This window comes from Desulfovibrio piger, assembly GCF_951793255.1.
Taxonomy (GTDB): domain Bacteria; phylum Desulfobacterota; class Desulfovibrionia; order Desulfovibrionales; family Desulfovibrionaceae; genus Desulfovibrio.
The window spans coordinates 391122-448792 of sequence record NZ_OX636706.1; the positions used below are offsets into that span (position 1 = coordinate 391122).

49 protein-coding genes and 1 other RNA gene (2 of these 50 cut by a window edge) are annotated in these 57671 nt (G+C 64.5%); 21 read left to right on the forward strand and 29 right to left on the reverse strand.

Features of this window, described 5'->3' with window-relative positions; genetic code table 11:
* On the reverse strand, positions 1-787 hold the 5' portion of the coding sequence (locus Q4I12_RS01935) for a glycosyltransferase family 4 protein (protein ID WP_302260283.1). It extends 347 nt beyond the left edge of the window; 787 of the gene's 1134 nt are visible here — the first part of the coding sequence; its start codon is at positions 785-787; the stop codon falls past the left edge of the window.
* Between the two features lie 216 nt (positions 788-1003).
* Here Q4I12_RS01935 and Q4I12_RS01940 point away from each other — a divergent pair, with 216 nt between their 5' ends.
* Both Q4I12_RS01940 and Q4I12_RS01945 read left to right on the forward strand, forming a co-directional pair.
* Entirely contained in the window at positions 1004-3280 is a 2277-nt protein-coding gene (locus Q4I12_RS01940; RefSeq protein WP_302260284.1) for an inorganic phosphate transporter, read from the forward strand.
* Between the two features lie 804 nt (positions 3281-4084).
* Positions 4085-4778, forward strand: a protein-coding gene (locus Q4I12_RS01945; RefSeq protein ID WP_302260287.1) for an IS1 family transposase whose coding sequence is annotated in 2 segments (ribosomal slippage) — positions 4085-4404 and positions 4403-4778 — 696 coding nt in all. Because the reading frame shifts where the segments join, the coding sequence is not laid out codon by codon here.
* A 231-nt stretch (positions 4779-5009) separates the two neighbouring features.
* Here Q4I12_RS01945 and Q4I12_RS01950 read toward each other — a convergent pair.
* The 4 genes from Q4I12_RS01950 to Q4I12_RS01965 are packed head-to-tail and all read right to left on the reverse strand — an operon-like array spanning position 5010 to position 8929.
* The gene (locus tag Q4I12_RS01950; RefSeq protein WP_302260289.1) at positions 5010-5693 is read right to left on the reverse strand and encodes a phosphate signaling complex PhoU family protein; all 684 of its coding nucleotides are present in this window, start codon (positions 5691-5693) and stop codon (positions 5010-5012) included.
* Entirely contained in the window at positions 5693-6448 is a 756-nt protein-coding gene (pstB, locus tag Q4I12_RS01955; RefSeq protein ID WP_006009177.1) for a phosphate ABC transporter ATP-binding protein PstB, read from the reverse strand. Before pstB ends, Q4I12_RS01950 begins: the two co-directional genes overlap by 1 nt.
* Positions 6449-6450: 2 nt before the next feature.
* Positions 6451-8244, reverse strand: coding sequence for an ATP-binding protein (locus tag Q4I12_RS01960; protein WP_302260290.1), 1794 nt, complete (start codon positions 8242-8244; stop codon positions 6451-6453).
* 10 nt (positions 8245-8254) lie between these two features.
* Positions 8255-8929 carry a response regulator gene (locus Q4I12_RS01965; RefSeq protein WP_168935098.1) on the reverse strand — a complete coding sequence of 225 codons (675 nt, stop codon included), beginning with the start codon at positions 8927-8929 and terminating at the stop codon, positions 8255-8257.
* A 220-nt stretch (positions 8930-9149) separates the two neighbouring features.
* Here Q4I12_RS01965 and Q4I12_RS01970 point away from each other — a divergent pair, with 220 nt between their 5' ends.
* The 3 genes from Q4I12_RS01970 (at position 9150) to pstA (ending at position 11927) form a co-directional block, all read left to right on the forward strand.
* Positions 9150-9965 (forward strand): PstS family phosphate ABC transporter substrate-binding protein, encoded by an 816-nt coding sequence (locus Q4I12_RS01970; protein ID WP_297137560.1) that lies wholly within the window; start codon positions 9150-9152, stop codon positions 9963-9965.
* A gap of 187 nt (positions 9966-10152) precedes the next feature.
* The gene (gene pstC, locus Q4I12_RS01975; RefSeq protein WP_302260293.1) at positions 10153-11040 is read left to right on the forward strand and encodes a phosphate ABC transporter permease subunit PstC; all 888 of its coding nucleotides are present in this window, start codon (positions 10153-10155) and stop codon (positions 11038-11040) included.
* Between the two features lie 11 nt (positions 11041-11051).
* Positions 11052-11927: a phosphate ABC transporter permease PstA gene (gene pstA, locus Q4I12_RS01980; protein WP_006009171.1), complete on the forward strand. Its 876-nt coding sequence runs from the start codon at positions 11052-11054 to the stop codon at positions 11925-11927.
* A 362-nt stretch (positions 11928-12289) separates the two neighbouring features.
* Here pstA and cmk read toward each other — a convergent pair whose 3' ends face one another.
* The 14 genes from cmk to Q4I12_RS02050 form a co-directional block, all read right to left on the reverse strand.
* The gene (gene cmk, locus Q4I12_RS01985) at positions 12290-12982 is read right to left on the reverse strand and encodes a (d)CMP kinase (RefSeq protein WP_204625372.1); all 693 of its coding nucleotides are present in this window, start codon (positions 12980-12982) and stop codon (positions 12290-12292) included.
* A complete protein-coding gene (gene hisC / locus Q4I12_RS01990; protein ID WP_302260294.1) occupies positions 12979-14118 on the reverse strand; it encodes a histidinol-phosphate transaminase in 1140 nt (379 codons plus the stop codon). Before hisC ends, cmk begins: the two co-directional genes overlap by 4 nt.
* Before the next feature lie 84 nt (positions 14119-14202).
* Positions 14203-14646, reverse strand: coding sequence for a universal stress protein (locus Q4I12_RS01995; RefSeq protein ID WP_040370153.1), 444 nt, complete (start codon positions 14644-14646; stop codon positions 14203-14205).
* A gap of 200 nt (positions 14647-14846) precedes the next feature.
* Complete coding sequence (locus Q4I12_RS02000) at positions 14847-15326, reverse strand: pyridoxamine 5'-phosphate oxidase family protein (protein WP_168935109.1); 480 nt, start codon at positions 15324-15326, stop codon at positions 14847-14849.
* 41 nt (positions 15327-15367) lie between these two features.
* Positions 15368-15970, reverse strand: a complete 603-nt coding sequence (locus Q4I12_RS02005) for a flavodoxin family protein (RefSeq protein ID WP_302260296.1) — start codon at positions 15968-15970, stop codon at positions 15368-15370.
* Between the two features lie 191 nt (positions 15971-16161).
* A complete protein-coding gene (locus Q4I12_RS02010) occupies positions 16162-16872 on the reverse strand; it encodes a Crp/Fnr family transcriptional regulator (protein ID WP_289616214.1) in 711 nt (236 codons plus the stop codon).
* A 129-nt stretch (positions 16873-17001) separates the two neighbouring features.
* Positions 17002-18588, reverse strand: coding sequence for a hydroxylamine reductase (gene hcp / locus Q4I12_RS02015; RefSeq protein ID WP_302260298.1), 1587 nt, complete (start codon positions 18586-18588; stop codon positions 17002-17004).
* A 154-nt stretch (positions 18589-18742) separates the two neighbouring features.
* Positions 18743-20557 carry a DUF697 domain-containing protein gene (locus Q4I12_RS02020; protein ID WP_302260299.1) on the reverse strand — a complete coding sequence of 605 codons (1815 nt, stop codon included), beginning with the start codon at positions 20555-20557 and terminating at the stop codon, positions 18743-18745.
* Between the two features lie 298 nt (positions 20558-20855).
* Positions 20856-21956, reverse strand: coding sequence for a lytic murein transglycosylase (locus Q4I12_RS02025; protein WP_297158580.1), 1101 nt, complete (start codon positions 21954-21956; stop codon positions 20856-20858).
* 1 nt (position 21957) lies between these two features.
* Positions 21958-22647, reverse strand: coding sequence for a LexA family transcriptional regulator (locus Q4I12_RS02030; RefSeq protein WP_302260301.1), 690 nt, complete (start codon positions 22645-22647; stop codon positions 21958-21960).
* Positions 22648-22654: 7 nt separating this feature from the next.
* The gene (gene hflC / locus Q4I12_RS02035; protein WP_297158576.1) at positions 22655-23503 is read right to left on the reverse strand and encodes a protease modulator HflC; all 849 of its coding nucleotides are present in this window, start codon (positions 23501-23503) and stop codon (positions 22655-22657) included.
* Positions 23503-24663: an FtsH protease activity modulator HflK gene (hflK, locus tag Q4I12_RS02040; protein ID WP_297158574.1), complete on the reverse strand. Its 1161-nt coding sequence runs from the start codon at positions 24661-24663 to the stop codon at positions 23503-23505. The genes hflC and hflK overlap by 1 nt, the downstream gene beginning before the upstream one ends.
* 355 nt (positions 24664-25018) lie before the next feature.
* Complete coding sequence (locus tag Q4I12_RS02045) at positions 25019-26683, reverse strand: ribonuclease J (protein ID WP_006009140.1); 1665 nt, start codon at positions 26681-26683, stop codon at positions 25019-25021.
* A 10-nt stretch (positions 26684-26693) separates the two neighbouring features.
* A complete protein-coding gene (locus Q4I12_RS02050; protein WP_302260304.1) occupies positions 26694-28175 on the reverse strand; it encodes a TolC family protein in 1482 nt (493 codons plus the stop codon).
* A gap of 244 nt (positions 28176-28419) precedes the next feature.
* Between Q4I12_RS02050 and Q4I12_RS02055 the strand changes: the two genes are divergently transcribed.
* The 13 genes from Q4I12_RS02055 to ffs all read left to right on the forward strand — a co-directional run bounded on the left by Q4I12_RS02055 (position 28420) and on the right by ffs (position 41842).
* Complete coding sequence (locus tag Q4I12_RS02055) at positions 28420-29169, forward strand: sulfite exporter TauE/SafE family protein (RefSeq protein WP_006009134.1); 750 nt, start codon at positions 28420-28422, stop codon at positions 29167-29169.
* Positions 29170-29216: 47 nt separating this feature from the next.
* Entirely contained in the window at positions 29217-30371 is a 1155-nt protein-coding gene (locus Q4I12_RS02060) for a sulfotransferase family protein (protein ID WP_302260306.1), read from the forward strand.
* Between the two features lie 98 nt (positions 30372-30469).
* On the forward strand, positions 30470-31948 hold the full coding sequence (locus Q4I12_RS02065) for an SLC13 family permease (protein ID WP_302260308.1): 1479 nt from the start codon (positions 30470-30472) through the stop codon (positions 31946-31948).
* A 349-nt stretch (positions 31949-32297) separates the two neighbouring features.
* Positions 32298-34211, forward strand: a complete 1914-nt coding sequence (locus tag Q4I12_RS02070) for a sigma 54-interacting transcriptional regulator (RefSeq protein WP_302260310.1) — start codon at positions 32298-32300, stop codon at positions 34209-34211.
* A gap of 239 nt (positions 34212-34450) precedes the next feature.
* A complete protein-coding gene (locus Q4I12_RS02075; protein ID WP_302260311.1) occupies positions 34451-35146 on the forward strand; it encodes a MotA/TolQ/ExbB proton channel family protein in 696 nt (231 codons plus the stop codon).
* A 1-nt stretch (position 35147) separates the two neighbouring features.
* Positions 35148-35603 carry an ExbD/TolR family protein gene (locus tag Q4I12_RS02080; protein WP_006009120.1) on the forward strand — a complete coding sequence of 152 codons (456 nt, stop codon included), beginning with the start codon at positions 35148-35150 and terminating at the stop codon, positions 35601-35603.
* A gap of 6 nt (positions 35604-35609) precedes the next feature.
* Positions 35610-36605 (forward strand): cell envelope integrity protein TolA, encoded by a 996-nt coding sequence (gene tolA, locus Q4I12_RS02085; RefSeq protein WP_302260312.1) that lies wholly within the window; start codon positions 35610-35612, stop codon positions 36603-36605.
* Between the two features lie 165 nt (positions 36606-36770).
* On the forward strand, positions 36771-37568 hold the full coding sequence (locus tag Q4I12_RS02090; protein WP_302260323.1) for a TonB family protein: 798 nt from the start codon (positions 36771-36773) through the stop codon (positions 37566-37568).
* A gap of 25 nt (positions 37569-37593) precedes the next feature.
* Positions 37594-38907 carry a translocation protein TolB gene (locus tag Q4I12_RS02095; RefSeq protein WP_302260324.1) on the forward strand — a complete coding sequence of 438 codons (1314 nt, stop codon included), beginning with the start codon at positions 37594-37596 and terminating at the stop codon, positions 38905-38907.
* Positions 38908-39121: 214 nt separating this feature from the next.
* Positions 39122-39589 carry a peptidoglycan-associated lipoprotein Pal gene (gene pal, locus Q4I12_RS02100; RefSeq protein WP_006009112.1) on the forward strand — a complete coding sequence of 156 codons (468 nt, stop codon included), beginning with the start codon at positions 39122-39124 and terminating at the stop codon, positions 39587-39589.
* Positions 39590-39801: 212 nt separating this feature from the next.
* Positions 39802-40764: a D-2-hydroxyacid dehydrogenase gene (locus tag Q4I12_RS02105; RefSeq protein ID WP_302260325.1), complete on the forward strand. Its 963-nt coding sequence runs from the start codon at positions 39802-39804 to the stop codon at positions 40762-40764.
* Between the two features lie 163 nt (positions 40765-40927).
* Positions 40928-41725: an amidohydrolase family protein gene (locus tag Q4I12_RS02110; protein WP_302260326.1), complete on the forward strand. Its 798-nt coding sequence runs from the start codon at positions 40928-40930 to the stop codon at positions 41723-41725.
* 31 nt (positions 41726-41756) lie between these two features.
* Positions 41757-41842: signal recognition particle sRNA small type (gene ffs, locus Q4I12_RS02115), an RNA gene on the forward strand.
* Positions 41843-42467: 625 nt separating this feature from the next.
* On the opposite strand, the gene Q4I12_RS02120 is transcribed toward ffs, so the two are convergent.
* The 10 genes from Q4I12_RS02120 to Q4I12_RS02165 form a co-directional block, all read right to left on the reverse strand.
* Positions 42468-43847, reverse strand: coding sequence for a sigma-54-dependent transcriptional regulator (locus tag Q4I12_RS02120; RefSeq protein WP_072334933.1), 1380 nt, complete (start codon positions 43845-43847; stop codon positions 42468-42470).
* Positions 43848-44023: 176 nt separating this feature from the next.
* Positions 44024-45607 (reverse strand): sensor histidine kinase, encoded by a 1584-nt coding sequence (locus tag Q4I12_RS02125; RefSeq protein WP_297158571.1) that lies wholly within the window; start codon positions 45605-45607, stop codon positions 44024-44026.
* A 72-nt stretch (positions 45608-45679) separates the two neighbouring features.
* Positions 45680-47020 (reverse strand): phosphoglucose isomerase-related protein, encoded by a 1341-nt coding sequence (locus Q4I12_RS02130; RefSeq protein ID WP_302260328.1) that lies wholly within the window; start codon positions 47018-47020, stop codon positions 45680-45682.
* A gap of 105 nt (positions 47021-47125) precedes the next feature.
* Positions 47126-47479: a hypothetical protein gene (locus Q4I12_RS02135; RefSeq protein WP_168935149.1), complete on the reverse strand. Its 354-nt coding sequence runs from the start codon at positions 47477-47479 to the stop codon at positions 47126-47128.
* A 12-nt stretch (positions 47480-47491) separates the two neighbouring features.
* A complete protein-coding gene (locus Q4I12_RS02140) occupies positions 47492-48004 on the reverse strand; it encodes a YchJ family protein (protein WP_040370146.1) in 513 nt (170 codons plus the stop codon).
* A gap of 304 nt (positions 48005-48308) precedes the next feature.
* Complete coding sequence (locus Q4I12_RS02145) at positions 48309-49151, reverse strand: hypothetical protein (protein WP_168935151.1); 843 nt, start codon at positions 49149-49151, stop codon at positions 48309-48311.
* A 110-nt stretch (positions 49152-49261) separates the two neighbouring features.
* Positions 49262-49576 (reverse strand): hypothetical protein, encoded by a 315-nt coding sequence (locus Q4I12_RS02150; RefSeq protein ID WP_278882004.1) that lies wholly within the window; start codon positions 49574-49576, stop codon positions 49262-49264.
* A 131-nt stretch (positions 49577-49707) separates the two neighbouring features.
* Positions 49708-50298 carry a DUF4881 domain-containing protein gene (locus tag Q4I12_RS02155; RefSeq protein ID WP_302260330.1) on the reverse strand — a complete coding sequence of 197 codons (591 nt, stop codon included), beginning with the start codon at positions 50296-50298 and terminating at the stop codon, positions 49708-49710.
* 11 nt (positions 50299-50309) lie between these two features.
* Complete coding sequence (locus Q4I12_RS02160) at positions 50310-51365, reverse strand: sulfite exporter TauE/SafE family protein (RefSeq protein ID WP_297137576.1); 1056 nt, start codon at positions 51363-51365, stop codon at positions 50310-50312.
* 18 nt (positions 51366-51383) lie between these two features.
* A complete protein-coding gene (locus Q4I12_RS02165) occupies positions 51384-51689 on the reverse strand; it encodes a DVU0150 family protein (RefSeq protein WP_168935155.1) in 306 nt (101 codons plus the stop codon).
* Between the two features lie 230 nt (positions 51690-51919).
* Here Q4I12_RS02165 and Q4I12_RS02170 point away from each other — a divergent pair, with 230 nt between their 5' ends.
* The 3 genes from Q4I12_RS02170 to Q4I12_RS02180 all read left to right on the forward strand — a co-directional run.
* Positions 51920-54487, forward strand: a complete 2568-nt coding sequence (locus Q4I12_RS02170) for a sigma 54-interacting transcriptional regulator (protein ID WP_302260332.1) — start codon at positions 51920-51922, stop codon at positions 54485-54487.
* Positions 54488-54637: 150 nt separating this feature from the next.
* Positions 54638-57208: a PEP/pyruvate-binding domain-containing protein gene (locus Q4I12_RS02175; protein ID WP_302260333.1), complete on the forward strand. Its 2571-nt coding sequence runs from the start codon at positions 54638-54640 to the stop codon at positions 57206-57208.
* A 172-nt stretch (positions 57209-57380) separates the two neighbouring features.
* On the forward strand, positions 57381-57671 hold the beginning of the coding sequence (locus Q4I12_RS02180; protein WP_204625349.1) for an MFS transporter. It continues 942 nt past the right edge of the window; only the first 291 of its 1233 coding nucleotides appear in the window; the start codon lies at positions 57381-57383; its stop codon lies off the right edge, out of view.

Below are 57671 nucleotides of genomic sequence, written 5' to 3' on the forward strand. Positions count from 1 at the left end.
TCACCTTGGCGGGCAGATCATCCACCCAGCCATGGAAGTGGATATTCTCCGGAGCTTCCCGCTTCAGCCTTTCATAGTAGTCCTCAGACGAGAATGCGGCGTCCCCAAGCACATGGAACTGCAGCTGAGGGAAGTGCTTCGCCAACGGAATGAGTACATCCTGCCCTTTTTCCGGTGAAACACGCCCCACAATGCCGATGTGCTGCAAGGGCCTGCCCGTAAAGCGGTCCTGGAAAGGGATGTCACTGAAGCGGGCATCCAGTCCGTTGGGGACAACCTGCACACGCGGATCGTCAAAGCGGACATCCGCGGCCAGCAGCTCCCGGCGGATGAACTCCGAAGGCAGGACCAAGGCCCGCGTACTTTTCAGGCGCAAGGCCAACAAAAAAAGCTTCCGCTCCAGCCCGCCATGATTCAGATGGATGTGGTAGGCTGCCTTGCGCCCCAGCATCAGCTGAGCCAGCATGGCCACAGGCGACAGACGATTGCCGTTGACATAAATCAGGTCGGCATGGCGCAGCAACGATATATGCCTCAAGAATGTACGGCAGCCGTACCAGGCAAAACGAAAGATGTCCGCAATGTTTTTTTCCCCCTGGGAAAGACGGCACTCGGGAACAACGATGGCCTGCGCCCCCAGGGCACGTAGTCTGTCCACACAGGGGCCCTTCGGGATCAGCACCGTGGCCTGGAAGCCAGTGTGTAGCGCTGCGCGCACAAGTTCTAGAAGTACTTGTTGCCCACCGCCAAGACTTCCATATTGCTCCAGAAAAACGATATGCTTCACGTTGTCTCTTCCCTATAAAAATTTTTCTGGGAACTCGTCATCACGTCCTGCCTACCACAGAGCCACGTTATTGTGAACTCGGCCCTCCTTTCCTCCCCCACTCCCCCTGCGGACCCTTCTCCCCTCTGCATTTCCCCGCCGCCGTCACCGTTTTGTAACAAAACCTGCCTACACAGAATATGCCTCATTCTCAGACTATTCCGCAGGAGACGGGACGTGGAAAGCATCTTTCTGCTCATACTGGTATTTCTGGCCATCCTGGCCGCAGTGGACCTTTTCGTGGGCGTCAGCAACGACGCCGTCAACTTCCTCAACTCGGCCATAGGCTCGCGCATCGCCAGCTTCAAGGTCATCATGGTGGTGGCCAGCATCGGTGTGCTGCTGGGCTCCACCTTTTCCAGCGGCATGATGGAGATCGCCCGCAGCGGGGTCTTCAATCCCGAGATGTTCACCTTCAACGAGATCATCATCATTTTCTTCGCCGTGATGATCACCGACGTCCTGCTGCTGGACGCCTTCAACTCCATGGGCCTGCCCACCTCCACCACCGTATCCATCGTCTTCGAGCTGCTGGGCGGTGCCGTGGCCGCGGCCCTCATCAAGATCTCCACCTCGGACATCCTGCTCTCCCAGCTGGGGGACTTCATCAACAGCCAGAAGGCCCTGGCCATCGTGTCCGGCATCCTCATCTCCGTGGTGGTGGCCTTCGTGGCCGGTGTGGTGGTGCAGTACATCACCCGCCTGATCTTCACCTTCCACTATGAGCGCATGTACCGCCGCATCGGCGGCATCTTCGGCGGCCTGTCCCTGACGGCCATCTTCTACTTCCTGATCATGAAAGGCGCCAAGGGCGCATCCTTCATGAAGCCGGAATACCTGGCCTGGATCAATGCCCACACCCTGCCCATCCTGCTGGTGCTGTTCGCGGGCCTGAGCGTGGTGCTGCACCTGCTCATGGTGCGCCGCGGCGTCAACATCTTCAAGATCGTCATCCTGGCCGGCACCTTTGCCCTGGCCTTCGCCTTTGCCGGCAACGACCTGGTCAACTTCGTGGGCGTGCCCCTGGCCGCCTGGGAAAGCTGGCAGCAGTACACCGCCAGCGGCATGGCCGCCGATGCCTTCACCATGGAAGGCCTGCGCAAGGCCGTGCAGACGCCCACCTTCTACCTGCTGCTCTCCGGTCTGATCATGGTGCTGACCCTGTGGTTCTCCAAAAAGGCCCACCGCGTGGTGCAGACCTCCATCAACCTGAGCAGCAGCACCCGCGGCGATCAGGAACAGTTCGGCTCCTCCCTGCCCGGCCGCCTCATCGTGCGCGCGGGCCTGAGCGCCAACAAGACCCTGCACCAGATCCTGCCCAATTCGCTCTTCACCGCCCTTGAGAGCCGCATGCAGCCCGTGGAACAGGTCAAGGGCGCGCCCGTGCTGCCCTTCGACCAGGTGCGTGCCGCCATCAATCTGGTGGTCTCCAGCATCCTCATCGCCTCGGCCACGTCCCTCAAGCTGCCCCTGTCCACCACCTATGTGACCTTCATGGTGGCCATGGGCTCCTCCTTCGCCGACGGCGCCTGGAACCGTGAGAGCGCCGTCTACCGCATCTCCGGCGTGCTGGCCGTCATCAGCGGCTGGTTCCTGACCGCCATGTGCGCCTTCAGCGCCTGTGCCCTGGTCACCTGGGCCCTGTTCGAGGGCGGCAGCGTGGTGGCCGTCCTCTTCATGCTGGTGGCCGTGGTCAGCCTGGTGCGCTCCAACTTCTTCGGCAAGAAGAAGGAAGAGAGCAGCTTCGACATCGTGGCCGACAACACCGACAAGGACAGCATCCGCGCCAATATCGGCGCTTCGGTGGACGAAAGCATCGATACCGCCGTGCGTCTGATGCGCGAAGGCCTCACCGCCTTCCAGGCCGAGGACGAGAAGATCCTGAACCGCTGCAAGAACGAAGCCGTGAACCTTTTCGAAGACATCTCGCGCTCCCGCGGTTCCTACTACCGCATGGCCCTGCGCGGCGGTGGCGACGATCTGGACAACGAAGCGCGGCACATCTACTACCGCATCTTCAACGGCATGAAGGAACTGAGCCATGAGCTGCGCTCGGTGCTGGGCATGTCCGCCAACCACATCGCCAACCGCCACCGCCCCTACAGCGGCGCGCTGGGCGACAATCTGGAGCAGATGCTGGGCATCCTGGAAGACGCCGCCCGCCACTTCCGGGCCTATGCCGCGGGCGAAGGCTCCCGCGCCGAGCTCTCGGCCTATGCCGACCACTGCTCTTCCCGCATCAGCAAGATCCAGATCGAGCTTTTGCAGCGCATCGATACCGAAGGCCTGTCCATGCGCAGCAGTGACCTGTACCTGAACTACCTGCAGTTCGCCCGCGCCTTCATCAACCGTTTCACCATCGTGGCTCTGCTGGAACGCGACCTCAACGACGCCTGCCGCCGCAACGCCGCCCGCAAGGAAGAAGAAACGGCTGCCGCTTCGGCCCAGGCCTAAGACCGGCTACAGACGAAACGAGCATCGACGGAAGGGGCTTCTCCCGCATGAGACGAGAGGCCCCTTCCCCCCGATCTTCGCTCCCCCCCTTCTTCAGACAGTACGGCATGCATGCCCGGTTGCAGACATGACCGTGCGCCCTCCCGATGACAGTCCCGGAAGCCTGTCCGCCATCGGGAATGACGAAGCCCTCCGCATGGAGGGCTTTTTTGCGGCCTGCGGCCTACCGGACATTCTGGAACGCTCCCCGCGTGGAGAAAGGCCAGCCGCACGGCTCCGAAACATCCTCCCTTCCTGATGGAGGACCGGGGCAAACTGCTGAAAGTCCGGCAGGACATCCGCCTTCCCTGCCGGAGCATCCCCAAGCCCGAGCATCACGGACCGCTTGTCAGACAAGATGGCCTTCCGCCCCCTCCGGCCAGCGATCGCCACGAAACGGGCAGGCTGCCGGGCAGCTTCCGTGCTTCCTCCCGGCGTCGTCCGCGTCCCGGCACCTCCAACACGCCCTTCACTTCCCGTCAGCCCTAAAAGACCGTCATCTGCCCGGATAGCGTCCCGCCCTGCGGCGTGCCATGCCGCCAGCCTTATCAAAGCGTATGACCGACGGAATCCGCCTCTTCATCGCAGGAAGGCCCTTCCCATACTTTCCAAGAGTATTGCGGCCCGAAAGCAAGCGCAAGAAAAAAACTCCGTCCCTCTTCACTCCCCAGCATCCCCCCTCCTCTCCGGCCGTATGGCATATCTTATTTCGAGAGTATTGCATAAAGAATGTTATAATGGCATACTCCAGTTAAGGAGTTCTTTATGCAATACTGTCCAAAATGTGCGTCAGAGCGGATTGTGAAGAATGGAAGACACTTGGAGCGTCAGAGATTTCGCTGCAAAGACTGCGGTTTTCAATTTACCCGTGACACTCCCAGAGGACGACCGGCAACGGAAAAGGCAATGGCCATCCTGCTTTATACTTTGGGCCTTTCGTTTAATGCCATAGCACGTATTTATGGAGTTGCAACATCGACCGTCATGCGTTGGGTCCGGGATTTCGCTGAAAAAACTTATGAAAAGCCTTCTCCTGGGGAAGCTGTCATCATAGAACTTGATGAGATGTGGCACTATTTGCATTCAAAAAAACAAACTATGGCTCTGGAAAGCTTATTGTCGCGATACCGGTCAACTCATTGACTGGGAATGTGGCAATCGTGACCAAAGCACTCTTGCAAGATTGATGGCAAGGCTTCGCCGTTGGTCTGTCTGGTTCTTCTGTACCGACAACTGGAAAGTATATCCACGGGAAATACCCGAGGACGACCTCATTCAAGGAAAACGGGGAACCGTGCGAATTGAGCGAAATAATGCCCGCCAAAGACACTGGTTTGCCCGTTTCAAACGTAAATCTCAGGTGGTTTCAAGGTCCTTGCGAATGGTTGATCTCACAATATCTCTCTTTGCCAGATTTCATGTGAACGGGCAAAGAGAAGATATTTTATCATTCTTTTAGCAATACTCTCCTTATTTCAAACAGCCGCCAGACAGCGACGGGGACTTTCGCCCCGACCTGAAGAAAGTTTTTTCGGGGATGGGGAGAGCACGAGAGGGGAAGGGGCAGTTTTTACAAAAAACGCCCCTTCCCCTCTCGTCATTCCCCCGCTCCACAGCCTCTCCACAACAAAAAAAGCGGGGCAGTCACCTGCCCCCGCTTTTACCGGAAAAACAAAGGAACGTGAATATGTTACTTCTTTTCGCCGCTGTGCTTGAGGCTCTGGCCGTGCTGCATGAAGTAGACCTGTTCGGCCAGATTGACGGAACGCCGCCAGATGCGGGTCAGGGCACGCACCACCAGCAAGGTATGCATGACAAGCTGGGGATCGGGACGCTTGCCTTCTTCCTGACGCAGCAGCTCCAGCAGGCGCTGCACGATGCGCATCTCGTTCTGCAGGGCCTCGTCCTCGCAGTTGCGCAGGGCCAGGGCTTCCTCTCCGTTGCCTTCGCGGAAGCAGTCCATGGCGCGCATGAAGGCCTCGCGGGCGCGCTGCATCATGCCGCAGACCTCGTCCGCCAGGATACGCCGCCCGGGCACGTCTTCCATGAGCACGGTCTGCTCGGCCACGGTCACGGCCTCGTCACCGATACGCTCCAGATCCACCACCATGCGCAGGGCGGCCACCACGAAGCGCAGATCACCGGCCACGGGCTTGATGCGGGCCATGAGGCGCAGGCACAGCTCGTCGGTCTCGTTTTCCAGGGCGTCGATGGCCGTATCACCGTCACAGACGGCGATGGCGCGCACGGCCTCGCCTTTTTCATAGGAACGCGCAGCCTCTTCCAAAGCGATGTCCACTTGCGCATACATGACCAGCAGGCGCGTGCGCAGCGTGGCCAGCATGTGCTGGGGCGTGTAATCCTGAAGAACCATTAACCGAACCTGCCTGTGATGTAGTCTTCCGTCTCTTTCTGGGACGGACGGGTGAAGATGACGTCCGTGCTGTCGCTTTCCACCAGACGGCCCATGTAGAAGAAGGCCGTCCGGTCGGAGATGCGGGCCGCCTGCTGCATGCTGTGGGTCACGATGATGATGGTCAGGCCTTCCTTGAGCTCCACGATGCTCTCTTCCACCTTGCGGGTGGCGATGGGGTCCAGGGCGCTGGCGGGCTCGTCCATGAGCAGCACCTGCGGTTCCACGGCCAGGGCACGGGCGATGCACAGGCGCTGCTGCTGGCCGCCGGAAAGGCCCAGGGCCGAGGAGGAAAGGCGGTCTTCCACTTCGTTCCAGAGGGCGGCGCGGCGCAGGGCCAGCTCCACCTTCTCGGTGATGAGGTTCTCGTCCTTGACGCCGTTGACGCGCAGGCCGTAGGCCACGTTCTCGAAGATGCTCTTGGGGAAGGGGTTGGGCTTCTGGAAGACCATGCCCACCTTCTGCCGCAGGCGCACCACGTTGGTGCGGGGCTGGTTGACGTCCTCGCCGTCCAGCATGATGCGGCCTTCCACCCGGCAGCCGGGGATCAGGTCGTTCATGCGGTTGAGACAACGCAGGAAGGTGGATTTGCCGCAGCCGGAAGGGCCGATGAGGGCCGTGACGCCGCCGGCCTCGAAATCCAGGCTGACATCCTGCAGGGCGTGGGAAGCGCCGTAATAGACGTTGATCTTCTGCGCCGAAAGTGCTGTTGCCATAACTACTCCTGCACGGGCGTCCGGGGGGCGTCCGCGCGCCTCAAGGTAAAGATGATGGCCGTGCTGCCGTCTTCCGCCGGGCTTTCCGCCCAGATGCGGCCGCCGTGCCGTTCGATCACATGTTTGCAAATGGCCAGGCCCAGGCCCGTGGAATTCTGCCCGCGATGGCGCTCTACCTGATAGAAGCGCTCGAAGATGCGTGGCAGATCGTCCGCCGGGATGAGTACGCCGTCGTCCACCACACGGATGACCACGTCGTCGCCTTCCACCCGGCCCGTGACGCGGATGGCCGTCTCTTCTTCGGCATAGCGGCAGGCGTTCTCCAGCAGGTTGCGGAACACCAGCGTCAGCAGACGGTCGTCGGCCAGTACGGGGGGCAGTTTTTCCAGATGGCCTTCCAGACGCAGCTTGCGTTCCTGCAGGCGGGTCTGGCACAGGCTGCCCGCCTCATCGAGGGTGGCGGCGCATTCCGTGGGGCAGAGCTCCAGGGCGCCTCCCTGCCCTTCCAGACGGGCCAGCACCAGCAGATCCTCCAGCATGCGGGCCAGGGAACAGCTGTGACGGTAGATGATGGCCGCAAAGTGCTGCGCCTGTTCCGAGGAATCCATGCTGAGCAGGGTCTCGGCATAGCCCTGGATGGCGGTCAGCGGCGTACGCAGCTCATGGGAGACATTGGCCACGAAATCGCTGCGGATGCGCTCCAGCTGCATCAGGTCGCTGATGTCGCGGAAGACCAGCACCGCGCCCAGACGGGCATCGGCCAGTACGGGCAGGGAGATGAGCACCGAGAAGACCCGGCTGCCCAGATGCAGCTGCACCTGGCGCAGGGAACGGGGCACATCCAGATCCTCGTCCCCGTTGCCGGAGGACGAGCGGGCCACCTGGGCGGAGCGCAGCATGGCATCCACGGCATCCTGCAGTTCGGGCGAGGGGATCACCTCGATGACCGGGCTGCCCGCCATGTCGGTCACCTGGGGGAAGAGGCGGGCAAAGGCGCCGTTGCAGCGGCGGATGCGGCCCTGCGGCCCCAGCACCAGCACGCCGTCGCTCATGGTGTTGAGCACGCTCTCCAGCTGGGCGGTCTTGTCCGAGGCGATGCGCACCTGCTCGCCGATGCTGTCGGCCATGCGGTTCACGGCTTCGGCCAGGGGGGCGAACTCCGTGCCCGGCAGACGGCGCAGGCGGCGTTGCAGTCGGCCGCGGGAAATGGCCGAGACCACGTCCACCATCTGGCCCAGGGACCGCCGCATGGCGCCGGAGATGAAGGCGGCCAGCACCACGGCCAGCACCACGGCCAGCAGGATCATGGGCGCGAAGACGTGCAGGCGCTTCTGGATGAGCAGGTTCACGCTGTCCAGCGGCAGGGCCAGACGCAGGATGCGTCCGTCAGGCAGGTTGCGGGCCGCGTAGGCAAAATTCTTGTGCAAGGTGCCGCTGGCGCGCAGGGAGTAGCCCTGCCCTTCGCTGCGGGCCTGCACCACTTCGGGCCGGTCGCCGTGGTTGTCCATGCCTTCGGGCGAAACGCCGCCGGTCTCCGCCAGCACGTTGCCGTCGGCATCCAGCAGCGAAAGCCGCAGGTCGGGCAGGTCGAGCACCCGGACCAGGACCTCCAGATCGTTTTCGCCGCGCAGCATCAGTTCGCCCGCCACGCGCGCCTCGCGCAGCAGACCGGTACGAGCTTCATCGAGCTGGCGCTCTTCCAGCCATTCGCGCGTCAGCCACAGGGAAAGCCCCGCGGCCACCGCGGCCACCAGCAGGATGGCCCAGAAGATCCGGGCCCTAAAAGAACGGAACATCCCCGTCATCTCAGCCTCTCAAACGGTAACCGACGCCGCGCACGGTCTCGAGCGCGGCGGCTTCTTCACCCAGTTTGGCCCGCAGACGCCGGACATGCGTGTCCACCGTACGGGCATAGCCTTCGAACGAATATCCCCAGACCGCGTTGAGCAGCTGTTCGCGGGTGCGCACGGCGCCCGCATGCCGCATGAGGTCTTCCAGCAGACGGAACTCCGTGGCCGTCAGGGCCACTTCCTGCCCGTCCAGGGTCACGCGGTGGGCCTCCACATCCAGCAGCAGGGCCCCGCGGCACAGGGCCGTGCCCATGCCGGGGCGGTTGCCGCGGCGCAGGATGGCCCGGATGCGCAGCACCAGTTCCCGGACGCTGAAGGGTTTGACCACATAATCATCGGCCCCCAGGGTCAGGCCCACAATGCGGTCCACTTCCTCGCCGCGGGCCGTGAGCATGAGCACGGGGATGGCCGCCGTGACCGGCTGGGCCTTGAGCCTGCGGCAGACATCGCAGCCGTCCATGCCGGGCAGCATGAGGTCCAGCACCACCAGGTCGGGCAGCTCGGAGGTCGCCATGTGCAGCCCCCCCAGCCCGTCGGCCGCTTCCAGTACCGCAAAGCCTTCGCGCTCAAGGTTGAAGCGCAGCAACTGGCGGATATCGTTTTCGTCTTCAATAACAAGTATGCGTTGCATGGAGTCTTCCTTTGCCTTGGAGAAGTAGTGCCTTTCCCATGCGCCAGCAATGCGCCTGAAAGGTTACAATTGTGTGACAGGCCCGTAAAAACCACGGTTTTCAAAGTGTCTCCGCATCTTCGCCGAGGCGTCACATTTCTGTAACAAAGCCTGAGGAAAAGGGAGGTGCTTCGGGATCGAGCCGAAGCAAAGACTTTTTTCCTTTTAAAGGAGCACTATCATGAATTTCGCCAAAACTCTGGTCCTTACCTGTGCCGCCCTGGGTCTGAGCGTGGCCGCCCACGCCCAGGATATCGTCGTCAACGGCTCCACCACCGTGCTGCCCGTCATGCAGAAGGCCGCCGAATCCTTCATGGCCGCCAACCCCGACATCAAACTGGTGATCTCCGGCGGCGGTTCCGGCAACGGCATCAAGGCCCTGGGCGAAAAGCAGTGCGACGTGGCCATGAGCTCCCGCGACATCAAGGACAAGGAACGCGCCGCCGCTGAAAAGAAGGGCGTGAAGCCCGTGCGCATCGCCGTGGCCGTGGACGCCATCGTGCCCGTGGTCAACCCCGAGAACCCCGTGAAGGACCTGACCCTGGAACAGCTGTCCTCCATCTACGCCGGCAAGGTGCGCAACTGGAAGGAACTGGGCGGCCAGGATGCCCCCATCGTGGTCATCTCCCGCGATACCTCTTCCGGTACCTTCGAATCCTGGCAGGAACTGGTCATGAAGAAGGAACGCGTCACCCCCGCCGCCCTGATGCAGGCCTCCAACGGCACCGTGGTGCAGGCCGTGGCCAAGAACAAGAATGCCATCGGCTACATCGGCCTGGGCTATCTTGACAAGAGCGTCAAGGGCCTGACCGTGAGCAAGGTGGCCGCCAGCGCCAAGACCGCTCTGGACGGCGAATGGCCCATCGCCCGCGAACTCTACATCTTCACCAACGGCGATCCCAAGGGCGGCGTGAAGAAGCTGGTGGACTACCTGCTGGCCGCCGACAAGGGCCAGAAGGACGTCCTGGCCGTGGGTTACGTTCCCCTGCAGCATTAAGCCCGCAGCACCGGGCAGACGCTCCCCCTCTCCTTCCGGGGGCCTCTGCCCGGTCCCCCGCAAGGGGAAAGGGCCCGTGCCGGTCTGAGGGATCATACCGGCGTACGTCCCCCTTTCCCCCGTTTTTCCGCTTTTTTCCCGCTTCCTCCAGCGGGCGCGTCCCGCAAGGAAACCTTCGGAGAAAACCATGTTCAGCTCTTCCCGCGAGCGGGCCATCCGCATCTGCCTCACCGCCATCGCGGCCTCGTCCCTGCTGGCGCTGGCAGGTATCGTCATCTTCCTGTTCACCGAAGGCCTGCCCCTGTTCCGGCATGTGAGCCCGCTGGACTTTCTGCTGGGCGACCTCTGGTACCCCACGGAAGATCCCGGCCTGTTCGGCATTTTCCCGTTGCTGGTGGGTTCCGTGGCCGTCACCGGGCTTTCCTCGCTGCTGGCCGTGCCTCTGGGCGTCATGACGGCCGTGTACCTGGCCGAGATCGCGCCGCCCTTCGCCCGCCGCGTCATCAAGCCCTTCGTGGAACTGCTGGCGGCCCTGCCTTCGGTGGTGCTGGGCTTTCTGGGCATGGTGGTGCTGGCGCCCATCCTCCAGGACGTGCTGGGCGCCGCCACGGGCCTCAACCTGCTCAATGCCTCGCTGGTGCTGGCCATCATGAGCCTGCCCACCATCTGCTCCGTCTCCGAGGACGCCCTGCGCGCCGTGCCCCGCTCCCTGCGTGAGGCCTCCCTGGCGCTGGGCGCCACCCGCTGGGAGACCATCGTGCGCGTGGTGGTGCCCGCGGCCCTGTCCGGCATCGGCACGGCCATCATGCTGGGCATGTCCCGCGCCATGGGCGAGACCATGGTGGTGCTCATGGCGGCCGGCGGCGCGGCCATGCTGCCCCAGTCCCTGCTGGACCCCGTGCGGCCCATGCCCGCCTCCATCGCCGCCGAAATGGCTGAAGCCCCCTTCCGCAGCGACCATTACTACGCCCTGTTCGCCACAGGTATCGTCCTGTTCCTGATGACGCTGGCATTCAACATGATCGCTTCCCGCATTGCCGAAAAACACCGCCAGGTGGGCTCGGCCAGCCTTTAAGGATCCCTTCCATGCCTCTTGCGACACCCGATCCGCGCCGCCGCCTTTTCGTCCAGGGCGCCATGCTCGGCACCCTGCGGCTGGTGGCCGCCTTCAACGTCATCCTGCTGGTGGCCATCTGCCTTTTCCTGCTGGTGCAGGGCCTGCCCGCCCTCAGCTGGGAATTCCTCTCCACGCCGCCCCGCGAGATGATGACCGCCGGCGGCATCCTGCCCTGCATCGTGGGCACGGCCATCCTGGCCCTGGGCTCCCTGCTGCTGGCCTTCCCCCTGGGGGTGGCCACGGCCGTCTACCTGCATGAATACGCGGGCAACACCCCCTTCGCCCGCATGGTGCGCCTGGGGGTCAACAACCTGGCCGGGGTGCCTTCCGTGGTCTTCGGCCTGTTCGGGCTTTCGTTCTTCGTGACCTTCTGCGGCATGGGCGTCAGCATCCTGTCCGGCATCCTGACCCTGGCCGTGCTGACCCTGCCCGTGATCATCAGCACCGCCGAGGAGAGCCTGCGCTCCGTACCCGACACCTACCGCCAAGCCTCCCTGGCCCTGGGTGCCGGCAAGGCCCAGACCATCACCCGCGTGGTCCTGCCCTGCGCCATGCCGGGCATGCTCACCGGCGCCATCCTGGGCGTGGCCCGCGCCGCCGGTGAAACGGCCGCCATCATGTTCACCGCCGCCGTCTTCTATACGCCCAAGAACCCGGACTCCATCTTCAGCTCGGTCATGGCCCTGCCCTATCACATGTACGTGCTGGCCACCGCCGGCACGGACATCGAGAAGACCCGCCCGCTCCAGTACGGCACGGGCCTGGTCCTCATCCTGCTGGTGCTGGGCATGAACCTGCTGGCCATCATCCTGCGCGACCACCTGCAGCGCCGCCACCACGCCTAGACGCCATCCGCCACAGGCTGATTTTTGGGGGACTTCCTGCTCCGGCAGAGAGGTCCCCTTTTCCGTTTCCCCCCTGCCACAACACACGTCTTCCGCAGGCCGCGGAGCCGCGCAGGGGGCCTTTCCCGGCACACCGCCTCACCAGATGCTCCGACGGCGATAAGAAAGATCGGAGTCTGCCCAGCCTCCCCCGGTCCCTGCCGTGCGGTCCCCTCTTGCACCCCGGCCTGAGCGATCCCCATCCGGGAAGATGTCCTCTTCCGCCTCCCGCGTTCTCTCCGGTCGCACCAAAAATGCAAACGGGCCGGAAGGGAGATCCCTTCCGGCCCGTCATCTTGCCATATGATGTTTGCCGTCCCCGGCTACGGCAACAGGGTCACGCTGCCTTCATGCACGCTGATGCGATGCACCAGCACGCCCAGCACACCGGCGATGTCCAGTTCCGAGGTATCCACGATGACGGCATCGGCAGCGGGGCGCAGAGGCGCCACGGCCCGGTTGCGGTCCAGGGAGTCACGCTGGCGGATCTGCTCGGTCAGCGTCACCAGATCGGCTTCCACCCCGCGGGCGGCCAGGTCGCGCAGACGGCGCAGGGCGCGCACTTCGGGCGATGCATCCAGGAAGAATTTGAAGCGGGCGTCAGGAAAGACCACCGTACCCATGTCACGGCCTTCCACCACCAGCGGCGTGGCTTCGCCCATGGCCCGCTGGGCCTCGCGCAGCACCTCGCGCACCACGGGCACCGTGGCGATGCGGGCGGCCAGCATGCCCACCTGCTCGGTGCGCACTTCGCCGCGGATGGGCACGCCGTTGCAGCACACCGTGGAGGCCCGTCCCTTGCCGGACAGGCTGAAGGTCCACTGGCGGCACTTCTCGCGCAATTCCTCTTCGGGCAGGGTCTCCGCACCGGGCCCCAGCTTGAGGGCCAGGCAACGGAACATGGCGCCGGTATCCAGATAAGCCACATGCAGGCTTTCGGCCAGCTGCTGGGCCAGCGTGGTCTTGCCCACACCGGCGGGGCCGTCCAGGGTCACCACAGGCAGGGTCGTCTTCATCCCCGCACCTCCTGCATCCACTGTTTCATGGCCTCAAGGAAGGCCGTGTTCTCTTCGTCGCTGCCCACGCTCACGCGCAGGTGATCGGGCAGGCTGTAGCTTTTGAGCGGCCGGATGATGATACCGCGCTGCAGCAGGGCCTCGAAGCAGGCCGCCGCCGTACCGCAGCCTTCGGGCAGCTGCATCATGATGAAGTTGGCGGCGCTGGGCCACACCGTGCATCCCAGGGCGCGCAGGCCTTCGGTCAGGCGACGGCGACCGGCGCGCACGCATTCCAGCGTGGCGGCCCGGAAGGTGCTGTCCTGCAGCACGGCGATACCGGCTTCTTCGGCCAGGATGTTGACCGAGAACGGCAGGCGGGCCCGCCAGTAATACTGGGCCAGCTCGGCCGGCAGGATGCCGTAGCCCAGGCGCAGCCCGGCCAGACCGTAGCTTTTGGAGAAGGTGCGCATGATGGCCACGTTGTCCGGGATGTCACCGGAGGCCAGCAGGGAGAAGCGGGCCTCGTCCTCGGGGCTGTCGCCCGCAAAGTCCATGTAGGCCTCGTCCACCACCAGCAGGCAGTGGGGGAAGCGCTCGCCAAGGCGCTGCGCCAGGCGGCGCACGTCGGCCAGCGGCGGGCAGTAGCCGGAGGGATTGTCCGGCGTGGTCACGAAGACCAGACGGGTGTCATCGTCCACCAGGGCGAAGAGCGCGTCGAGATCGAAGCTGAAATCCGGGTTGAGGGGATGGCGGCGCACTTCCACGCCGCAGACCTGCGCCTGGACGGGATAGATGCTGAAGCAGGGCTCGAAGCAGACCACGGAATGCTTGCCCGGCACCAGGAGCATACGGATCAGCATGTCGATGATCTCGTCCGAGCCGTTGCCCACCACCACCTGATCGGGGCTGACGCCGTGCGTGCGGGCCAGGGCCGCCACCAGGCGGGGGTTGCCGCCCTGGGGATAGCGGAAGGCTGTCCCGGCGTGCAGGCCCAGGGCTTCCTTCACCAGGGGCGAGACGCCCAGGGGGTTCTCGTTGCTGGCCATTTTGACGACCTTGGACAGGCCGTATTTCTCCTGAATTTCGGCAATGGACATGCCGGGAACATAGGCGCTCAGGGCGGCTATTTCCGGGCGCACGGCGCAGGTGTACATACAGACTCCAGATGCAAAGAAAAAAGGGCCGCCGCAAGTGCGGCGGCCCGAGAAACCGTTGTCAGTTCCCGATCCGGCCGGGACTTACCTGTTGGGGCGAACGGTCAGCACAGGCATGGACGCGTTCTTGACGACCTTTTCGGCCACGGAGCCGAAGAGGATGCGGTCGATGCCCTTGCGACCGTGGGTGCCCATGACGATGAGGTCGGCGCCTTCGTCATTGGCACGGGTCAGGATCTCTTCAGCGGCGTAGCCGATGAGCACCTGGCCCTTGGCTTCCACGCCGGGGAAGTTTTCGGCCACGAAAGCGTCCATGGACTTTTCAGCGCCGGAGACGATCTCGCCCACGAAGTTTTCGATGGTGTTGGGCGGCACATGGAAGCCCACATACTGGCTCAGCGAGGGAGCCGTGTAGACGACGATGATGCTGGCCCCCAAGCCCTTGGCCAGCATGGTGGCGTACTCTGCCACGGCCGCGCTGTGTTCGGAAAGGTCAACCGCGCAAAGAATCTTCTTGATTTCCTTCATGGTACGCTCCATTACCGCCCAAACGGACAGAAGTAAAATGTTGAAAATCCGGTTCCATCAGGAAAGGGGGGATGGCCCTTTTCTCGTCGGCTCCAGAGCCGGCGCAGCCTTTTTTTCCCTTACAACCTCAATGTAAGGACTTTCCCCGCACAAGACAAGGCCTTTTCTCCAATTTGTGCCAAAAAGCACAAACCTTCTTCCTATTCCTTGTCCTTGCGGCGCGGCCCGTTCTTGTGGCGGCAGGTCAGGCTCTCCACATCGATGCGCAGGATATTCACGCGGGCCAGGGCGGCATCGGGCGTGGGGCGCGGGCAGCGCGCGTCAAAGCGCAGGCTGATGGCGTCCAGGGCACGGCGCTTCTCTTCCGTATCGGTCACTTCGCTCACCCGGCCGGTACCGCAAAGGCTGCGGAAGTGGGTGGTGGATTTTTCGCGGATGATGCACACGTCCACCGCCGTGGAAAAGCCCACCCGGCCATCCCGGCGCAGCACGTCGATCTTGCGTCCTTCCAGGGCGCAATGGATGTAGATGCGCCCGTCCAGCCAGACATGGTTGAAGGGCAGCACATAGGGGAAATCCCCGGTCTGAAAAGCCACGAACAGCGATTCCGCCTTGTTGAGGATCTCGCCGGGCAGGGCCGGATCCTCGCTCAGTTCCACGCGGCTGACGATCTTTTCCATGATGTTCTCTCCTCCCCTTGCAGGATAACGGGCCCGCGGGCTCAGGACAAGCGTCCCGCCCCGGCGGACCAGGCAAAAAAGTGGCCGCCGCCCAGTTCTCCGGCGGCATCGGCCCCGGGCAGGGGCAGGCCCTGACGGCAGCGGTCCCAGCAGCGCACCAGCGCCTGACGGTCCGCCCCGTCGGGATGGCGGGCGGCCTCGGCCAGACGGGCCGCACGGGCGGGCGTCATGGGATGGTGGCCCGGTTTGCCCGCCAGCGCCACCAGACGCGGATTGACCCGCCCCTGGCACAAAAAGCCGCCCAGCACCTCGTTGCCGTTGTCCTGCAACAGGCGGCGGGCCGCCGCGAGACACTGGCGGGAATGGTCCGAACCGGGGCGCGTGCCGTGGGTACCGAAAAAAAAGACATGCTTGCCGCGTATGCCCTGCCACAGGCGCAGGCTGCGGCTGTCGGGCAGGCCCCGGCGCACCCAGAAACCCAGAAGCAGCGTCCCGGCATGGTCGAGCAGGGGCGGATGCCCCGTGGGGAATACGGGGGCCCCGGTGGCTCCGGCCAGGGCATCGGCCAGAGAACGGGTATTGCCGGTGATGCTGGAGCAAAGGATGCACGGCGGCAGGGAAAGCTGAGGGATGATGTCTGTCATGGCTGTCATGATGGTGTGGGCTGCCGCCCGCCGCCAGGCCTGCATCACGGTATCAGCGGAGCGCGGCGCACAGAGGCGGAAGCGACATGCAAAAAAATACGACCGGCGCCGGGGCCTGCCTGCGGCCATCATCCGGCCGCACGGTGACGGGCCTTGCAAGGCCGGAGCGGAAAAATACGTCCGAAAGCCCGTTAGTCCTGGGCCCGGCGTTCCAGGACCGCCATGTCCAGCAGCTCCACCCGCCGCCGCTCCAGGCGGATGGCGCCTTCCCGGGCCAGCTTGTTGAGTTCCCGGCTCAGGCTCTCGCGGCTCAGGCCCAGCAGACGGGCCATGAGCTCCCGGGTACCGGGCAGTTCCAGCTGACGGCGCCCTTCCTCCATGCGGGAGCGGTGCAGCAGCCATCCGGCCACCCGCCGGGAGACCGAAATCATCCCCTGCGAGCCGGCCACCTTGTTGACGAACAAACGCTGCCGCGCCGCCAGCACCTGCAAAAGCCAGCGGGCCAGCCGGGGATTCCCGTCCAGCAGCCTGTCCATGGTGGCCCGCTCCAGCCAGAGCAGGCGCCCCGGCCCCAGGGCCACGGCCGTAGCAGGCAGAGGGGCCTCGTAGAACAGGGCCCCCGGATCGGGGAAGGCCCCGCCGCGGGTCAGGTGCAGGACGTACTCCCTGCCCTGCGGGCCCATTTTGACCAGTTTCACCTCGCCGGACAAGACGAAGGGCACATGACGTATCTCGTCCCCTTCACGGAACAGGACATCGCCCGCCCGCATCTCGGCCAGACGGCCCGTGCCCAGCACAAGACCGGTCTCCCTCTCGTCCAGCCAGCGGCCCAGCGGGCTGTGGCGCAGGGCATCCCGCAGGCTCTGGGGATCGGGGGGGCGGTTCCCTTTTTTCTGGTCCATGCGCGACCTCCATGAAAGCTTTGCCCCCGCGGACACAGGGGCAGGAAAAAAAGCCGGACGGGAAAGCAGCCCCGCCGGCCAAAAACACAGGGGAAGACCGCGGTCACGGCCTTCCCCTGCAAAAGAATCTTAGCCCAGGATCGCCTTGAGGTCTTCGTCGGGCGTGGTCACGGGCATGATGTTCCACTGTTCCACCAGCACCTTGAGGATGTTGGGGGACACGAAGGCAGGCAGCGTGGGCCCGAGGCGGATGTTCTTCACGCCCAGGGCCAGCAGGGTCAGCAGGATGCTCACGGCCTTCTGCTCGTACCACGAAAGCACCAGCGACAGCGGCAGGTCATTGACGCCGCACTTCAGGGCATCGGCCAGGGCCAGGGCCACACGCACGGCGGCGTAGGCGTCGTTGCACTGGCCCACGTCCAGCAGGCGAGGGATGTCGCCCAGGCTGCCCAGCTCCTTGTCGAAGAAGCGGAACTTGCCGCAGGCCAGGGTCAGGATCAGGCAGTCGGCCGGGATCTTCTCCACCAGTTCGGTGTAGTAGTTGCGGCCGGGACGGGCGCCGTCGCAACCGCCCACCAAAAAGATGTGGCGCAGCTTGCCCTGGGCCACGGCATCCAGCACGGCGGGCGCGGCACCCAGCAGGGTCTCGCGGCCAAAGCCGGTCAGCACTTCCTTTCCGGGCACGTCTTCGGCGAAGCCGGGCAGTTCCAGAGCCTTCCGGATGACGGCCGAGAAGTCACGCCCCTTGCAATGGACCAGGCCGGGCCAGGACACGTTGCCGGAGGTGAAGACCTTGTCGGCGTAGTCTTTGGGGTCCTGGATGCAGTTGGTGGTGAAGAGCACCGCGCCGGGGAAGGCGGGCAGCTCCTTCTGCTGGTTCTGCCAGGCCGTGCCGTAATGCCCGGCCAGATGCGGGAAGGCATGCAGCAGCGGATAGGCGTGGGCGGGCAGCATCTCGCCGTGGGTGTACACGTTGATGCCCGTATCGCGGGTCTGCTCCAGCAGGGCCAGCAGGTCGGGCAGGTCGTGGCCGGAGATGAGGATGGCCTTGCCCTTGCGCCGGCCCAGGGAGACGGGCGTGGGCACGGGCGTGCCGAACGTACCGGTATTGCCCGCTTCCAGCAGCTCCATGGCGCGCAGGTTGGCCTTGCCGCATTCCAGCACCAGCCCCAGCCAGCCGTTGAGGTCGTGGCTCTCGGGATCCAGTTCGGTGCCGGCACGCAGGCCGCGATACAGGAAGGCGGCCACGTCGGGATCACGCTGGCCCAGCTCGGCGGCATGGTCGGCATAGGCGGCCACGCCCTTGAGGCCGTAGAGCAGGATCTGCATGGCGGAGCGCACGTCCTCGTCGTCGGACAGGCGGTCGATAGCGGTTTCCCGCAGCTCCAGGGCAGCCAGAGGCGTGGGGGCCGGGGCATCGGACACACGGGCGGCCAGGGCCGTGGTGCGCTCCAGGCATTCTTCCTGCACGGCGCGCAGGGAGACGGGATCGAAATTCACATTGGTCAGGGTGGAGAACAGGGCCTTGAAAGCGAAGTCGTCGGTGGCGGTGTCCACGATGCCGGCGTCACGGGCCATCAGGGCCACGGCCGCCAGTTCGCGCAGCTGCCAGACCAGCTTGTCCTGCTGGATGGCCACGGCCTCGTTCTTGCCGCAGATGCCAAGGCGGGTACAGGCCTTGCCCTTGGAGGTCTGTTCACACTGGTTGCAAAACATGGGGGGCTCCTTGTGCTGAGGGGGATGGGTGTCTGTCCATGACACTAGAGCACATCTCCCCGGTTACAACTGTGACCATCGTCACAAAACAGGGAATCTTTTCACAGATCCGCCGGACTGCCGAACGATGTGCGGTAGATTCCGCCCCGTGCGCTCACTTCCAGAAGCGTTTCCAGCCGGAGGCGGGCTCCTCACGGCCGCTCTGCAAACTGCCGCCCAGCCCCAGCCGGTGATCCAGTTCCGCCAGCCACGCCGCGGCCGCCGCGCCGTGTTCCAGCTCCAGGGAGCTGTGGCAGGACAGCACGTCCTCCACTCTGCCCCGCCAGAACGACAGCTGCGGTTCCAGCAGGTCGAGATCGGGATGCCTGTCCACCAGCGTACGCAGCCCGGCGCTCACACCTTCCGCATCGCACAGCCGGGCCAGCTGGCGACGGCGCTTCCAGCCCGGACGCCCCTGCGACCAGACCAGGGCCAGATGCAGGACGAAACGCTCGTCCGCCGTGGCCTCCCGCCGCCGGTTGCCGGGCAGTATGCCCCGCACGGCGCCCAGGACGGCAGTGGTGCCGCTGCTGACGGCTCCGGCCACGGCCTGTCCCGCACCGATGACGGCACCGGCACCGGAGCTCACGGCCCCCACGACGGCCGTACCGCCGCGCGCCACCGCCTGACCGGCAGAAGCGGCCCCGTCGCTCACCGCACCGATGACCGCGCTGGTGCCGCTGCTCACCATGTCCGCCACGGCCCCTGCCCCGCTGCCGACGCTCCCCATGACGGCACTGCCACCGCGCAGCACGGCTTTTTCCGCACTGGCGGCACAATCGCCCACAGCATGGATGACGGCGCTCGTGCCGCTGCCCAGGGCATCCGCCATGGCACCGGCCCCATTGCTGACCGCTCCGGCCACGGCCTGTCCCGCACCGATGACGGCACCGGCACCGGAACTCACGGCCTCGGCCACGGCCGTGCCGCCGCGCGCCACGCTCTGGGCGGCGCCCCGGGTCTTTTCCAGGGCGCTGTCGGCCACGGTGCCCACGGTCTCCGAGATCTTCTGCCCCATGGAGGCAGGCAAGTTCACCAGCTGCTTGCGGAAGGCCTCCACGATGGCCCCCACGGTCTCCCGGGAGATCTCCGCCAGCATGGTGCCCGCCTCCCGGACGCAGGCCTGCTGCCGGGCCTCTTCCCTGCCCAGGGCAGCGAAACGGAAGGCACTGCGCGTGACCACACCGGCCCGGATGGCCAGCAGGCAGTTGGCCGCCCCGTCGATGACGGCGGACGTGCACTGCTGCATCATGGGCCCCATGAGCGGCACGCTGGAGGCCGCCATGGCGGGCGTGACCGCGGGCAGCAGCTCGTTCATGCTCTCGGTGATGGTCCTGGGGATGTCCAGGGCCTCGATGGAAAAGGAAATGAACGTGGCCGAGGAGACCGTGCTGTAGACGCTCCACAGTTCCGCCGGGGTGGGACGCTGGTTGTAGATGCCGGAGACCCGCCAGACCATGCGCGCCAGCGAGACGAACACGATGAGCGCATCCAGACGGCCGTTCTGGGACAGGGCCGTGCCCAGGAACACCCGTTTGGCGCTGTTGCGGATCTCTTCCCCGGCACGGGCGTCCAGCACGTCGAGGGCCTTTTCCAGAAAATGCTCATCCGTGGAGCGGAGGCCTGCGGCACGGACATGGGGATTCTTCTTCAGGCGGCGTTCCAGTTCACGGGCAAAGGCCTGACGTTCCGCCTCCGTAGGATCGTCACGCAAGACCAGACGGGGCGCACGGGCAAACCTGGCCAGGCCCAGCCAGAGCACGGCGCCTGCCTCCAGCGCCAGCAGGGACACGAAGGCCAGCCAGCCCCAGCCGGGAGCCAGCACTTCCACCGTCTGGAAGGCCGTCAGGTCCAGCTGGACCAGCAACATCAGGATAACGAGCATGAAAAGGGCCGCAGCCGCTTTCAGCAAAGTCGAGATAAACGTCATGTCAGCTCCCTGTACGAAGGAAGGATGAGGGGACCCGCCCGCGAAGAACAGTCACGAGAGCAGGCACGGGCCTGCCGGAGCGGCTCTGCCGCGCGACGGAACCGTTCACAACTCAACACGGGGCGCGTCAGCAGGATGTCAGGAACAGGGGATAGGGATCTGCGGAGCACCGAAGGCCCCGGAAAGGAGGAAGGAAGGCGCAGGCGCGTGCACTCCCCGGCAGGGCCGCCGGAACGATCCGTGGCCAGGGGCGCGACCTGTCAAAAAAGGACGGCAGGCGGACCTGCCGTCCCGGGACTCACTTCAGAGCGGCGACACGGTCAGCCAGAGCCATGATGGTGTTGGCGTAGACCGTGGAGTGGTTGTAGCGCATCAGCAGGGCATGCTGGCGCTCGCGGGAAAGCCCGGCCTTCCAGCCGTGCCGGGCAAGATAGTGGGAAAGGCTGGCCACGGCATCGGGCACGGTGAACAGGTCCACACGGCCGTCGCCGTCACCGTCCGCACCGTAGGTGGCGATATTGGACGGCATGAACTGGCACAGGCCCACGGCGCCGTAGATGGAACCGGGCAGATGTTCCGGCGGCACGCGGTCGCGCAGCATGTGTTCCACCAGGGCCCTGGTCTCCTTGTAGGCCCAGTCCGCACGCTTGGGCATGGTCTCGGCGATCCAGTCCATGTGCCGCTCATGGTCGCGCAGCTGCGGCAGCCAGTCGCTGATGCTCTCCGGCGTCCGGCTCACGGCCATGCTGGCCAGGGTGTAGAAGGCGTTCTCCGAGGTATCGCCCAGCACCTTGCCGAGGCGGGTCTCCACGAACAGCAGGGCCGCCGCGATGGACGAAGGGACGCCGTAGCGCTGTTCCGCCTGACGGAAGGCCTTGCTGTTGGCCGTGATGAACTGGCGGCACAGGCGCGCGTTGGCGTCCGTGACCACGCCCTTGTAATACTGCGCCTGCGGCTTGTCCGAAGGCGGCGCGGGAAAGAACTTGCGATTGTAGAGGGCCTTGATCTTGCGGCCCATGGGCGACTGGGTGGGCGTGGCGGGCAGGCCCGCCAGCAGGGCGTCCACCCTGGGCCCGGAGATGCCGTCGGCAGCCAGGCGGCGCGACAGATCCTGCCACACGGGGGCCACGGCCGGAGCGGACGGGCGTGCGGTGGTCCTGGGCGCGGGGGACGCCACGGGCGTCACCGCAGCCGGAGCCGCGGGGGAAGGCCCGAGGGAACGCTCCCTGATGCCGTCATCGCCGCCGCCATCCGCGGACGGCGGCTCCAGGATCACGGTGCCGCCGGCCACCACGTCATCCACGGGCTCCTTGCCGCCGCAGGCAGCCAGCAACAGGCAGAACAGGGCACACAGGACAAGGCGCAGGGCCCCGTGTCCGTCCCTGATGGAGATGCTCATGCTAAACCTCCTGAAAAGTCCAGACCACACGTCCCAGCATGCGGCGCTGCAACAGGGCGGCATCCAGGAACGTTTCGGGGTAATCCGGGGACTGGGCCCTCAGGACATAGCCCTGCTGCGGGCCGTCCAGAAACACCTGGCGGACCACCACGCCTTCCAGCGGGGCGAACAGGGCGTAGGTCCTGCCGGAGACAGGAGCCAGATCCTCTCTATCCACCCCGATATAGGCACCTTCGCGCAGCAAGGGCTCCATGGCCTGGCCGCGCAGACGCAGCACCTGCAGCGAGGGCCGCAGGAAGGCCCGCGGCAGGGGGACCCTTCCGGAAACGGACAGGGCGGGCCTGGGGGCCTCGTCCGTATAGACACCGGCCATGTCGTAGACGTCCACCACGGTGGACCGGGTAAAGTCGTCCCCGTGGCAGGCCACGGTCCTGGCCAGGTTTGGGGGGGCCTCCTGCGGACAATACCCTTTGTCCGTGCGCAGATAGAGGGGCCCCACGCCGTACTTGAGCCAGTCGGGGTTGAGGCCGAAACGCTCGAAGAGCTTCATGTACCAGTCGCCCGGCACGGAGTCGCGGCGCTTGGCGTCCGAGATGCTGGACTGGCGGATATTGAGCAGCTCCGCCAGCTCCACCTGGGTACGGCAATTGGCGGCCAGCTTGATGCGTTCGTAGATTTCCGTAAAGCCCATGATCCACCTACTTCTGCAGATCCAGCAAGGGCACCCGGCTGCCCAGCACCATTTTGCTGTTCTCCTTGAAGGATGTGCGCAGGGCGTCGAGCCAGCGCTGGTAGGAATAGAATTCCGGCGACTTGCCGTAGGCCGCGGCGTAGACGGCGGCCGCCTGGGCATCGCCCTGGCCGTAAAGCACCTGGGCCTCGCGGTTGGCCTCGGCAAGGATGAGGGCCTTCTGGCGGTCGGCATCGGAACGGATGCGCGTGGCCTCTTCCTGGCCTTCGGAACGGTACTGCTTAGCCTGGCGTTCACGCTCGGCCCGCATGCGGTCAAAAATGGAACGCTGGTTCTCCGTGGGCAGGTCGGTGCGCTTGATGCGCACGTCCAGGACCTCCACCCCGTAGGGCTTCATGAGGTCGGAGACCTTTTCCGTCACGCGGGTCATGATGGTGGCGCGCTCCTTGGAGACCACCTCGGTCAGGGTGTAGGCGCCCACCAGGGCCCGCAGCTGCGAATAGACCACGTCGTCCAGGCGGGCCTGCGCACCGGGGATGGTACGCATGGTGCGGTAGAACTGCAGGGGGTCGCTGATGCGCCAGCGGGCGTAGTTGTCCAGCACGATGGTCTTTTTGTCCACGGTGAAGGCCTCGCGCGAGCTGGCGGCGTAGTCGAGCACACGGGCGTCGAAATAGACGACCTTCTGGATGAAGGGCAGCTTGAAGTGCAGGCCGGGCCGGTAGATCTCGGGCAGGGGATCGCCCAGCTGGAGCACCAGGGCCTGCTGGGTCTGGTGCACGGTGAAGCAGCACTGGGTCACGAAAACGGCCAGCGCCAGCAGCAGGACACCGTAAAGGAGGGGATTCTTGGTCATTATTTCTTCTCCGAGGGCAGGACGCCGAAAGCGGGCGTACCCGGAAGAGGCATATGCGGCAGCACCTTGCCGGAGACCCCGCTGTCCAGCAGGGTCTTGTCCTTGGAAGCGGCCAGGATCTCTTCCATGGTTTCGTAATACAGGCGCTGGCGGGTCACGTCGGGAGCCTTTTCGTATTCCTGGCGCAGCGCGTCGAAACGGCGGGACTCGCCTTCGGCCTGCCGCAGGCGCGCCACCCGGTAGGCCTCGGCCTTGTTGAGGATGGCCGCGGCCTCACCGCGGGCCTGCGGCAGCAGGGCGTTGCGGTAGGCTTCCGCCTCGTTGATGATGCGGCTCTTGTCTTCGCGGGCACTGGCCACGTCCTTGAAGGCGTCGCTCACTTCCTGCGGCGGATGCACGTCCTGCATCTGCACGGCCAGCACCTGGATACCGGCCTCGTAGCGGTCCAGGACCTCCTGGAGCAGCACCGTGGCGTCGCTCTGGATCTTCAGCTTGCCGTCGGTGATGGCCGAGTCGATGAGGCTGTTGCCGATGACCTCGCGCATGGCGGCCTCGGCGGCGTTACGCACCAGGTTGGTGGGGTCGCTGATGTTGAACAGGTACTTGACCGCGTCGCTGATTTTGTACTGCACGCTGAACTGGACGTTGACGATGTTCTCGTCACCGGTGAGCATGGAGGCTTCCTTGGGCACGCTGCGCAGCTCGCCCTGGCGGAAGGTGGTGGCCTGCCCGGTGGAGCGGAAGCCCACCTCGCAGCGCAGCACCTGGGTCACCTGGGGCTTGTAGACGGTCTCGATGGGAGCGGGCAGCGCGTAATGGGGGCCGGGGCCTTCGGTGCGGTCGTACTTGCCAAAGCGCAGCACCACGCCCTCCTCGTCAGGGTTGACGATATAGATGCCCGACAAAAGCCACAGGCCCACCAGGCCCAGCACCAGCCAGATCACCATGCCGCCCGGCATCTTCATGCCGGAAAGCTTTTTCAGGGCATTCCCGCCGTCGAAGCCGTTATCGTCGCCCCCGTTGCCGGAAGGCGAACGCCGGGCACGCCGGGGCTGTTCGTCCTGGGTGTCATTATCATCATCACCGAAGAGCGGACGGGAGGGGCGCTGCCCCTGCTGCCGTTGCCGTTTTTCCTGCAATTTATCCCAATCCCAAGTCATGTGGAGGACATCCCTTTTGCTGAATGGGGTTAAAGAACGCCTTAGGACCGGCGATCACAGCCGGAATGTCCGGGCTGTACGCCGTTGCCCGCGGCAGGAACCATCCTGCCGGAAGCCCGCTCATCCTGCGGGACAGGCCTGACGCGCACGGTAAAGGCTACAAATATTAAGTTGATACGTCACTGTGGTCAAGGCGAACGGTCTTTCTTGACGACCGGGCGCAAAAGACAGGCATTATGGCAAGAAATACCTGTCCTCTGTCAGCATGCCCGCCTTTCCGCATCATGCCAAAAAAAGTAAAACAGGGCCGCGGCGGCACCACTCCTCTGTTCATTCCTGTAAAGATTCAAAAGAGTCATACCTCGCTGACGATGGGGACGACCACCGGATCACGTTCCAGGACCCGGCGGAAAAAGCGCCGCAGCGAGGCCCGGATGCCTTCCTGCAGACGGGTGAGCTGGCCGGGGCGGACGGATTCGATCTCGTCCAGCACCAGGCATTTGGCATCTTCCAGCACATGGCTGTAGTGCTGCTCGAACACGAAGCCCTTGGAGAACATCTCCGGCCCGTGCAGCACGCTGCCGGTCTCGGCATCCAGCACCAGCACCACGATGACCATGCCCTCGTCGCCGAGGATGCGGCGCTCGCGCAGCACGGCCGAGCCCACGTCGCCCACGCCCTTGCCGTCCACCAGCGTGCATTCCACCGGCACGGGCGGCTCCAGACGGATGCCGTCCGGCAGCAGGGTCAGGGGACAGCCGTCCTCCAGCAGGACCACGTTGTCGGGCTTGACGCCGCACTCGCGCGCCAGCTGCCCGTGCTTGAACAGATGGCGGTACTCCCCGTGTACGGGCACGAAATATTCAGGCCGCACCGCGCCCAGCAGTTCGCGCAATTCGTCACGGTGGGCGTGGCCCGAGGCGTGGATGGCCCGCACGCTCTCGTACAGGACCGTGGCCCCCAGGCGATACATCTCGTTGATGAGGCGCGACACGGCCTTGACGTTGCCGGGGATCATGCGCGAGCTCATGACCACGGTGTCGCCCTTGCGGATGCTGAGCTGGCGGTGGCCGCCCAGCACCATGCGCGACAGCGCGGACAACGGTTCGCCCTGGGCGCCGGTCACCACCAGCACCAGCTGCTCGTCGGGCAGGTCGGGCACGCCGTTATGGGCGTTGAAAAAGCTGGGCGGCAGCTTGGCGATGCCCAGATCGCGGGCCATCTCGATATTGTTGGCCAGAGACTTGCCGCTGATGACCACGGTGCGCCCGCGCTCGCGCGCCAGGTCGAAGACTTCCTGGATGCGCTGGATGTGGCTGGAGAACAGCGTCACCACGATGCGGCCCGGGGCCTCGTCGAAGACCTTGCCCAGGGACTCCATGACGGCCCTTTCGGTAAGGGAACGGCCGTCGCGCTCTACATTGGTGGAATCGGAGAACAGCAGGCGCGCGCCCTCCGGCCCGGCGAAGTCGCGAAATGTCGCCAGATCCGTGCCGCTGCCGGCCAGGGGCTGGGGATCGATCTTGAAGTCCCCGCTGTGGACGATGCGGCCCACGGGCGTCTCCACGCCCAGGCCGAAACCTTCGGGGATGGAATGGCACACGGGGAAAAAATGGAAGGTCATGTCGCCCAGGGCCACCTGGTCACCGGGCTCCACCGGGCACAGCTCCACCCAGTCCAGCAGCTCGTGCTCCCTGAGTTTGTGCTCCACCAGGGCCAGGGTGAAATAGGAGCCGTAGATGCGCGTGCCGCGCAGCTGGGGCACCAGCCACGGCAGGGCGCCGATGTGGTCTTCGTGGCCGTGGGTCAGGACGATGCCCAGCAATTTGTCGCGCACGGCGCTCACCGCGCCGAAATGCGGGATGACCACGTCCACGCCCAAATGGAAATCATCCGGGAACATCAGGCCGCAGTCCACCATGACCACGCCCGCGGAAGTCTCCCACAGCTGGCAGTTGAGACCGATCTCCCCCAGACCACCCAGGGGAGTCACTGTCAAAAATTGTTCAGAATCACTCATACGGGACCGTCTATTTTCTTCTGGCGGCGCCACCTTCCCGCAGCAGGTCGGGATGATATTCGCCCATGGCTACATAGATCTGGGAAAGGGCCGTCAGGTAGTCGGCCTTGGCACCGGTCAAAGAGGACTGGGCCGAAGTGAGATTGGCCGAGGCGTCCAGTACGTCGAAGTTGGTGCCCACATGCTCGTGGTAACGGGCCAGGGCCACGTTATAGGCCTCCGTGGCCTGCGCCACGCTGTTCTGGGCCACGGCGATGCGCTTGCGGGCCTCCTGCACGGCCAGATACTTGGACTTGATGTCGTAGCCCACTTCCAGCTTGAGGTTCTCCTGCTCGTAACGCATCTTGGTCACCTGCCAGCCGGCCTGCTTGTCGGCATAGTAGGTGGTGCCCCATTCGAACACGTTCCAGGTGGCCTGCGCCCCCACTTCCCAGTTGGTGACGTGCGAGCCGTTCTCGCCGGAACGCTGCATGCCGGGCGTGTTGCCGCTCTGCGTCATGCTGTAATAGCCCTCGATCTGGGGGTAGTAGTCGCTCTGCACTTCCTTCTGGCTCTTGCGGGCGATCTCCACGGCCTTCTGGGCCACATACAGGTCGGGGCGCTGGCGGTAGGCCAGTTCCAGGCACTGCTCCAGCGTATAGCGGAAGCCCACTTCCTTGAGCGTGCCGGTATAGGTATTGACGGCCGTGGCGTCGAAGCCCAGCAGGGTGTTGAGCCTGGCCAGAGTGGTGGCCTGGGTGTTCTCGGCCTCGATGAGCAGGCGCTCGGCCTCGCTCACGTCCACTTCGGCCTGGAGCACGTCCAGACGGGGGCTCAGGCCCACTTCGAAATAGGCCTGGGCGATGCGCAGCTGCTCGCGCAGGCGGGCCAGGCTGTCGCGCATGCTGCGGGTGTTCTCGCCGGCTTTCAGGTATTCCAGGAACGCCGTCTGCACCTGCTCGGTCATGTCCAGCTCGGCCTTGCGCAATGAAGCCTTGTCGCTGTCGGCCTGCAGGGCGGCCTTCTGGTAGGTGGAGAGCAGGCGGAAGCCCTGGAAGATGGGCTGGGTCACTTCGATGCCCCAGCTGTAGACGCCCATCTTGGGGTTCTTGGTGCCCATGGTGGCGGAAGGATCACGCTTGCTCTCGGTCTTGGTGGCGGAATAGCTCACGCCCAGGCGCGGACCGAAGGCACCGCGCGCGGATTTTCGCCCTTCTTCGGAGGAACGGCTCTCGGCTTCCTGCGCCCCCAGGCCGGGGTTGAAGCGCAGGGCATGCTCCACGGCATCGGACATGCCGATGCTCTTGCCCGCCACGGGCCTGTCCGCCGTCTCGGCCGAGCGCTGGCCGCTATAGACGGGCTGCCGGGCAACGGCATCCTGCCGGCCGGCGGACGCGGCAAAAGAAGCCTGGGAAGACCCCAGCAGGACCACGCACAAGACCGCCGTGCCCAGATGCCGGACACAGCGTCCCCGGAAGGAAGAAAAGCTTTTCATCAACATAGGTCGCAGCATACACCCTCACCGGCGGGCTTGCAATGCGCTTGTCGGCGGCCTGGGCAAGGGCGGCGCGTGATAGCGGCCTTTTGTCCGCAACACTCCACATTTCGATCGTTTCACCTCTTTTTTGCAAAAAACGCATTGCGGCAGCCCGGCCCATATGCAGAAAAAGACATAATAAAAACAATATATTAAATATTATTTTTTCTTTGGCACGCTGCTTGCTCAGCTTGTGAACAACATCACATCGGAGCAAGCCATGATCATTATCCTCCTGGCCGTCGCCCTCATCGTCGGCGGCCTCATCGGAACAGTAGGCGTGGGCGGCATCCTGCTGATCCCCGCCCTGAGCGGCCTTGGCGGCCTGACGACCCATGCGGCCATGGCCACGTCCCTGTTCAGCTTCATCTTTACCGGGCTTCTGGGTACCTGGCTGTACTGCAAACACGGCAGCATCCACTGGGGCATCACCATACCCGTCTGCATAGGCGGTCTTGTGGGCGGCTACCCCGGGGCCCTGGCCAACGCCATCGCACCGGCCTGGATCCTCAACCTCATCCTGGGGTGCATCATCATCTTCGCGGGCATCTATGCCCTGTTCCCCGCCAAAGGCGGCACCATCACCTACCGCCCCGGTGACGGCCGGCAGCGTCTGCAACTGCTGCTCATCGGCGCCACCGTGGGATTCGGCTCGGGCCTGACCGGCGTGGGCGGCCCCGTGCTGTCCGTGCCCCTCATGGTCATCCTGGGATTCACCCCCCTCACCTCCATCGCCACCAGCCAGGTCATCCAGATCACGGCTGCCACTTCCGGCTCCATCAGCAACTTCGCCAACGGTTTCGTCGACCTGCACATGGCGCTTCTGGTCACGGTGGCCGAGCTCGCCGGTGTCGTGGCCGGCGCGAAGCTGGCCCACAGCGTCTCGTCCGGCGTCCTGAAAAAAATGGTTTCTGTCGTCTGCATCGTCGTGGGCGCATTCATCTTCGTCCGCGCCCTGCTGCAGGCCTGATCGAAAAGACCCCCAACGTCAAAAAATCCCCAACAAGGAGAAAAACCATGCCTCTCAACCTCCAAGAACGTCCCATCTTCATGATTGGTGCCGAACGCTCCGGCACGACCCTGGTCATGGCCCTGCTGGGTTGCCATTCCCGCATCGCCGTTCCGGAAGTGGTCTGGTACTATCCCCGCTTCTACCCCTATCTGCACACCTACGGCGACCTGTCCGTCGAAGCCAACTTCCGCACTCTGGCCCAGGAGATGGTCTTTGGCCTCAAGACTCCTTTCTGGGGGATGAAGGTCAACCCCCGTACCATCGTCGATGAAGTCATCGAGCTGGCCCCCGAACGCAGCTTTGCCGGTCTGTACGCAGGTATGCACATGCGTTTTGCCCAGTATGTGAACAAGCCCCGCTGGGGCGAAAAAACGCCGCACAACCTCTACTTCGTGGGCCCCATGCACCACGATTTCCCCAATGCCCAGTTCATCTACATCACCCGGGACGGCCGTGACGCCAGCGTAGACTACATGGAATCCTCCTTTGGCCCCACCAACATCTATTGCGCGGCCCAGTCCTGGAAGCGCTGCTGGAACGCCGTCAAGGAATGGCGCGAACCTCTGCGTGAAAAAGGTCTGTGGCTGGACGTGCGCTACGAAGAGCTGGTGCGTGAACCGGAAAAAGTCATGCGCGGCGTGTGCGAGTTCCTGGGCGAGGACTTCGAAGAAGGCATGTTCGATTTCTACAAGACCGATATGTGCAAGGCTCGCGGCGCTTCCCGCGACCATGCGCCTCTGGGCAAGCCCATCAGCGACAAGTATATCGGTATCCACAAGGATCTGCTCTCCCTGCGTGACCAGCGCATCTTTGCGGCCGTGGCCGGCAAGGAGCTGGAAGAAGCCGGCTATACCAACACGGTGGAGCCCGAGATGCCCAGCCAGCGCATGGTCGAAAAATATCTGGAATTCGACGGCCGCATCCGCGCCGCCACCCTGGATGGTTTTGAAGGCCACATCGTCTTCGAGAGCTATAATGACTGGCTGGTGGACCAGCGTGAAGAACGTCGCAAGCAGGGCCTGTGGGATCCCGCCACGGCCCCCAAGGTTTTCCCTGCCGGCGATCCCGACGAGGAATACATCATTGGCCTGCGCGCGTCCGACAAGTGGAAGAAGCACTTCTCCATCAAGCGCCGCTATGTTGGTGATGTCGTCCTTTAGGACGCCCGGCCATCTGTAGTCTGCCCGGATCCCTGCGGGCGGCATGATATCGAGGGGCGGGCCACACGGCCCGCCCGGAATAAGGACTGGAGCCCGTCATGTCTGAATCGTCGTCTTCTTCCCGTCTGTTGCATCTCCTGGGAGGGCCTGCCCTGCTGCTGCTTGCCCTGGCCCTGCCCATTTTCGGCCCCATCGAGTCCCGCTTCGGTTTCGGCATCCTGTTCTGGATGGTCTGGTGGTGGATCACCTGCGTCGTGGACATCAAGCTGACCTGCCTCGTGCCCATCTTCGTGGCCTGCGTCTACAGCTACATGCCGCTGGGCAAAGTGCTGGAGGCGTATGTGCATCGTGAGGCCGTCCTCATCTTCGGCGCCACGGCCATCACCTGCGCCTGGGTGCGCTGGGGCTTTGCCCGCCGCCTGGCCCTGAACTTCCTCATGCGCGTCAACGGCAGCGTGCGCGCCCAGACCGCGGGCTGGTTCCTCCTTTGCGGGGTCACTTCCTTCGTGGTGGGCAACACCACCGTGGCCGCCATGTTCGCCCCTGTGGCCGTGGCATCCCTGATGTACGCCGGTTTCAACACCAACGAGCAGCGCTGGCAGTCCAAGGCGGCGTCCAACATCCTCATCGCCGTGGCCTGGGGCGCCAGTGTGGGCGGCATGGCCACCCCGCTGGGCGGCGGTCAGTCCGTGGTGACCTATGGTCTGCTCAACAAGTACCTGGGGCACGATATCTACTTCATCGACTGGACCCTGCGCATGGTGCCCATTTCCCTGCTTGTCATCGCCGGTGTGGGCCTCATGATGTACTTCATGCATACGGACATGGAGCGCTTCAGCGGCAGCAAGGAATTTTACCGGCAGGAACTGGAAAAGCTCGGCCCCATGACCTATGAGGAAAAGGTTTCTCTCTACGGTTTCGCGCTGGCCATCCTCCTGGCCGTCCTCCAGCCCCTGTACGCCCCGTACACCAAGGGGCCCCAGTGGTCCTGGCTCAAGCCGACCCAGTTGTTCTGCATCATCCCGCTGCTCATGCTGTTCTGGCCCGCCCGCAACGCCAAGGATGAGACCATCCTGTCCGTCAAGGCCCTGCGCGAGCATTTCCCCATCACCATCCTCTTCATGTGGCCCGCCTCTGTGGCCCTGAGCAAGATCTTGGCCACCACGGGCGCCGGTACGGTGTTCGGGAGCTGGATCACGCCCCTGGTCGGCATCAATGACACCCTGTCCATCGTGGCCTGGAGCGTGGCCTCCAACGCCCTGTCCCAGGTGACCAGCGATACCGCGGCCGCCGGTGTCATGGTGCCCCTGGCCATCGAATCCATGGCCAACTGGCGCGGGCTGGCCTTTGGGGCCGTGCCCTGGGTCTGGGTGACGGGCTCGGCCATCAGCTGGTCGTACGCAGTGGCTTCCGCCACCGGTGCCCAGGGCATCGTGGCCGGTTATGGCGCCAACCTCCGCACCATGTTCGTCTGGGGCATGATCGCGGCGCTCATCTCCGTGCTGCTGACGATCCTCTACTTCTGGTTCACCGTCGTGGTCCTCGGTCTGGACTTCTACATCATGCCGCCGGTGTAGCGACCATGTTTCCCGCCATGTCCGGCCTGTTCCCTCGCTTCCGGGCCCGGCATGGCGGCAGATATTCGGCAAGGCGGCCGTGCCGCCCTTCCGATCCCGCGGCGGGGCACACCACACCTCCCCCCGCCGCTCCGGGGCTGTCGTACCGAGCGACAGTCCCGGACCTGCATTGACAGCCGCGACATCCCAAGACAATTTTATGGATAAAGATGAGAAAACTAGCTAATGCATAGACGATACTGAAAGATGTCGTCCGTCGCCTGTCTTTGCGGGCCCCCTGCCTCTTGAAGCCGTATGCCCGGTGTCATTCCGACGGCCCGCACCATATCCCATCGGAGCAGGAGACATTATGTTGTCTACTTCCTTTTCCTTCGCCTTCGTTTCGAACTCCGCTGTGGTGGCAGAAAAGGTCCAGACCTATGCCCAGGAGCATGGGTGGCCGCTGGAAGAAGTCCGTCTGGCTACCATGGAAGAGGCGCTGCCCGTGGCCAAACAATTGTTCGACCAGGGTGTGGATGTGATCCTGGGCGGCGGCGGAACCGGGAAGCTCCTGCGCCGTCATCTGAACGAACCCGTCGTCACCATCTCCCGGAGCCATATGTCCATCTTGCAGGCCCTGATGGAAGCCCGCGAATATACGGACAATGTGGCCGTGACATGCTATAACGCCACCCCCCCCTGGTCGGAACTGTTCTCCCGCCTGCTGCACATCCGCCTGCAGCCTATCCGTTTCACCAACTCCCGGGAACTGACCCTGGGCATCACCCAGGCCATCGCCCAGGGCGCCGGCTGCGTCGTGGGGGGCGGCGTCTGCGTCTCCATCGCGCAGGCCCACCACTGCCCGGGCATCGTGGTCTGTCCGGGCAACGAGGCCCTGGAACGGGCCTTCGAGGAAGCGTCCAACATCGCCCAGGCCCGCCGCCGTGACCGCGAACACGCGGCCTGGCTCCAGGACGTGGTCGATGCCCTCCATGAAGGAGTCATCGGGGTCGACCCTGCGGGCAAGCTGGCCCTCAGCAATCCCGTGGCCAGACAGGCCCTGGGACAGGATCGGCTCCGGGACGGCTGGGCACTGCAGCACCTTGGCCTTGCCGAAAGCCTGGAAACGGGACGGCCCACAGAAGGTACCCTGAAAGGGGAGAACGGCCAGGATCTTGTCTTCACCAGCAGCGCCGTAGTGGTCGATGGGGTCCAGAAAGGCGCCCTGAGCGTCCTGACGCCCGATGTCGTCCTGACGGATCTGCAACGGCGCCTCAAGCATTCCCGCCAGGCAGGCCTGCGGGCCAGGTTCACGCTGAACGACCTTCTTGGCGAGAGCTCTTCCATGAAGACCCTGCGGGTACACGCCCAGCGTTTCGCCGAGTCCGACGCGGGGATATACATCCACGGGGAAAGCGGGACAGGCAAGGAATTGCTGGCGCATGCCATCCACAATGCCAGCCCCAGGCGCCACGCGCCCTTCGTGGCCGTCAACTGCGGTGCCCTGCCGGAAAGCCTGCTGGAGAGCGAGCTGTTCGGCTATGCCGAGGGGGCGTTCACCGGCGCCCGTCGCGGCGGCAAGCAGGGCCTGTTCGAACTGGCGCAGGATGGCACCATCTTCCTGGACGAGATCGCGGACATCAGCGCCGCCGTGCAAGTCAGGCTCCTGCGTGTCCTGGAAAGCGGCGAGATCTTCCGCCTTGGCGGAGACAGGCCCGTGACCGTCAATGCCCGCGTGGTCTGCTCTTCCTGGAAAGATCTCGTGCAGGAGGTCAGGGAAGGGCGCTTCCGGGCGGATCTTTACTACCGCCTGACGCTGCTGCGCCTGGAGATGCCCCCCCTGCGTGAACGCCTCCAGGACATGACCTTGCTGGTCCGGCATATCATGCGCCGCATGGGGATGATCCACAAAAAGATGCCCCCCGAAGCCATCGAGCTTCTTTGCAGCTATCCCTGGCCCGGCAACGTGCGCGAGCTGGACGCATTGCTGCGCCGCTACTGCCTGATGTCCACCAGCGATGCCTTCCAGATGCCCCTGCTGCAGGAGCTGCTGCTCGACATGCGCCAGACGCAGGGCATCCTGGCCTCGCCCCGCAGGGTACCCGAGAACCGGGAGGAACAGGACCTGCCCGCAAGCGGCAGCCTGCGCCAGCGCCTGCGCCTCATGGAAAAGAAGATCATCCGCCAGGAACTGGTCCGCCAGCAGTACAGCAAAAAAAGCACTGCCCGCTCCCTGGGGATCAGCCTCAATACCCTCTGGCGCAAGATGTGCGATGCGGACTAGGGCGGGAGACAGCGCTCCCTGCCGCCGTCCTCCCCGTCGACACAGAAAAAACGCTTGAAAAAAGACGGCGAACGTTGCATTCTCCGGGCGGTTCAAAGCCGCGTACAGCCGTTGTCTTCCGGGCCCCCGGATGGCAGGGGCTCTTTGGCGTTTTCTTTTTTCCGCTGCATACGTGCTGGGTCCGGCAGGGCACAGGATCCATCCCAGGCACACCATTTTTCCATCTCCAGGAGTGATACATGGAGTTCAGTTTCTTTTCGATGATCAGCCAGGCCAGTCTCGTGGCCAAGATCGTGCTGTGCATCCTGGTGCTCATGTCCGTGGGCAGCTGGGGCATGATGATCCAGAAAACCCTGGCCCTCAACGCCGCCTACCGCAAGGCCCTGCAGGGCACCGACCTGTTCGAGAAGGCCCCCAGCCTGCGTGAGGCCGTGCTCTCCCTGGGCTCCGACCGTGCGTCCCCGCTCTATTTCGTGGCCCATCAGGGCGTGATGGAGTTCAACCGCTCCAAGGAAGCCGGCAACAGCAGCGAGATCGTGGTGGACAACGTGCGCCGCTCCCTGCGCCAGGGCGTGGCCAGCGAGATGGCCCGTCTAGAGCGTTCCCTCTCCCTGCTGGCCACCGCCGCCAACACGGCCCCCTTCATCGGCCTGTTCGGTACGGTGTGGGGCATCATGCACTCCTTCCACTCCATCGGCATGCTCAAGTCCGCCTCCCTGGCCACGGTGGCCCCCGGCATCTCCGAAGCCCTGGTGGCCACGGCCATCGGTCTGGGCGTGGCCGTGCCCGCCACCATCGGTTTCAACATCTTCATGGGCAAGCTCTCGCAGGTGGACACCCTGCTGGTGAACTTTGCCGGCGTGTTCCTCAACCGCGTGCAGCGCGAACTCAATGCCCACCGCCCCGTGCAGCGCACGGGCACCACGGAGATGTAAGATGGGCGCCAGCGTGGGCGGCAACAACCGCTTTGTCTCCGAGATCAACGTGACGCCCTTCGTGGACGTCATGCTGGTGCTGCTGATCATCTTCATGGTGGCCACTCCCATGATGAGCCAGGGGCTGGAAGTGGACCTGCCCCAGACCAAACAGGTGGAAGTGCTGCCGACCGAAAACGACAACATGATGCTGACCGTCCGCCACGACGGCAAGATCTTTCTGGACGAATACGAGGTCCAGACCATGGACGATCTGGAAGGTTACCTCCAGACCCTGGTCAAGGAAAAGAACAAGACCCTTTTCCTGCGTGCCGACAAGGAAGTCCCCTATGGCGTGGTGGTGGATGTCATGGGCCGCATCAAGGCCGTGGGCATCGAAAAGCTCGGCGTGGTGGCCGATTCCTCCGAGAGCCTGTCGCCCGCTGCCGCCGCGGCAGCCGCCAAAGGCGGGAAGTAGTCAGCGATGAACTGGGCCTCGTATCTTCTTTCCCTCTGCCTGCATCTGGCGGTCTTCCTGCTGATCATGTTCTGGCCCAGCTCGCCTCCGGTGAACCTGGAGACGCCGCCGGTGATGATCAGCCTGGTGGACGGCGCTCCGGGCGGCAACCGCACGCCCTCGAGCATCCTGGGCAAGATGGGCAAGCCCACGGACGGCCCCAGGGACGTCTCGCCCCCGGCCAAGAAGGCCGACGCGGCCGCGCCCGAACGGCCGGAGGTCAAGGCCGACCCCACGGCGGACAAAGCCCGTCCGGTGGAGGCCAAGCCCGAACCCAAGGTCGAGCGCAAGCCTGAGCCCAAGCATGAGGTCAAGCCCAAGCCCGAACCCAAGGACGCCACTCCCGTGGCCGAGAAAAAAGACAAGAAAAAGAAAGAGGACAAGAAAAAGGACGACGACAAGAAGCCCGAAAAGCCCAAGAAGGACGACAAGAAGAAGGACGATAAAAAGTCCACGCCCAAGGACGACAAGAAGACCGACAAAAAGGCCGACAAACCGTCCAAGGGCGACCCCGTGGCCGCAGCCATGAACCAGGCCCGCCGCGAAGCCACGTCCCGCGTCGAATCCGGGGACAAGGGCAGCAGCGTGGAACAGGCCCTGGCCCAGGCCCGCCGCAATGCCGGCGGCGATGGCGGCGGCGGTGGCGGCGAAGGCGACGGCCCCGGCGGCGGTGGCCTCAACGACGTCTACATGGGTCAGGTCATGCTTGCCGTGCGCCCCAACTGGAGCTTCACTTCCGCCACGCGCCTGAACCTGGTCTGCGTGGTCCGGGTCAAGGTCAACCTGCAGGGCGAAGTGGAAAAAGTCGACGTGACGCAAAGCTCCGGCAACGCGCAGTACGACTCCTCGGCGGCCAACGCCATCTGGCGCACCAGCCGGGCGGGGGCGTTCCCGCCGCCGCCGTCGGAACAGTACACCGAGCTGGACCTTGTCTTCACCCTCAATGAACTCATGGGCCGCTAACCGGTCCGTCAAGGCGGTCGTGCCCGGTGGTGCGGCCGCCTTGCTGTCTTGAGATCCCGCTGTTTTTGGGGAAGGCCCCATCTTTCCCCAAAGATGCGCCATTCTGGAACGGCATTGCTGCATAAGAGCCGCATCGGCATGCACATATGCCTTCGTGGAGGTCACATGAAACGAATCCTTTCCCGCCCGACGGCCCTCTTGGGCCTGCTGCCGGTGCTCATGCTGTGCCTGGCGCCCCTGCACGCACGGGCCGCAGGCGCCGCTGCGGCGGACGTGGCCAACGGCTACGCCGGTGAGGCCATGGAAAAGATCCTGGCCAACTGGGCCGCCCCGGCCGACCGCGGCAAGGTGCGCATCGTGGTGCGCGTGGACGCGGAAGGCAAGGTGGAGCGCTGCGGCTATCTGGAAAAGTCCGCCAGCCAGGCCCTCAATGATTCCGTGTGCGGCGCGGTCATGAAGACCGCCGACCTGGGCAAGCCCCCCTACGGCATGAGCCAGGACGTCTACCTGACCTTCTGGCAGGGCAACATGGCCGACCTTTCCGGCACCAGCCGCCGCAAAGCCGCCGCAAAGCCCGCCGCGGGCACGGCCGCACCTGCCGCCGCGCCGGAGGCCAAGAGCGAGCCCGTCACGCTGGACACCAAGCCCGCAACCCTGACCACGCCGCTGAAGGCCCAGGACGCTTATGGCCCCAAACACGCTGCCTATTTCCGCAAGCTGGTCATGGAGCTGCGCAACGCCACCTTCATCCCCGCGGAACTGGCCAAGGGCACCTATTATGCCACGGTGCGCCTGGAGACGGACGCCTCGGGAAAGATCCTCAATTACAGCATCCTGCAAAGCAGCGGCAGCGAGCTGCTTGACAGATACGTCCGGCAGGGCATACGCCGGGCAGGAAAGGTCAGCCCCCCGCCCGCGGCTGTGGGCAGATTTGTGAACGTCACCCTAACTCTGGTGCGCTAGACACCACCACAAGGACCATTACGCCATGAAACGTCTTGCCATCCTTTTGGCCCTGGCCGTCACGCTGTCCCTGGGCAGCGCCGCCCAGGCCGCCATGCGTGTCGATATCTACGGCCCCGGCCAGAATATCGTGAACCTTGCCCTGGCAGCCCCCCTCACCGGCCCCCAGAAGCAGGCCAACGGCATGGGCGCCAAACTGCAGAAACTGGTGGAAGAGAACCTCAGCTTCCTGCCCTTCATGCGCCTGACGCCCGCCTCCTCCGTGCTGGGCGGTACCCTGCTGCCCGGCTACGAGCCCCCGAGCCTGGACTTCAAGCGCTTCCAGCTGGCCGGTTCGGACATCGTGGTCACCACCTACTGGCCCAACGGCGACAGCGGCACCAGCTCCGTGCAGATCCGCGCCTTTGAGACCAACACCGGCGGCCGTCTGTTCGGCAAGGAATACCCCCAGGTGCGTGCCGGCGACCTGCCCGAAGTGGCCGACCGCTTCTGTGCCGACCTGCTCGAAGTGCTGACCGGCAGCGGCGCCTTCTTCCGCTCCACCCTGGCCTTCGTCAAGAAATCCGGCCGCCTGTCCGCCAACGTGTGGCTGGTCAAGCCCACGGGCCGCGACCTGCGTCAGATCACCAACATCAAGGGCGAAGCCATGTCCCCGGCCTGGTCCCCGGACGGCCGCTTCATCGTTTTCACCCATATCGACGAAAAGTCCCACTCCCTGGGTGTGTGGGACCGCAAAAAGGGCAGCGTGCAGCGCGTGCGCTTCCCCGGCAACGTGGTCATCGGGCCTTCGTTCACGCCTGACAACAAGGTGGCCGTGGCCCTTTCCAACGGCCGCTACCCCGTCATCTTCCTGCTGAACCACGGCTTCCAGAAGGAACGCATCCTCGAAGGCGGCAACTCCATCAACGTGTCGCCCACCTTCGACAAGACCGGCACCAAGATGGTTTTCACCTCCTCGCGCCTGGGCGGCCCCCAGATCTTCATGAAGGACCTGAGCTCCGGCAGCATCACCCGCGTCAGCAAGAACGGCGGCTACAATACCGAAGCCAACCTCTCGCCTGACGGCACCTTGGTGACCTACAGCCGCATGACCGAATACGGCCACCGCATCTTCGTGCAGGACATGGTCACCGGCCTGGAACGCCAGATCACCTTCGGCCCCGGCAGCGACGAGCAGCCCTCCTTCTGCGGCGACAGCTACTTCATCGCCTTCGCCTCCAGCCGCGGCGGCTCCCGCGGCATCTACCTGACCACCCGTCATGGCGGCGATGCCAAGAAGGTGCCCACCGGCGGCGGCGCGGCCTCGTTCCCCCGCTGGGGCATGCCTGACGGCAAGTAGTTTTTGGCAGATTTTGTAAAATCCGGAGGTCCTGCCCGGCTTTTTCGGAAAAACCGGGCAGATTTCTGGAAAAAATAGGGGAATCCCCCCTATCCTGACTTGACAAAACTTGGTTCACATATACCATCCGTTCTGCGGATGGGATACCGCCATCCGCTGTGTACAGAAAGGAAAGGTACCTTTTTGGAGTTAGAGCTGTTCAGGAGGACACACAATGAAACGCTACGCTCTTATCCTTGCTCTGGTTATGGCCCTCGCCGCCGGTTTCGGCTGCGCCAAGAAGACCCAGGACGCCACCGGCGATGTCGATGACATGAGCCCCGAAATGCGTGCTGCCATCCAGCAGATCACTGACGGTCGCGTGCTGTTTGCTTTCGACAAGTTCGACATTCAGCCCCAGTACAAAGACATGCTGACCGCCAAGGCTGAACTGATGAAGAAGTACCCCAGCATCCGCGTGCGCATCGAAGGTAACTGCGACGAACGCGGTACCCAGGAATACAACCTGGCCCTGGGCGAACGCCGCGCCCGCGCCGCTTATGACTACATGGTTCGCCTGGGCGTGAACCCCGGCCAGCTGGAAATGATCAGCTACGGCAAGGAAAAGCCCGTGGTGCAGGGTTCCGGCGAAAGCGTGTGGGCCCAGAACCGCCGCGACGACTTCTGCGTGATCGCTCACTAGTCGTCAGCCATCCGGCTTTTAAGGGTCGCCCTTCGGGGCGACCCTTTTTTTTCGCCCCCCGTCCAAGGGCCGCCCCTTGCGGGGGCGTACGCCTAAGGCTACACTGCTCCCGAAAAAGCGGCTACAGCCCCTTTTTCTTCCCCTGCCTGTCCGGGCAACAGGCCATGCAGACACTGCCTGCCCGTTTTGCAGTGCGCGCAGCAAGGATCAAAATGAAGATAGTTGTGCTTGACGGCGACGTCATCAACCCCGGCGACATCAGCTGGGCGCCCCTGGAAAAACTGGGCGAGGTGGCCATCTACGGCGATACGCCCGAAGACCTGATCGTGGAACGGGCCGCCGGCGCGGAAGTGCTGGTCACCAACAAGGTCCCCCTGCGGTCGGGCACGCTGTCCCGCCTGCCCGACCTGCGTATGGTGGCCGTCCTGGCCACAGGTTACGACATCATCGATACTGCCGACGCCGCCGCACACGGCATCCCTGTCTGCAACGTGGTGGCCTACGGCGTGGACGACGTGGCCCAACATGCCTGGGCCCTGCTGCTGGAGCTGTGCCGCCGTACCGGCGAGCATACGGCCAGCGTCTGCGCCGGTGAATGGAAAGACACCTGGTGCTACTGGAAGACCACGCCCGTCTGCCTGCGCGGGCGGACGCTGGGCGTCATCGGCTTCGGCTCCATCGGCCGCCGTGTAGGCGAGCTGGGGCACGCCTTCGGCATGTCCGTCCTGGCCAACTGCCGCACCCCCCGCAACCCTCCGTCCTACAGCCCGTTCGCCTTCGCCTCCACGGACCAGATATTCCAGCAGGCCGACGTCATCTCCCTGCACTGCCCGCTGACCGATGCCACCCGGGCCCTCATCAACGCCAAGGCCCTGGCCCGCATGAAGCCCGGCGCCATCCTCATCAACACGGCCCGCGGCCCTCTGCTGGATGAGGCCGCCGTGGCCGAGGCCCTGCACAGCGGCAAGCTGGGCGGCCTGGGCGTGGACGTGCTGGCCAAGGAGCCCCCGGCGGCGGACAATCCCCTGCTGCACACGCCCAACACCCTCATCACGCCCCACATGGCCTGGGCCACGGCCCGTTCGCGGCAGAACATCATCAACCTCACGGCCGAGAACATCCTCCGCTGGCAGCAGGGCACCCCGGTCAACGTGGTCAACGGCGTGAAGGAATAACCAACGAACCAACACCGGAAGGCGCGGGCGCGGCCAGTGCTGCGCCTCCGGTCACGGAACGGCAAAAGCACCAGCCTCCCTGTCCTTTCCCCACCGGTCCTTCCCCCGAAAGGAAGCGGCAGGAGCTCAGGGACGCATCTTCCACAAGACATCCGAGCCCATCATGTTTTTCGACATCCACACCCACGCCTTCCATCCCAAGATCGCCCACAAGGCCGTGGACCATCTCAATACGGTCTATCACCTGGACTGCCGCGGTGACGGCACCATCGAACACCTTCTGGAGCGTGAGAAGGCCGCCGGCATCGACAGATGCATCGTCCTCTGTGCGGCCACGGCCCCCGCGCAGGTCATCCCGGCCAACAACTACGCCATGAAGCTGCAGCGGGAACATGAGGAAGTCATCGGCTTCGGCACCCTGCACCCGGCCTATGTGGACTGGGAAGACGAACTGGAACGCATGAAGGCGGGCGGCCTGCGCGGCATCAAGCTCCATCCCGATTTCCAGGGCTTCGCGCTCAACGACCGCCGCCTGCTGCCCATCTTCGAGAGCGCCCAGGACGACTTCGTCTTCGAGATCCATATCGGCAGCGACGCTCCCCTGGACAAGGCCCCTTCCAGCCCCTTCATGCTGGCCGACCTCATGCGCTCCTTCCCGCGCCTGCGGGTCATCGGTGCCCATTTCGGCGGCTATCAGATGTGGGATTACAGCCTGGAGGCCCTGGGCGACTTTGAGAACCTCTGGATAGACACCTCCAGCACCACGCCCTATGTGACGCCCTCGCTCCTGCAGCGGCTGCTGGCCCGTCACTCCCCGGACAGGCTGCTGTTCGGCACGGACTGGCCGCTCTATGATCCCGCCCACGAGCTGGAGCGCCTGCGTACCATGAGCGGCCTGAGCGAGGACGCCATGGAGCGCATCCTCAGCAATGCGGGCCGCCTGCTGGGGATCGGGGCTTGACAGCAGCCCCCTTTTACGGCTAGCTTGCCTTCAAGCCGGACGGCGGCAGCACTGCCAACCCCGTCAGGTTCGAAAGAAAGCAGCGGTAACAGCCGCTGCCGGGTGTCCGGCCCACAAAAGCCGCGAGCGTGAAAACGCTCGCGGCTTTTTGCGTTTGCAGCAAGCGATTTGAGCAAGGCGCTTTTTTGGGGGAAGGGAGCCCCCTCATCTCTGCTGTCGATGCCCGTAAAGCTCCTTCGTCGCTAACGGGCACGGCCCTTCTGGCCAGCATTCGGTCGCTACTCGCGCGAGAGGCTTCCCTCCCCCCATCCCCTTCCCGGCGCGCTTTATAGGAACGCCGGCGCCGGTGCGTCACGAGATACGGCGTGGTGGCCTCTACCGAGCGGCATCAGGCCCGACGTGCCACGTCAGGCTCCCGTCCTCTCCAGGCCCCGGTCCCCTGCCCAGGCACACGCCTTCAAGCCGCCCGCCAATTCACGTGAACAGCTCCCAAGAGCCCGACGAAGGGAAACAGCCTGTCCTGCAAAAAAAACATCCATCATCCTCACAAAATACCTCCCCGAACGGCCTCCCCCAAAAACAAAAAGGCCCTGCCGGAGGACCGGCAAGGCCAGCAAGATCTTCATGTCACGACAGCCGTCAGGGACCTGAATAAAAGGTTTTGGAAAGGTGGGGGATCGGGGGGAGGGAGAACCTTTTTCCCGAAAAGGTTTCCCTCCCCCCGCAAACATCCTTCCCCACCCTAATGCCCGGTAATGGCGTATTTCTTGAGCTTGTACTGCAAAAGGCTCTTGGAGATGCCCAGCAGCTCGGCGGCCTTGACCTGCACCAGATCGGCGCGTACCAGCGCACGGCGGATGAGGGCGGCCTCGATCTTCTCCAGGGTATCGGCCAGGTCCAGCTGCACGGGCAGCAGGTCCACGGCGCTCTTGAACTGCGAATCCTCATCCCGGATCTCGGCGGGCAGGTTGTCCACGTCGATGACCGTACCGGGCACCAGCACCATGCAGGACTCCACCACGTTCTCCAGCTGGCGGATATTGCCGGGCCACTCGTAGCCGCTCAGGTAGTTGAGGGCCTCGGTGGTGAACTTTTTGGCCGGCATGTCGTTCTCGCGCGCCACCTTGTCCATGAAGTGGGCCACCAGCAGCGGGATGTCCTCCCGGCGCTCGCGCAGGGCCGGCAGAGGGATCTGCACCACGTTCAGGCGGTAGTAGAGGTCATCGCGGAAGGTGCCCTTCTCCACCATGGCGGCCAGATCCTTGTTGGTGGCGGCCACCACGCGGATGTCCACCTCGATCTCCTCACCGCCGCCCACGCGCTCGAAACGGCGCTCCTGCAGCACACGCAGCAGCTTGACCTGCAGATCGGGCGTCAGCTCGGCGATCTCGTCCAAAAAGAGCGTACCGCCGTCGGCCTGCTCGAAACGGCCGCGCCGCATGGCCACGGCACCGGTGAAGGAGCCTTTTTCATGGCCGAAGAGCTCGCTCTCCAGCACGCCGGGGTTGAGGGCCATGCAGTTGACCGAGACGAAGGGCTTTTCCTTGCGCGGGCTGGCGTAATGGATGGCGCGGGCCACCAGTTCCTTGCCCGTGCCCGACTCGCCGGTGATGAGCACCGTGGAGCGGCTGGGCGCGGCACGGTCCACCATGACCAGCACATCGCGGATGGCGCGGCTGCGGCCCACGATCTGGTGCACGCTGTAGCGCTCTTCCATGGCTTCCTGCAGCAGGCGGTACTGCCGGTGGGCGCGGGCCAGCTCCGTGGCGTTGTGGATGGAGAGCAGCAGCTCGTCGTTGGAGAACGGCTTGGTGATGTAGTCGAAGGCCCCGTATTTCATGGCCTCCACGGCGCTTTCGATGGAGCCGAAGGCCGTCATGATGAGCACCGGGATGTAGGGCCAGCTTTTCTTCACATGCTGGAGCACCTCGCGCCCGGAGACCTTGGGCATCTTCATGTCCGTCACCACCACGTCCACTTCGCTCTCGGCCAGGAAGGCCAGGGCCGTCTCGGGGTCGCTGATGGCGGTGACGGTGTAGCCCTCATCCTCCAGCAGGGTCTGCAACACCAGCAGGTAGTTTTTTTCGTCGTCGATGACCAGAATATGCGATTTGTCACTCATGGTGTTTCTCCCGGTACAGGCGTGAGGCGGCTCCGATCAGGCCCAGGACCGTATTGCCCGCAAAAAACTGATTTTCTGCCAGCAGCCCCGCCGATGGAAGACGCTGCGGCCAGCCTGCGACATCGTTCCTGCCCAGGCTGCCCGCAGGCGGGAGGCGGCCTGGCGTGCGGGCACGTCTAGCTCTCTTTGCCGGGCTCCGGCGTCCCGTTTTCCCTGTCGTCGGCGGGCCGGGCGGCGGCTTCCCCGCTTTCCGCGGGGGCGGACTGGGCTTCCGCGGCAGCAGCGGGGCTCTCAGGCTCTTCAGGCTTTTCCGGCTCCGCCGCAGGCAGCAGGATGCGCACCAGGGCCCCGCCTTCGGGGCCGTTGGCCAGCCGGATCTCGCCGCCATGGCTGTTGATGATGGAACTGACGATGGGCAGGCCCAGGCCCGTACCGCCGTCCTTGGTGGTGAAGAAGGGATCCAGCACGCTGTCCAGCAGGGCCGGATCGAAACCCGGTCCCGAGTCCAGGGCCTCCAGCACCACGCGCCCGTCGTCGCTCCGGCGGCTGCTGATGCGGATGATGCCCGGCCCGTCCATGGCCTGCTGGCCGTTGACCAGGATGTTGTAGATGGCCCGGTAGAGCAGGTCCTTGTCACCGCGCACCCACAGACCGGGCGAGGTGACCCGCTCGATGGCCACGCCCACACGGCCCAGCTCACCTTCCAGGAAGGCCAGCACCTGACTCAGCACAAGATCCAGATCCACCAGATCCTGCCGCGGCTGGCGGGGACGGGCATAGTCCAGAAAATCGTTGACCGTCTGCGACAGACGGACGGACTCGTCATAGATGGCCTGCAGGATGCGCGAGGTCCCGGCATCGGCCTTGCCCATACGGCGTTGCAGCAGCTCCGCGCTGGAGCGGATGATGCCCAGCGGGTTGCGTATCTCATGGGCGATGCTGGCGATGACGCGGCCCATGCTGACCAGCTTCTCGTTGCTGTGCAGCTCGTTCTCCAGCTGGCGGTTCTTGGCCATGCGGTCGGCCAGGACGCGTTCCGCCCGCTGGATGAGCATCAGGAGCAAGGCGAACATGATGACCGACGACAGCAGGCAGGTCACCACCACCACGCCCTGGAAAAGCAAGATCTGCTCGTAATCGCTGGTGATGTCCTGCGTCAGCTCCAGCGCCCCCATGATGGGCGGCTCCGCCCCCGGCTGGAGGGGTTCCCCGCGCAGGGGATAGAGGGTCCGCAGGACGAAGGTCCCCGACGGCCGGGGCAGGTGGAAGATGGCCCGCCAGTCCGGGATATTGGAGATCAGCTCCGGCTTGGGCACGCCGCCGCGCAGGGTGCTGTCCAGGCTTTCCGGGCCCACGCCCATGCGGCCCAGCTCTTCCTTGCTGGTGGAATAGGCCACCACCCGCGTGAAGTCATAGATGCGCAGGCGTTCCATGGGCAGCCCGTGGACCACGGACTGCACCACCTGATCCAGCCTGTCGTACTGGCTGGGCTGGCGCAGGGCGATGCGCCCGTGGGCCAGCAGCGTGGGCAGGGCGAAACGCCGGTAGATCTGGTGGTTGAGGTTCTCGGCCAGCAGGCGGGAAAAGTTCTCCTGCCGTGTCAGCAGGGCCTCGCGCGCCGAATTGGCGATGAAGAACGACAGCACCAGACTGGTGGCCATGATGACCAGCAACGAGAGCCAGGACAGCGTGCGGGCATAGCTCAGCGGCAGATCCTGCTCTGCCGTCGCTCCCGCTGCGGCGGTACCACCTTTGAACATGCGATGCTCCAGTCTGCCGCCCACGGCCCGCAACAGGGCAGGCCGGAGGCGCGGCAGGGAAAAACGGGCCCCCTAGAAGCTCTCGGGCTCCTGCGCCACAGCCAGAAATTCGGCCAGGTCGGCAGCCTCCCGGGGATAACCGGACGCCCCCAGACGGGTGTTGGCCAGCCGCTTGCCCAGTTCCACCGCGGGCTGGTCCAGCGGATCGATGTCCATGAGCCAGCCGGTGAAGACCGTGGCCGCTTCCAGCAGCAGCATCATGCTGCCCGCGGCGCGGGGCGTGCATTCGCCCATCTCCATGTGCAGCAGGGGCACGCCGCTCTTGCACAGGGCCATGCGCGTGCCCAGGCCTTCGGCTTCCAGCAGGGCCCCGAAGGGCTTGCCGCGCAGCCAGCTCCAGTGGTCAGGCAGGTCCCGGCCGAAATGCCGCCCCTGCTCCAGTCCCCTGGCGGTCACGAAGATGCAGCCCTTGTCACGCTGCCCGTCCAGGAACATCTGGTTGACGGAATGCTGGTCCGTGACCCCGGTGGCGGGCACGGGCATGATGCCCTTGCCGTCCTTGCCCAGGCTCTCGGCCCAGAGCTGGGCGAACCAGGGGCCATAGGTGGCCCATTGCGGCACATAGCAGAAAAACACCAGCTGGCTGTAGCCGTGGCTCTCCAGGGCGTTGGCCCAGCAGGCCAGATGGAAGGCGGGATGCCCGGCAAGGCAGGACGGATCCTGGGCCAGCGGGCGGGCCACAGCGGCCGCCCCGTCCAGCAGGGCCTGCCAGTCGATACCCAAAAAGGCGGCGGGCAGCAGGCCCACGGCCGAAAGGGCCGAATAGCGGCCGCCCAGATTGTCCGGAACTTCCAGCGAATCCAGAGCGTAGCGGGAGGCCTCCTCGCGCAGGAAACCCTGGTGCAGGTCCGTGACCACGATCATGTGCTCGTGCCAGCGCTCGCCCAGGGCCTTGCGCAGCCAGTCCCGGCAAAGGAAGTACTGGGCAAGGGTCTCGATGGTGCCGCCGGACTTGCTGATGCAGACCACCGTGGTCTCGTGGGGCGGCAGCTTGGCCAGCCAGCTCTCGAAGGTGGCGGCGCAGACGTTGTCCGCGATCCAGAGGCAGGGGCCGTCATGGCAGGGACCGTCCTGCCCGGGCGCAAAGGCGCGCTGCAGGGCGCGGGCCCCCAGTGCGGAGCCGCCGATGCCCAGCACCAGCATATGGCGCCGCGCACGGACCCGGGGCAGCAGGGGCGGCAGTTCCCGCTCCAGGCGCTCCCGGTACGGCATGGTCAGGAAAGGCAGCGAGCCTTGCGCGCATTCCGTCTCCAGACGGCGCGACAGCTCCGGCGCACGCGCGGCGAAAACGGCGGCAGCGTCCCGCTGCAGACGACCGGTATAGGCGCGGGACCATTCAAGCGTATGCATCATGGTGTCCTCCCCCTGGATGGGGCGTCTTCCGCAAGGGAAGCCAAAAGGACCGGCAGGGCCGGAAAGAGGCCCGGAGCGGCACCACGATGATGCCGCTCCGTGAGATCAAAACAGTTTCAGGGGCTTGGGGGCAAAAAAACGCCGCCGCACCTCTTTGTAGGTTTGCGGTCGCACGCCGAAACGGTAGCGCCACAGCACGCAGTCCTCACGGGCGGCACACTGGCGCACGTCGGCACGGCTGCCGGCGCACATCATGCACTGCCCGCGGATGACGCGCAGGGCACGGCGCGGCGCATCCGGGCCATGCCATTCCGGACGGCTGTCCGCCTCGATGGCGGCCATGCGCCAGCCCCACAGGGGGCAGTCCTCATCCGCGCACTGACGCACGGAACGGGAGGAATTGCCCTGACATTCAAGACAAAATTGCCGGATGGCGGCAACAGGGCCAGGATTGGCCATGGATCCCCCCGCCTAGGCCGATTCCCGGCCGCAGCACTTCTTGTACTTTTTGCCGCTGCCGCAGGGACAGGGATCGTTACGGCCCACCTTGGGCTCGGGACGACGGTAAGCCTTGGGGCGACGGGCCACGCCGTCCACATAGTACAGCTTGCCGTCCTTGCGCTGGAAAAAGCTGCGTTCGCCGATCTGGCGCACGGAACCTTCCAGTTCGTAGTAGGCATAAAATTCGGCCGTATCGAAGAGCTCGCCGTTCTCGCCTTCGGGCTGGTCCTTTTCACAGGGGCCCATGTCCAGACGCAGCCAGTGGACGTCACGGGTCTGCTCTTCCAGCATCTGGGCGGTCAGATCTTCGCGATAGGCGGGATGGGTGGTCTCCACCAGATAATCGAATTTGCCGAGGCAATAGGCGCTGAAGCGCGAGCGCACCATGGTGTCGGCATCATCGGGCCAGGCCTTGCCTTCCAGGTAGGGACCACAACATTCGTCCAGAGGGCGGCCACTGCCGCAGGGACACAGTTCAGACATCTTGCAGTTACATCCTTGTTATGACAGCTGCCATGGCAGAGCCACGGCGCTTTGCAAGTGTAGCCCATGGCCGCCCCGGCGGCAAGCAGGACAGGCGGGGGACGGCGGAACGGGGCGCGTTGCGGGGCATGACGCTGTTCCCGCCCCGGCGGCCCCTCTTCCGGGAGACAGCCGGACACCGGCCCCCCTTCCCTTCCGGGACGGGACATGCCGAAAAGCCCGGCGCGCGGCCGGAGCTCCACAGACGATGAAAAAGGGCCTCCCTGCCGGGAAGCCCTCCATGCGATCTTTTTGGGCAAAAGACTCAGTTGCGCGGTGCGGACAGACGCACGTAGCAGCTTTCCGGGATTTCGCCGTCGGGCAGTTCCCCGGCAGCCATCCGCAATTCCATGCAGGTGGCGGCCTTTTTCTCCAGCCTGGCCCGGCCCAGCAGTTGCCCACCGGCATCCACCACCTCGCACAGGGCCCCTTCGGCGGGGCCTTCCTTCTTGGAGCCCGAGCACCAGAGCATCAGGCTGCCGTCCTTCCGGGCCTCCGTGCGGAACACTTCGCTGAACCCGGCGTACCAGAGCAGCCTGACGATGCGCCGCCCGGACAGGAAGGAGAGCAGGCCCGGCACGACGCCGATACAGGCCAGGATGCCGGACAGCCAGAAGGGATTGAAGCCCAGCAGGGACACGGTCAGGGAGTAGGCCCCCTGACGCAGGCTGGCGGCGTCGCTCCAGACGGTGACCTCATAGCGCTGCGTGGCGCTGGCCGGTGTGCCGCGCACCCGGACGCTCAGGGCATAGGTGCCGGGAGTGGCCCCCTGCTCCGCCACGATCTCGCCGCGCCACATGCCGTTGCCGAACCAGTAGCTGGCAAAAAAGCCGTCCAGACGGAAGCTCAGCGGCGCGCCTTCCGGGGTCACGGAGACCAGCAGGTCGCTGTCGCGCGGCTTGTCGATGCCGATGGGACCGGAAAGCATGGTCCCCTGCCCGGCAACGATGTCCAGATGGTAGGACCCGGCACGCATGAGGGCCTGCAGACCGTCCACAAGAACGAGGACAGCCAGCCCCAGCACAAGAGCGGCCAGCAGGCCTGTGCGGCGCTGGCGTTCTTTGAGGGCTGGCAGTGCCTGCCAGAAGGAATTGGAGGAATCGCTCATACGGGCAGTCTAGAGGAAGAGCGGCCTTCCGGCAAGCCCGCCGCCTCCGCTTCGGGCCCCGGCCCAAAGCGGCGGGGACGGAGGGCAGCGGGCTTTTCCGGAGGCGAATGTCAGCGAACGATCCCCAGGTGGTGCTGGGGCTGTTCCAGGACCCGCCAGTAGACCAGACTGGCGCCCTGCCGGGGCAGTTCGATGTAGGTGGCGCCTTCATCGGCGTAGACCTGACGGATCTTGCGAATCAGGGCGAACGCCCCCATCCAGACAGGAATGGAGATGCCAAAGAACCAGAGGCAGAACGTGCTCATGGAGGACATGGGCGAACGGGAGGCCATGTACATGCCCAGGAAGACAGCGCCTATCATCACCACATTGGCAACAATGCGGACGATGCTGGAATACAGGGAACGCTTGTAGCTGCTGGTCATGACGGGCTCCTTGGCGGGAAGAAGGTCTGTTATCAAAAGACTGCCGGGAAAGGCTTTTCACGGCAGTCTCGTCTAGCAGGAGGGGGTGGGGGGCGGAGGGCCGCCCCCCGGGTTGTGGATGCTGCTGTTGTTTACTTCTTGAAGATGTTGGTGCGGGTGATGTTCATGAACCGCAGGGCCTGATGCTTGGCATTTTCCTTGTAGTACATGCGGACTTCGTCACCGGCTTCCCAGGTGGCCGGGGGCAGGTCGATCTTGTCGGCGGGGATGGTGAAGGTCACCAGGGCCTGCAGGCGGGCCGAGTATTCGGTCACAGACATCTTGTCCTTGTCGATGATGGGGAAGGTCTTGCCGTGCACCTTGGGATGGGTGCGCTTGAGGCCCTTCTCAACATCGGAGAACTGCACGTTCAGGACTTCCAGAGCCTTGGTCTCGGGGTTGAAGATGGTGACGGTGGACTTTTCCAGGTCGAACATCACGCGGCCGCCGGGAACGGGCAGGGGACCGATTTCAGACGGATCGGCAGGCAGGGTGTACTCATGGACGCCGCCGGAGTAGTGGGGGTTGCGCTGGTCATGATTGACGTCCAGCACCACCAGAAGGGTTTTGGTTTCCGGATTGAAGGCCACGCAGCGGCCCTGTTCCACCTGGCCAAATTCGCACGCGGTCAGACCGAGGCTGAGAGCCAGTACCAGAGTCAGAATTACGTTACGCATTCTCATGTGCTGCCTCCTTACGCCTGGCGCTTCTTGGCGGCCAGTTCAGCCTTGGCGCCCTGAACCATACGGACGGTGATGTAGAGGGAGATGGCGCTCACGAAGCCCAGGACCACCACGGTGGCGATGCCGTTGATGAAGCCGGCATAGGCGGGGAAGTAGGGCTGGATGAGCTTCAGGACCACGGAAGCGAGGCAGCCGAGCACGGCGCAGCCGAAGGCGATACGGATGCCGTAACCCTTGATGTACTTGGTGGCGACAGCGCCGACCTGGGCACCGATGGCGGCGCCGACCAGCATGATGAGGGCGGCCACGAGTTCAGTACGACCCTTGAAGGTGAAGGAAGCGGCGCCGTACAGGCCGGAGATGGCCACTTCGAAGAGGTCCGTACCCACGGCCACATGGGTGGGGCAACCAACCAGGTACACCAGGGCGGGCATGCGGATCAGACCGCCGCCGATGCCGAGGATACCGGCCAGCCAGCCGGTGAACAGGGAGACCACGATGGGCAGCCAGGCGGAGCAGTAGATACCGGCGCCGTGGAAGTGCACCATGGGGGGAATGCGGATGGCGTGCAGCTTGGAGGCCCAGTCGAGACCGGTGGCGGTAGCGGAGAGCGCTTCACCGCGGGCGGCGGCTTCGCGTTCCTTCTTCTTGCGCAGGGACACGTCATGGAAGACCATCCAGGCCATGCAGATCAGCAGCACGACGTACAGCCAGCGCACGACCTTGTCGACGGAGCCCAGGCGTTCCAGCCACATCAGCATCTGGGCGCCCAGTTCCACACCGATGATGGTACCGGCCAGCATGGTCAGGCCGAGCTTGTAGTCAACGTTACCGAACTTGCCGTGCCGCAGGGTCGAGATCAGGGATTTGCCGGCCATGTGGGCAACGTCCGTGCCCACGGCGAAGGCCATGGGGAAGCCGAGGATGTTCAGACCGGGGGTAACCATCCAGGCACCGCCCATACCAAAGAAACCACCGATAATGCCGACGCCGAGACCCAGAATGATCAGACCGGGCCAGAAAATCGTCACGCCGGAGATGGGCATCAAAACATACAACCAATCCATGTTTTCCTCCCTTCCGGCCTAGTGTTCAGCCAGCTCGCGGTGCTTGAGGTCGATACCGATGTGCGACATCACAACGTCGGCCAGGAAGCCGAAGATGCAGCCGACCGTCGGGATGATGATGATGGTCAGGATGGTGAAGTACAGATGACTGTCATTGTACATCTGCGCCCACCACAGCATGATGCCGTCCAGGCGGCGGGTATCGGCCACGATGACCACGTTTGCCGCTGCCTTCTTGGCTGCCAGGGCCAGGGAAGGCATCATGACCAGCAGCATGACGAAACTGCCCGCAATGGCTGTCCAGAGCTTGCGCATCATTTTCATGTTCTCCTCCGGGTCTTGGGGTTGTTGCATCCAGATCCTGCGTCCCACGGCAGGACCATTCGTCCTAAACTTCACATGCTCGTTTTAAGCAACACCCGTGCCAATTTCGCTAAAAAACCCGGAAATCCTTGATTGGCAACACTGCCAAGCGTTTTTTCTCTTGCGCAAACTGCGCATTGCGGATAGATTTTCAGGAAAGTTGCACGCTTTTTGCGTTATCGGGAGGCTGTATGCGCATCTGGACCAGACCCGTCCTGGGAAATTCGCTGGAAACCACCCGGTTCTTCGTCAACCGCAGCATGACAAGCCGGGTGCTTTTGCTCGGTTTACCACTTTTAACGCTGGTTTTATTACTTGTTTTCCTCGCAACGGGACGCAGTATCGAAGCCCTGGTCAATCGCGCAATAGCCCGCAATGCCCAATTGCATGCCCAGGCCATGAGCCTTTCGCTTGAGCAAATTCTCACAGAGACCCGAAACCAGCTCCTCATCCTGGCCGCCGGCTCCATGGATCCCAAAGATATGGTGCGCCGCCTCCAGTTCCGCGTGCGTGCCGAAGGCTTGCGCTACCGCGAGGTGGCCTTCATGGGCACGGATCCCTCCCAGCGCTATCTGCTGCTCAGCTACGGCGGCGAGATCATCTCCATCCCTCCCGATATCGCCTCCGCCACCGTGGGCAACCCCTTCACCAGCCTGAGCGCGGCCCAGCGGCCCGGCCATGTGCAGATCAGCCAGCCCCTGGAAGTGGTCTATTCCATGGTCCCGCTCAACGATTCCGTGCAAAGCATCCCCCTTTACGTCATCCGCTTCTCCACGCCCATCTACGACAGCCAGGGCGTCTTCCAGGGCATGCTCATCCTTTCTCTGGACCTGACCGTCCTGCGCGACGCCATCAGCATGTTCTCGTCGTCGTCCGCTCCCCTGCGCACCGCCGACGACGAGACCCGCATCCGCAGCATCTTCTTCGACAACCAGGGCTGGATGCTCTTCCAGTCCGAGAATCTGGAGGCGGACGAGGCCGGCGGCCGCCTCAACAGCGACTCGCTGCGCGCCGGCTTCCAGGGCGAGTTCGGCCGCGCCGGCTTCAGCACCGCCTTCCGGCCCGGCCCCAACCACGTCAATTACTGGTCCATGGTCTCCAACGTCCAGGCCGGGCACTCCGGCCAGATCTTCCTGGACAACAGCGATGCCTGGGGACACGAGAACAGCGCCGTGGAAGGCGTCAGCTTCGCGCCCGTCACCTTTGCCGCCAATCCCGACAGCCCGCGTACCATCATGGGCGGCCTGGCCGTGCTGGACACCAGCTTCACCGCCACCCGCACCGGCATCCAGATCATCGGCATCTACGGCATCTGCCTGCTGGCCGGCATCTGCCTGCTGGGACTGGGCCTGGCCTGGCTGGCACGCGGCACCACCAAGCGCCTGCGCCGCCTGTCCAATGAAGTGAACATGCGCATCGACAGCCATAGCTCCAACCCGCTGGTGCTGCCGCCCATGCCCCGGGAGCTCGAACAGCTCAAGGATGCCATCAACGCCCTGCTCCACCGCCTGCGCCGCAGCGAGGAGGAACAGCTCAACCAGCAGCTCATGCAGGACGCCCGCCGGGCCCGCGAACCAGCCGAGAACATGCCGGAGCTGGACGACATCCCCGAAAACGGCCTTGTGGGCACCTCCGCCGCCATGCAGGACCTGCGCGCCAACATCCTCAAGGCCGCGCCCACCATGGCCGACGTCCTCGTCATCGGCGAGACGGGCACCGGCAAGGAGCTTGTCTCGGCGGCCATCCACCAGGCCAGCCCCCGTGCCAACGGCCCCTTCATCACCATCAACTGCGGTGCCCTGGACGAGAACCTGCTCATGGATACCCTGTTCGGCCACGTCAAGGGCGCCTTCACCGAGGCGCGCCAGCCCCGCAAGGGCGCCTTCCTCACGGCCGAGGGCGGCACCCTGATGCTGGACGAGATCGGCAACGCGGCCCCCAAGGTCCAGCAGGCCCTGCTGCGGGCGCTCTCCACCCGTATGATCCGCCCGCTGGGCAGCGACGAGGACGTGCCTTTCGATACCCGCATCATCGCCGCCACCAACGCGGAGCTGTTGCAGGACGCCCAGGAAGGTTCCTTCCGCGAGGACCTCTATTACCGTCTGGCCGTCATCACCATCCGCACGCCCCCCCTGCGCCGCCGCAAGTCCGACCTGCCCCTGCTGGCCGTCTTTTTCCTGACCCGGGCCGCGGAATCCCAGGGCCTGCCCACGCCGCGCCTCAGCCGCGGCGCCCTGCGCAAGCTCCAGGAATACCACTGGCCGGGCAACGTGCGCGAGCTGCAGAACTGCCTGGCCCGGGCCCTGGCTTTTTGCGAAAATGGCCTCATTTTTGCAGAAAACATCCAGTTGGGACCGGATACCCTTCCCGGAGACATTGCGCGACCGGAACGCGGCAAGCTCTCCTGCCCGCCCGCACGGGCCGACAGCAGGCAGCCCCACGGCGAGGCTGCGGAAACGGCAGAAAGTCCTGTTGCCCAGCCCGTTCCGGCCGAAAGCGAGGATCAAGGCGCGATGCCCGCTGCGGAAGATGCCCAGCCGCGCCTCAATGCCCGTCTTGCCCGTCTGCTGCCCCAGATAGTGGAGCTCGGCAGCATCAGCCGGCAGGAATATCAGGACATGTCAGGCAAGGACATCTCCATGCGTACCGCCCAGTACGACCTGCAGATTCTGGTCCGTCTGGGCCTTGTCCGCAGGGAAGGGCGCGGCCCGGCCCAACGCTATATAGTGTTGCCGGCAGCACGCGGGTTCCGCGCCTGAGGCAGCCCTTCCGTGACATGACGGCACGGCGGTAGGCCGCCTGCCGGATGCCGGACGGTCTGCCCCGGGCGGCACGCCTCCGGGAACAGGCCGGGCGTACCTGCGCCGTCTGCCTTCCATGCCCTGCCGGGGGAAGCAAAAGGAAGTTCCATGACCACGACCATCAAGACTCTCAAACGCCTGTTTGGCCTGGAGCCGCGCATCAGCCGCGAGCAGGCCATGACCGCTTTTGGCCGTCGCTACGCCTCCTTCAACGAGCTGCTCCAGTCCAATGCGGACCTGGCCGCCATCCTGGCCAAGCTGGACGCGGCCCAGCGCGGCGACAAGCATCTGGAGACCCATCAGGTACGGCGCATCGCCCGCAAGGCGGTCTTCCACTGCGAACGCATGGCGGCCTGCCTCAACGACATGTCGCGCAACCGCTACAAGGATCTGGAAAAAAGCGTGGCTGCCATCGGGCGGCACATCGAGAACGAGCTGGAGAAGCATACCCGCGGCGACGTCAATGCGCTCATCCTGCCCCTGACGGAAGTGGACGCCAGCATGGGCTACAGCGTGGGCGGCAAGAACGCCAACCTGGGCGAACTGAGCAACATGCTGGACATGCCCGTGCCTCCCGGCTTCGCGGTCACCATCCAGGCCAGCAGCCTGGCCCTGCTGCGCCCCAGCGGCCTGTTCAAGAAGATCCATTCCACCCTGTGCAAGGTGGACGCCGACGTGCCCCACAGCCTGCAGGACGCTGCCCGTACCGTGCAGAACCTGATCCTGGAAGCCCCTCTGCCCGAAGAAGTGGAAAAAGCCCTGCTCGACGGCTGGGACGAGGCTTTCGGCAAAGACAGCCAGGTACAGGCCGCCCTGCGCTCCAGTGCCGTGGACGAGGACGGGGTGCAGTCCTTTGCCGGCCAGTACCTGAGCATCCTCGGCGCCACGCGCGAGAGCCTGCCCACGGCCTTCAAGCGTGTGCTGGCCAGTCTGTTCTCGCCCCGTGCCCTGGCCTACCGCGCCCGCAACGGCTATCCGCTGGACGCCACCAGCATGGGCATGTGCTGTCTCAAGATGGTGCAGGCCAAGGCGGCCGGCGTGGCCTTCTCCCGGCATCCCGTGGACCTGCGCTCCAACTGCGTCATGATCCAGGGCACCTGGGGCCTGGGCGAGATGGTGGTGGACGGCACGGCCACCCCGGACAACTGGCTGGTCTCGCGCGCCAACCTGCGCATCCAGCAGGAGACCATCGCCCACAAGGAGGTCCGCCTCGTGCTGGCTCCCGGACGCCACGGCGTGGAGAGCAAGGAAGAGGACGTGCCCGAAAGCCTGCGCAACGTGCCCAGCCTGTCGCATGAGCAGGCGCAGCAGCTGGCCTCCATGGCGCTGGAGCTGGAACGCCATTACCAGTATCCGCAGGACGTGGAATGGGCCGTGGACGAAGACGACCAGATCATCCTGCTCCAGACCCGGCCCATGGGTCTGGACGCCTCGGTCAGCGAAGTGACGGCCCCGGCGCTCTCGCACCTGCGCCCCCTGCTCAGCGGCGGCGAAGTGGCGGCCAAGGGCGTGGGCTGCGGCCCCGTCATCCATGTGCATCCTTCGCAGGACCTCACCCACTTCCCCGAAGGCGCGGTCATGCTCCTGCAGCACACCTCGCCCGATGCCATGGTGACCATGCAGCGGGCCTCGGCCATCATCGCCGAGACGGGCAGCCTTACCGGTCACATGGCGTCTGTCTGCCGTGAATTCGGCATGCCCACGGTCATCAACCTGCCCGGTGCCACCAGTTTGCTGGAAGAAGGCGAGGTCGTCACCGTGGATGCCATCGGCGGGCGCGTGTTCAAGGGCGAGATCCCCGAGCTGCTGGCCCTGCGCCTGCAACCCCGCCGTCCCGCCGCGGATACCCCGGCCCTGATCCTGCTGCGCCGCATCGCCAGCTACATCATGCCCCTGCATCTGGTGGACCCGCATTCGGAGCTCTTCAGCCCGGCCAACTGCACCTCGCTGCACGACGTCATGCGTTATGCCCATGAAAAAAGCTACAGCGAGATGTTCCTCATCTCCGACAGCGTCACCGAGGGCAGCATGGGCGCGGCCAGCCAGCTGGTCTGTCCGGTGCCGCTGGACCTGTACGTCATCGACCTCGGCGGCGGCCTCAAGAATCCCGAGTCCCGCCGCGTCACGCCCGAGGACGTCATCAGCGAGCCCTTCGCGGAAGTGCTGTCCGGCATGCTCAATCCTGCCGTCCAGGCCCGTGGGCCCCGCCCCATCAACATGCGCGGCTTCCTGTCCGTCATGAACCAGAACATGAGCGGCGGCAACCAGCAGGGCGGCCAGCGTTTCGGCGACCGCAGCTACGCCATCGTCTCGGACCGTTATGTGAACTTCTCCTCGCGCGTGGGCTACCACTACGCCATCCTGGACAGCTGGTGCGGCGAGACCCTGAGCAAGAACTACATCCGCTTCGAATTCGCCGGTGGTGCGGCCGGCAGCGTGCAGCGCGAACGGCGCGTGCGCTGCATCGGGGTCATCCTGACGGAGCTGGGCTTTACTGTAGAAATAGTAGGCGACCGTATCCGCGCCCGCTACCAGAAGTACCCCCGGCTGGATGTCCTCTCGCGCCTGGACCAGCTGGGCCGCCTGCTCATCATGACCCGCCAGATGGACATGCTCATGACTTCCGATGCGGCCGTGCACGGCTATGCCATGAAATTCCTCAACGGCGAATATCACTGATCCCCGGCGGAGGATCGTATCCTGTCACGGAAGCCCCTCCCCTGCGGAGGGGCTTTCCTGTTCCTCTCTTTCGGCAGAGTAGCCACTTTTTTGTGCTGATCGGGTTGCGGACGCAACCAAATAGCCTTAGATTGTCTCGTCTCCCTCTCCCTTTTCAGCAAGGCGGTCTCCCATGCTCCCTACGCTGCCCGAAAACGAAAAAAAACAGACCCTCTTCAGTCGCGACTTCATCCTGCTTTTCTGCATGGCCATGTGCAACAACAGCTATATGGCCGTCTTCTACTGTTTCGAACAATGGCTGGAAGGCTTGCAGGTCAGCCCCAACTGGCGCGGCATCCTGCTCTCGGCCCTGTTCGCCATGGTCCTGCTCTGGCGGCCCCTGGCCAGCATCGTGCTGCTCTCGCGCAGCAAGCTGCCTGCCCTGCTGGTCACCATCTGCCTTTCCAGCTGCATCATGCTGGCC

Excerpts from the sequence above, each read along its gene's own strand:
- Q4I12_RS02010 (WP_289616214.1), bottom strand. The coding sequence starts at position 16,872 with ATGGACCAGAAAAAAGGGAACCGCCCCCCCGATCCCCAGAGCCTGCGG.
- Q4I12_RS02070 (WP_302260310.1), top strand. The coding sequence starts at position 32,298 with ATGTTGTCTACTTCCTTTTCCTTCGCCTTCGTTTCGAACTCCGCTGTG.
- Q4I12_RS02165 (WP_168935155.1), bottom strand. The coding sequence starts at position 51,689 with ATGAAAATGATGCGCAAGCTCTGGACAGCCATTGCGGGCAGTTTCGTC.
- Q4I12_RS02155 (WP_302260330.1), bottom strand. The coding sequence starts at position 50,298 with ATGAGAATGCGTAACGTAATTCTGACTCTGGTACTGGCTCTCAGCCTC.
- Q4I12_RS02020 (WP_302260299.1), bottom strand. The coding sequence starts at position 20,557 with ATGACGTTTATCTCGACTTTGCTGAAAGCGGCTGCGGCCCTTTTCATG.
- Q4I12_RS02045 (WP_006009140.1), bottom strand. The coding sequence starts at position 26,683 with ATGAGTGATTCTGAACAATTTTTGACAGTGACTCCCCTGGGTGGTCTG.
- Q4I12_RS02005 (WP_302260296.1), bottom strand. The coding sequence starts at position 15,970 with ATGACAGACATCATCCCTCAGCTTTCCCTGCCGCCGTGCATCCTTTGC.
- Q4I12_RS02145 (WP_168935151.1), bottom strand. The coding sequence starts at position 49,151 with ATGAGCGATTCCTCCAATTCCTTCTGGCAGGCACTGCCAGCCCTCAAA.
- Q4I12_RS02160 (WP_297137576.1), bottom strand. The coding sequence starts at position 51,365 with ATGGATTGGTTGTATGTTTTGATGCCCATCTCCGGCGTGACGATTTTC.
- Q4I12_RS02080 (WP_006009120.1), top strand. The coding sequence starts at position 35,148 with ATGGGCGCCAGCGTGGGCGGCAACAACCGCTTTGTCTCCGAGATCAAC.
- Q4I12_RS01960 (WP_302260290.1), bottom strand. The coding sequence starts at position 8,244 with ATGTTCCGTTCTTTTAGGGCCCGGATCTTCTGGGCCATCCTGCTGGTG.
- Q4I12_RS02030 (WP_302260301.1), bottom strand. The coding sequence starts at position 22,647 with ATGGGCTTTACGGAAATCTACGAACGCATCAAGCTGGCCGCCAATTGC.
- Q4I12_RS02050 (WP_302260304.1), bottom strand. The coding sequence starts at position 28,175 with ATGCTGCGACCTATGTTGATGAAAAGCTTTTCTTCCTTCCGGGGACGC.
- Q4I12_RS02065 (WP_302260308.1), top strand. The coding sequence starts at position 30,470 with ATGTCTGAATCGTCGTCTTCTTCCCGTCTGTTGCATCTCCTGGGAGGG.
- Q4I12_RS02060 (WP_302260306.1), top strand. The coding sequence starts at position 29,217 with ATGCCTCTCAACCTCCAAGAACGTCCCATCTTCATGATTGGTGCCGAA.
- pstB (WP_006009177.1), bottom strand. The coding sequence starts at position 6,448 with ATGGCAACAGCACTTTCGGCGCAGAAGATCAACGTCTATTACGGCGCT.
- hcp (WP_302260298.1), bottom strand. The coding sequence starts at position 18,588 with ATGTTTTGCAACCAGTGTGAACAGACCTCCAAGGGCAAGGCCTGTACC.
- Q4I12_RS02110 (WP_302260326.1), top strand. The coding sequence starts at position 40,928 with ATGTTTTTCGACATCCACACCCACGCCTTCCATCCCAAGATCGCCCAC.
- Q4I12_RS02125 (WP_297158571.1), bottom strand. The coding sequence starts at position 45,607 with ATGTTCAAAGGTGGTACCGCCGCAGCGGGAGCGACGGCAGAGCAGGAT.
- Q4I12_RS02140 (WP_040370146.1), bottom strand. The coding sequence starts at position 48,004 with ATGTCTGAACTGTGTCCCTGCGGCAGTGGCCGCCCTCTGGACGAATGT.
- Q4I12_RS02000 (WP_168935109.1), bottom strand. The coding sequence starts at position 15,326 with ATGGAAAAGATCGTCAGCCGCGTGGAACTGAGCGAGGATCCGGCCCTG.
- Q4I12_RS02120 (WP_072334933.1), bottom strand. The coding sequence starts at position 43,847 with ATGAGTGACAAATCGCATATTCTGGTCATCGACGACGAAAAAAACTAC.
- Q4I12_RS02095 (WP_302260324.1), top strand. The coding sequence starts at position 37,594 with ATGAAACGTCTTGCCATCCTTTTGGCCCTGGCCGTCACGCTGTCCCTG.
- Q4I12_RS02090 (WP_302260323.1), top strand. The coding sequence starts at position 36,771 with ATGAAACGAATCCTTTCCCGCCCGACGGCCCTCTTGGGCCTGCTGCCG.
- hflK (WP_297158574.1), bottom strand. The coding sequence starts at position 24,663 with ATGACTTGGGATTGGGATAAATTGCAGGAAAAACGGCAACGGCAGCAG.
- pstC (WP_302260293.1), top strand. The coding sequence starts at position 10,153 with ATGTTCAGCTCTTCCCGCGAGCGGGCCATCCGCATCTGCCTCACCGCC.
- Q4I12_RS02025 (WP_297158580.1), bottom strand. The coding sequence starts at position 21,956 with ATGAGCATCTCCATCAGGGACGGACACGGGGCCCTGCGCCTTGTCCTG.
- Q4I12_RS02130 (WP_302260328.1), bottom strand. The coding sequence starts at position 47,020 with ATGATGCATACGCTTGAATGGTCCCGCGCCTATACCGGTCGTCTGCAG.
- Q4I12_RS01950 (WP_302260289.1), bottom strand. The coding sequence starts at position 5,693 with ATGGTTCTTCAGGATTACACGCCCCAGCACATGCTGGCCACGCTGCGC.
- Q4I12_RS02135 (WP_168935149.1), bottom strand. The coding sequence starts at position 47,479 with ATGGCCAATCCTGGCCCTGTTGCCGCCATCCGGCAATTTTGTCTTGAA.
- Q4I12_RS02075 (WP_302260311.1), top strand. The coding sequence starts at position 34,451 with ATGGAGTTCAGTTTCTTTTCGATGATCAGCCAGGCCAGTCTCGTGGCC.
- Q4I12_RS01995 (WP_040370153.1), bottom strand. The coding sequence starts at position 14,646 with ATGAAGGAAATCAAGAAGATTCTTTGCGCGGTTGACCTTTCCGAACAC.
- cmk (WP_204625372.1), bottom strand. The coding sequence starts at position 12,982 with ATGAAGACGACCCTGCCTGTGGTGACCCTGGACGGCCCCGCCGGTGTG.
- Q4I12_RS02175 (WP_302260333.1), top strand. The coding sequence starts at position 54,638 with ATGACCACGACCATCAAGACTCTCAAACGCCTGTTTGGCCTGGAGCCG.
- Q4I12_RS02105 (WP_302260325.1), top strand. The coding sequence starts at position 39,802 with ATGAAGATAGTTGTGCTTGACGGCGACGTCATCAACCCCGGCGACATC.
- Q4I12_RS01970 (WP_297137560.1), top strand. The coding sequence starts at position 9,150 with ATGAATTTCGCCAAAACTCTGGTCCTTACCTGTGCCGCCCTGGGTCTG.
- Q4I12_RS02150 (WP_278882004.1), bottom strand. The coding sequence starts at position 49,576 with ATGACCAGCAGCTACAAGCGTTCCCTGTATTCCAGCATCGTCCGCATT.
- pstA (WP_006009171.1), top strand. The coding sequence starts at position 11,052 with ATGCCTCTTGCGACACCCGATCCGCGCCGCCGCCTTTTCGTCCAGGGC.
- Q4I12_RS02055 (WP_006009134.1), top strand. The coding sequence starts at position 28,420 with ATGATCATTATCCTCCTGGCCGTCGCCCTCATCGTCGGCGGCCTCATC.
- pal (WP_006009112.1), top strand. The coding sequence starts at position 39,122 with ATGAAACGCTACGCTCTTATCCTTGCTCTGGTTATGGCCCTCGCCGCC.
- hisC (WP_302260294.1), bottom strand. The coding sequence starts at position 14,118 with ATGTACACCTGCGCCGTGCGCCCGGAAATAGCCGCCCTGAGCGCCTAT.
- Q4I12_RS01965 (WP_168935098.1), bottom strand. The coding sequence starts at position 8,929 with ATGCAACGCATACTTGTTATTGAAGACGAAAACGATATCCGCCAGTTG.
- hflC (WP_297158576.1), bottom strand. The coding sequence starts at position 23,503 with ATGACCAAGAATCCCCTCCTTTACGGTGTCCTGCTGCTGGCGCTGGCC.
- tolA (WP_302260312.1), top strand. The coding sequence starts at position 35,610 with ATGAACTGGGCCTCGTATCTTCTTTCCCTCTGCCTGCATCTGGCGGTC.
- Q4I12_RS02170 (WP_302260332.1), top strand. The coding sequence starts at position 51,920 with ATGCGCATCTGGACCAGACCCGTCCTGGGAAATTCGCTGGAAACCACC.